The sequence below is a fragment of the Rhizobium sp. ZK1 genome (genome assembly GCF_047782645.1).
Lineage (GTDB): Bacteria > Pseudomonadota > Alphaproteobacteria > Rhizobiales > Rhizobiaceae > Rhizobium.
In genome coordinates, this window is sequence record NZ_CP180586.1 from 2719608 (window position 1) to 2775089 (window position 55482).

At 59.1% G+C, this 55482-nt stretch carries 59 protein-coding genes and 1 tRNA gene (2 of these 60 running past the window's edge); 19 read left to right on the forward strand and 41 right to left on the reverse strand.

Annotated elements, in window-relative coordinates; translation table 11 throughout:
* The 6 genes from ACK9YZ_RS14035 to ACK9YZ_RS14060 all read right to left on the reverse strand — a co-directional run.
* Positions 1–349, reverse strand: partial view of a heme-degrading domain-containing protein gene (locus ACK9YZ_RS14035; RefSeq protein WP_216755271.1) — the 5' portion only. Its footprint begins 140 nt before the window's first position; only the first 349 of its 489 coding nucleotides appear in the window; it begins with the start codon at positions 347–349; its stop codon lies beyond the left edge, outside the window.
* A gap of 109 nt (positions 350–458) precedes the next feature.
* Positions 459–1202 carry an aspartate/glutamate racemase family protein gene (locus tag ACK9YZ_RS14040; protein ID WP_416064230.1) on the reverse strand — a complete coding sequence of 248 codons (744 nt, stop codon included), beginning with the start codon at positions 1200–1202 and terminating at the stop codon, positions 459–461.
* Position 1203: 1 nt separating this feature from the next.
* Positions 1204–2025: an ABC transporter permease gene (locus ACK9YZ_RS14045; protein WP_183731260.1), complete on the reverse strand. Its 822-nt coding sequence runs from the start codon at positions 2023–2025 to the stop codon at positions 1204–1206.
* Position 2026: 1 nt separating this feature from the next.
* Positions 2027–2938 carry an ABC transporter permease gene (locus ACK9YZ_RS14050; protein ID WP_416064231.1) on the reverse strand — a complete coding sequence of 304 codons (912 nt, stop codon included), beginning with the start codon at positions 2936–2938 and terminating at the stop codon, positions 2027–2029.
* Positions 2939–3039: 101 nt separating this feature from the next.
* Positions 3040–4341: an ABC transporter substrate-binding protein gene (locus ACK9YZ_RS14055; protein ID WP_183731266.1), complete on the reverse strand. Its 1302-nt coding sequence runs from the start codon at positions 4339–4341 to the stop codon at positions 3040–3042.
* Between the two features lie 29 nt (positions 4342–4370).
* A complete protein-coding gene (locus ACK9YZ_RS14060) occupies positions 4371–5459 on the reverse strand; it encodes an ABC transporter ATP-binding protein (RefSeq protein ID WP_216755275.1) in 1089 nt (362 codons plus the stop codon).
* 265 nt (positions 5460–5724) lie between these two features.
* On the opposite strand from ACK9YZ_RS14060, the gene ACK9YZ_RS14065 reads away from it, so the two are divergent.
* Positions 5725–6435, forward strand: coding sequence for a GntR family transcriptional regulator (locus ACK9YZ_RS14065; RefSeq protein ID WP_416064232.1), 711 nt, complete (start codon positions 5725–5727; stop codon positions 6433–6435).
* A 4-nt stretch (positions 6436–6439) separates the two neighbouring features.
* Here the strand turns inward: ACK9YZ_RS14065 and ACK9YZ_RS14070 are convergent, their stop codons facing one another.
* Together ACK9YZ_RS14070 and ACK9YZ_RS14075 are read right to left on the reverse strand one after the other, a co-directional pair.
* Positions 6440–6847 carry a DUF4174 domain-containing protein gene (locus tag ACK9YZ_RS14070; RefSeq protein WP_216755276.1) on the reverse strand — a complete coding sequence of 136 codons (408 nt, stop codon included), beginning with the start codon at positions 6845–6847 and terminating at the stop codon, positions 6440–6442.
* Between the two features lie 94 nt (positions 6848–6941).
* Positions 6942–7325: a hypothetical protein gene (locus ACK9YZ_RS14075; RefSeq protein WP_216755277.1), complete on the reverse strand. Its 384-nt coding sequence runs from the start codon at positions 7323–7325 to the stop codon at positions 6942–6944.
* A 318-nt stretch (positions 7326–7643) separates the two neighbouring features.
* Here ACK9YZ_RS14075 and ACK9YZ_RS14080 point away from each other — a divergent pair, with 318 nt between their 5' ends.
* From ACK9YZ_RS14080 to ACK9YZ_RS14090, 3 genes are all read left to right on the forward strand, one after another.
* The gene (locus ACK9YZ_RS14080; RefSeq protein ID WP_416064233.1) at positions 7644–7850 is read left to right on the forward strand and encodes a hypothetical protein; all 207 of its coding nucleotides are present in this window, start codon (positions 7644–7646) and stop codon (positions 7848–7850) included.
* A gap of 9 nt (positions 7851–7859) precedes the next feature.
* Positions 7860–8075: a hypothetical protein gene (locus tag ACK9YZ_RS14085; RefSeq protein WP_416064234.1), complete on the forward strand. Its 216-nt coding sequence runs from the start codon at positions 7860–7862 to the stop codon at positions 8073–8075.
* 234 nt (positions 8076–8309) lie between these two features.
* Positions 8310–8558, forward strand: coding sequence for a DUF2934 domain-containing protein (locus ACK9YZ_RS14090; RefSeq protein ID WP_216755279.1), 249 nt, complete (start codon positions 8310–8312; stop codon positions 8556–8558).
* A gap of 8 nt (positions 8559–8566) precedes the next feature.
* Here ACK9YZ_RS14090 and ACK9YZ_RS14095 read toward each other — a convergent pair whose 3' ends face one another.
* Positions 8567–10507, reverse strand: a complete 1941-nt coding sequence (locus ACK9YZ_RS14095; protein ID WP_416064235.1) for a DUF5054 domain-containing protein — start codon at positions 10505–10507, stop codon at positions 8567–8569.
* A 603-nt stretch (positions 10508–11110) separates the two neighbouring features.
* Positions 11111–11296 (reverse strand): hypothetical protein, encoded by a 186-nt coding sequence (locus ACK9YZ_RS14100; protein ID WP_113300036.1) that lies wholly within the window; start codon positions 11294–11296, stop codon positions 11111–11113.
* Between the two features lie 126 nt (positions 11297–11422).
* Here ACK9YZ_RS14100 and ACK9YZ_RS14105 point away from each other — a divergent pair, with 126 nt between their 5' ends.
* The 3 genes from ACK9YZ_RS14105 (at position 11423) to ACK9YZ_RS14115 (ending at position 13214) form a co-directional block, all read left to right on the forward strand.
* The gene (locus tag ACK9YZ_RS14105; RefSeq protein ID WP_216755282.1) at positions 11423–12148 is read left to right on the forward strand and encodes a LuxR family transcriptional regulator; all 726 of its coding nucleotides are present in this window, start codon (positions 11423–11425) and stop codon (positions 12146–12148) included.
* A 212-nt stretch (positions 12149–12360) separates the two neighbouring features.
* Positions 12361–13026 carry an acyl-homoserine-lactone synthase gene (locus ACK9YZ_RS14110; protein ID WP_113181131.1) on the forward strand — a complete coding sequence of 222 codons (666 nt, stop codon included), beginning with the start codon at positions 12361–12363 and terminating at the stop codon, positions 13024–13026.
* Positions 13023–13214, forward strand: coding sequence for a hypothetical protein (locus tag ACK9YZ_RS14115; protein ID WP_183731300.1), 192 nt, complete (start codon positions 13023–13025; stop codon positions 13212–13214). Before ACK9YZ_RS14110 ends, ACK9YZ_RS14115 begins: the two co-directional genes overlap by 4 nt.
* A 208-nt stretch (positions 13215–13422) precedes the next feature.
* Here the strand turns inward: ACK9YZ_RS14115 and ACK9YZ_RS14120 are convergent, their stop codons facing one another.
* Positions 13423–13791: a response regulator gene (locus tag ACK9YZ_RS14120; protein WP_216755284.1), complete on the reverse strand. Its 369-nt coding sequence runs from the start codon at positions 13789–13791 to the stop codon at positions 13423–13425.
* A 192-nt stretch (positions 13792–13983) separates the two neighbouring features.
* Between ACK9YZ_RS14120 and ACK9YZ_RS14125 the strand changes: the two genes are divergently transcribed.
* From ACK9YZ_RS14125 to ACK9YZ_RS14140, 4 genes are all read left to right on the forward strand, one after another.
* Positions 13984–14059, forward strand: a tRNA-Ile gene (locus ACK9YZ_RS14125).
* Positions 14060–14171: 112 nt separating this feature from the next.
* Positions 14172–15341 carry a hypothetical protein gene (locus ACK9YZ_RS14130; protein ID WP_416064236.1) on the forward strand — a complete coding sequence of 390 codons (1170 nt, stop codon included), beginning with the start codon at positions 14172–14174 and terminating at the stop codon, positions 15339–15341.
* 1257 nt (positions 15342–16598) lie between these two features.
* The gene (locus tag ACK9YZ_RS14135; protein WP_416064237.1) at positions 16599–17189 is read left to right on the forward strand and encodes an ankyrin repeat domain-containing protein; all 591 of its coding nucleotides are present in this window, start codon (positions 16599–16601) and stop codon (positions 17187–17189) included.
* Between the two features lie 31 nt (positions 17190–17220).
* Positions 17221–17748 carry a YHS domain-containing (seleno)protein gene (locus ACK9YZ_RS14140; protein ID WP_416064238.1) on the forward strand — a complete coding sequence of 176 codons (528 nt, stop codon included), beginning with the start codon at positions 17221–17223 and terminating at the stop codon, positions 17746–17748.
* Here ACK9YZ_RS14140 and ACK9YZ_RS14145 read toward each other — a convergent pair whose 3' ends face one another.
* From ACK9YZ_RS14145 to ACK9YZ_RS14160, 4 genes are all read right to left on the reverse strand, one after another.
* Entirely contained in the window at positions 17749–19962 is a 2214-nt protein-coding gene (locus ACK9YZ_RS14145) for an adenylate/guanylate cyclase domain-containing protein (protein WP_416064239.1), read from the reverse strand. It abuts the gene before it with no gap.
* Between the two features lie 173 nt (positions 19963–20135).
* Positions 20136–20348 (reverse strand): hypothetical protein, encoded by a 213-nt coding sequence (locus tag ACK9YZ_RS14150; RefSeq protein WP_416064240.1) that lies wholly within the window; start codon positions 20346–20348, stop codon positions 20136–20138.
* Positions 20349–20410: 62 nt separating this feature from the next.
* Positions 20411–21754: an O-antigen ligase family protein gene (locus ACK9YZ_RS14155; RefSeq protein WP_416064241.1), complete on the reverse strand. Its 1344-nt coding sequence runs from the start codon at positions 21752–21754 to the stop codon at positions 20411–20413.
* Complete coding sequence (locus ACK9YZ_RS14160) at positions 21748–22485, reverse strand: glycosyltransferase family 25 protein (RefSeq protein ID WP_416064242.1); 738 nt, start codon at positions 22483–22485, stop codon at positions 21748–21750. Before ACK9YZ_RS14160 ends, ACK9YZ_RS14155 begins: the two co-directional genes overlap by 7 nt.
* A 230-nt stretch (positions 22486–22715) precedes the next feature.
* Between ACK9YZ_RS14160 and ACK9YZ_RS14165 the strand changes: the two genes are divergently transcribed.
* Entirely contained in the window at positions 22716–23459 is a 744-nt protein-coding gene (locus ACK9YZ_RS14165) for an SIMPL domain-containing protein (protein WP_416064243.1), read from the forward strand.
* 109 nt (positions 23460–23568) lie between these two features.
* Here ACK9YZ_RS14165 and ACK9YZ_RS14170 read toward each other — a convergent pair whose 3' ends face one another.
* Positions 23569–23952: a hypothetical protein gene (locus ACK9YZ_RS14170; RefSeq protein ID WP_216755294.1), complete on the reverse strand. Its 384-nt coding sequence runs from the start codon at positions 23950–23952 to the stop codon at positions 23569–23571.
* A gap of 113 nt (positions 23953–24065) precedes the next feature.
* Here ACK9YZ_RS14170 and ACK9YZ_RS14175 point away from each other — a divergent pair.
* A protein-coding gene (locus tag ACK9YZ_RS14175) for an IS630 family transposase (protein ID WP_416064054.1) occupies positions 24066–25012 on the forward strand; the annotation gives its coding sequence in 2 pieces (ribosomal slippage) (positions 24066–24404 and positions 24407–25012; 945 coding nt in all).
* A gap of 149 nt (positions 25013–25161) precedes the next feature.
* Here the strand turns inward: ACK9YZ_RS14175 and ACK9YZ_RS14180 are convergent.
* The 7 genes from ACK9YZ_RS14180 to ACK9YZ_RS14210 form a co-directional block, all read right to left on the reverse strand.
* Positions 25162–25467: a hypothetical protein gene (locus ACK9YZ_RS14180; protein ID WP_216755295.1), complete on the reverse strand. Its 306-nt coding sequence runs from the start codon at positions 25465–25467 to the stop codon at positions 25162–25164.
* Between the two features lie 123 nt (positions 25468–25590).
* Positions 25591–26013 carry a secondary thiamine-phosphate synthase enzyme YjbQ gene (locus ACK9YZ_RS14185; protein WP_216755296.1) on the reverse strand — a complete coding sequence of 141 codons (423 nt, stop codon included), beginning with the start codon at positions 26011–26013 and terminating at the stop codon, positions 25591–25593.
* 73 nt (positions 26014–26086) lie between these two features.
* On the reverse strand, positions 26087–26440 hold the full coding sequence (locus ACK9YZ_RS14190) for a DUF1428 domain-containing protein (protein ID WP_416064244.1): 354 nt from the start codon (positions 26438–26440) through the stop codon (positions 26087–26089).
* A 109-nt stretch (positions 26441–26549) separates the two neighbouring features.
* A complete protein-coding gene (locus tag ACK9YZ_RS14195; protein WP_416064245.1) occupies positions 26550–27773 on the reverse strand; it encodes an MFS transporter in 1224 nt (407 codons plus the stop codon).
* 154 nt (positions 27774–27927) lie between these two features.
* Positions 27928–28554: a hypothetical protein gene (locus ACK9YZ_RS14200; RefSeq protein ID WP_416064246.1), complete on the reverse strand. Its 627-nt coding sequence runs from the start codon at positions 28552–28554 to the stop codon at positions 27928–27930.
* A gap of 141 nt (positions 28555–28695) precedes the next feature.
* Positions 28696–29094 (reverse strand): DUF427 domain-containing protein, encoded by a 399-nt coding sequence (locus ACK9YZ_RS14205; RefSeq protein WP_416064247.1) that lies wholly within the window; start codon positions 29092–29094, stop codon positions 28696–28698.
* A 223-nt stretch (positions 29095–29317) separates the two neighbouring features.
* The gene (locus ACK9YZ_RS14210) at positions 29318–30253 is read right to left on the reverse strand and encodes a phytanoyl-CoA dioxygenase family protein (protein ID WP_216755301.1); all 936 of its coding nucleotides are present in this window, start codon (positions 30251–30253) and stop codon (positions 29318–29320) included.
* Positions 30254–30389: 136 nt separating this feature from the next.
* Here ACK9YZ_RS14210 and ACK9YZ_RS14215 point away from each other — a divergent pair, with 136 nt between their 5' ends.
* Positions 30390–31253, forward strand: a complete 864-nt coding sequence (locus ACK9YZ_RS14215; RefSeq protein WP_216755302.1) for a helix-turn-helix domain-containing protein — start codon at positions 30390–30392, stop codon at positions 31251–31253.
* Here ACK9YZ_RS14215 and ACK9YZ_RS14220 read toward each other — a convergent pair.
* The 14 genes from ACK9YZ_RS14220 to dnaG all read right to left on the reverse strand — a co-directional run bounded on the left by ACK9YZ_RS14220 (position 31250) and on the right by dnaG (position 46496).
* A complete protein-coding gene (locus ACK9YZ_RS14220; RefSeq protein ID WP_216755303.1) occupies positions 31250–32137 on the reverse strand; it encodes a DMT family transporter in 888 nt (295 codons plus the stop codon). The two genes, ACK9YZ_RS14215 and ACK9YZ_RS14220, sit on opposite strands and share 4 nt — an antisense overlap.
* A gap of 72 nt (positions 32138–32209) precedes the next feature.
* A complete protein-coding gene (locus ACK9YZ_RS14225) occupies positions 32210–33010 on the reverse strand; it encodes an AraC family transcriptional regulator (RefSeq protein WP_416064248.1) in 801 nt (266 codons plus the stop codon).
* A gap of 120 nt (positions 33011–33130) precedes the next feature.
* Positions 33131–33928 (reverse strand): APH(3') family aminoglycoside O-phosphotransferase, encoded by a 798-nt coding sequence (locus ACK9YZ_RS14230; RefSeq protein WP_416064249.1) that lies wholly within the window; start codon positions 33926–33928, stop codon positions 33131–33133.
* A 50-nt stretch (positions 33929–33978) separates the two neighbouring features.
* Positions 33979–34140 carry a hypothetical protein gene (locus ACK9YZ_RS14235; protein WP_183731361.1) on the reverse strand — a complete coding sequence of 54 codons (162 nt, stop codon included), beginning with the start codon at positions 34138–34140 and terminating at the stop codon, positions 33979–33981.
* A gap of 104 nt (positions 34141–34244) precedes the next feature.
* Positions 34245–35348: a DUF930 domain-containing protein gene (locus tag ACK9YZ_RS14240; protein WP_416064250.1), complete on the reverse strand. Its 1104-nt coding sequence runs from the start codon at positions 35346–35348 to the stop codon at positions 34245–34247.
* Positions 35349–35382: 34 nt separating this feature from the next.
* Complete coding sequence (locus tag ACK9YZ_RS14245; protein ID WP_416066742.1) at positions 35383–36123, reverse strand: DUF930 domain-containing protein; 741 nt, start codon at positions 36121–36123, stop codon at positions 35383–35385.
* Positions 36124–36231: 108 nt separating this feature from the next.
* The gene (locus ACK9YZ_RS14250) at positions 36232–36525 is read right to left on the reverse strand and encodes a GYD domain-containing protein (protein ID WP_416064251.1); all 294 of its coding nucleotides are present in this window, start codon (positions 36523–36525) and stop codon (positions 36232–36234) included.
* Between the two features lie 219 nt (positions 36526–36744).
* A complete protein-coding gene (gene rpoD, locus ACK9YZ_RS14255) occupies positions 36745–38799 on the reverse strand; it encodes an RNA polymerase sigma factor RpoD (protein ID WP_416064252.1) in 2055 nt (684 codons plus the stop codon).
* Between the two features lie 405 nt (positions 38800–39204).
* The gene (locus tag ACK9YZ_RS14260; protein WP_416064253.1) at positions 39205–39552 is read right to left on the reverse strand and encodes a GFA family protein; all 348 of its coding nucleotides are present in this window, start codon (positions 39550–39552) and stop codon (positions 39205–39207) included.
* 10 nt (positions 39553–39562) lie between these two features.
* A complete protein-coding gene (tdh, locus tag ACK9YZ_RS14265) occupies positions 39563–40600 on the reverse strand; it encodes an L-threonine 3-dehydrogenase (protein WP_416064254.1) in 1038 nt (345 codons plus the stop codon).
* 21 nt (positions 40601–40621) lie between these two features.
* Positions 40622–41809 carry a glycine C-acetyltransferase gene (locus tag ACK9YZ_RS14270; protein ID WP_416064255.1) on the reverse strand — a complete coding sequence of 396 codons (1188 nt, stop codon included), beginning with the start codon at positions 41807–41809 and terminating at the stop codon, positions 40622–40624.
* Between the two features lie 307 nt (positions 41810–42116).
* The gene (locus ACK9YZ_RS14275; RefSeq protein ID WP_416064256.1) at positions 42117–42578 is read right to left on the reverse strand and encodes a cupin domain-containing protein; all 462 of its coding nucleotides are present in this window, start codon (positions 42576–42578) and stop codon (positions 42117–42119) included.
* A gap of 76 nt (positions 42579–42654) precedes the next feature.
* On the reverse strand, positions 42655–44520 hold the full coding sequence (gene recQ / locus ACK9YZ_RS14280; RefSeq protein WP_416064257.1) for a DNA helicase RecQ: 1866 nt from the start codon (positions 44518–44520) through the stop codon (positions 42655–42657).
* Positions 44520–46496, reverse strand: coding sequence for a DNA primase (gene dnaG / locus ACK9YZ_RS14285; protein ID WP_416064258.1), 1977 nt, complete (start codon positions 46494–46496; stop codon positions 44520–44522). The genes recQ and dnaG overlap by 1 nt, the downstream gene beginning before the upstream one ends.
* A 664-nt stretch (positions 46497–47160) precedes the next feature.
* Here dnaG and ACK9YZ_RS14290 point away from each other — a divergent pair.
* A complete protein-coding gene (locus ACK9YZ_RS14290; protein WP_216755315.1) occupies positions 47161–48057 on the forward strand; it encodes a hypothetical protein in 897 nt (298 codons plus the stop codon).
* Here the strand turns inward: ACK9YZ_RS14290 and ACK9YZ_RS14295 are convergent.
* A complete protein-coding gene (locus ACK9YZ_RS14295) occupies positions 48038–48490 on the reverse strand; it encodes a GatB/YqeY domain-containing protein (RefSeq protein ID WP_216755316.1) in 453 nt (150 codons plus the stop codon). The genes ACK9YZ_RS14290 and ACK9YZ_RS14295 overlap by 20 nt on opposite strands.
* Positions 48491–48762: 272 nt before the next feature.
* Between ACK9YZ_RS14295 and carA the strand changes: the two genes are divergently transcribed.
* The 3 genes from carA to ACK9YZ_RS14310 all read left to right on the forward strand — a co-directional run bounded on the left by carA (position 48763) and on the right by ACK9YZ_RS14310 (position 51113).
* A complete protein-coding gene (gene carA / locus ACK9YZ_RS14300) occupies positions 48763–49968 on the forward strand; it encodes a glutamine-hydrolyzing carbamoyl-phosphate synthase small subunit (protein WP_416064259.1) in 1206 nt (401 codons plus the stop codon).
* Between the two features lie 138 nt (positions 49969–50106).
* Positions 50107–50610, forward strand: coding sequence for a GNAT family N-acetyltransferase (locus tag ACK9YZ_RS14305; protein ID WP_216755318.1), 504 nt, complete (start codon positions 50107–50109; stop codon positions 50608–50610).
* 182 nt (positions 50611–50792) lie between these two features.
* The gene (locus tag ACK9YZ_RS14310) at positions 50793–51113 is read left to right on the forward strand and encodes an antibiotic biosynthesis monooxygenase (RefSeq protein ID WP_216755319.1); all 321 of its coding nucleotides are present in this window, start codon (positions 50793–50795) and stop codon (positions 51111–51113) included.
* 20 nt (positions 51114–51133) lie between these two features.
* Here ACK9YZ_RS14310 and ACK9YZ_RS14315 read toward each other — a convergent pair whose 3' ends face one another.
* The 3 genes from ACK9YZ_RS14315 to ACK9YZ_RS14325 all read right to left on the reverse strand — a co-directional run bounded on the left by ACK9YZ_RS14315 (position 51134) and on the right by ACK9YZ_RS14325 (position 54965).
* Complete coding sequence (locus ACK9YZ_RS14315; protein ID WP_216755320.1) at positions 51134–52537, reverse strand: MATE family efflux transporter; 1404 nt, start codon at positions 52535–52537, stop codon at positions 51134–51136.
* Positions 52538–52677: 140 nt separating this feature from the next.
* Complete coding sequence (locus ACK9YZ_RS14320) at positions 52678–53925, reverse strand: TCR/Tet family MFS transporter (protein WP_416064260.1); 1248 nt, start codon at positions 53923–53925, stop codon at positions 52678–52680.
* A gap of 134 nt (positions 53926–54059) precedes the next feature.
* The gene (locus ACK9YZ_RS14325) at positions 54060–54965 is read right to left on the reverse strand and encodes a LysR family transcriptional regulator (RefSeq protein ID WP_416064261.1); all 906 of its coding nucleotides are present in this window, start codon (positions 54963–54965) and stop codon (positions 54060–54062) included.
* Between the two features lie 110 nt (positions 54966–55075).
* On the opposite strand from ACK9YZ_RS14325, the gene ACK9YZ_RS14330 reads away from it, so the two are divergent.
* A protein-coding gene (locus tag ACK9YZ_RS14330; RefSeq protein ID WP_416064262.1) for an aldo/keto reductase crosses the window boundary here: on the forward strand, positions 55076–55482 show its 5' portion. The gene runs 586 nt beyond the window's last position; the window shows 407 of its 993 coding nt (coding positions 1–407); the start codon lies at positions 55076–55078; its stop codon lies off the right edge, out of view.

Consider the following 55482-nt stretch of genomic DNA (forward strand, 5'->3'; position numbering starts at 1 on the left):
AACTGCCGCCATGCGGCGCATAGTCGGCGCCGGAAAGACCGTTGTCCTCGACCGTCTTGCCTTCCTTCTGCAGCTTGAGGCCGGAAGCGTAGCTGCTGCGGAAATAGCGGAAGACCATGTTGCGCTTGCGGCGCACCCAGTTGACATTGTCAGGCGTCACACCCGGCAAGGCCGCGTAGAAGACCGGCATGGAATGCAGCGTGATATCGATTGCGATGCCGAGGCCGCGTTCGGTGGCGAGTTCCTGCAAGAGCTTGCCGAGCTGCCATGCCGTCGTCAGATCGAAGGCGTCGAAGCTCAGTGCCTTTTCCTGCTCCGCGATACGGATCAGATCCTCGTCGATCGACATGGTACGGCTCTCCTCCAACGTGATAATCGGCTGCGACAATTCTCACGCGAGGGGGAAAAGTAAAGTCAAAACTTGGCGCTATGCACCATTGCGAGTGTTCGCACCATGTTCAGCCGGCTGCCCGGATCGGCGCAAAACCGCTCATCGCGCCCATGAAATGTTTGGGCAGCGGAGAGGCATAGGAACCGCGCTTGCTGGTCGAAAGGCCGAGCGAGACCAGCGCTTCCGCCTGCTTCACGGCAGCCGCGACCCCATCGATAACGGGCACGCCGTAGACATCCTGCAGTTCGCGCGCCAGATCCGTCATGCCGGCGCAGCCGAGCACGATCGCCTCCGCACCATCTTCCGAAAGCGCCCGTTCGATTTCCGCTTTCAGCTTGCCGATCGCGCCAGATCCAGCATCTTCCAGTTCCAGCACCGGAATATCCGATGCCCTCACCTTCGCACGACCACCCATGCCGTAACGACGCACGAGATTATCGATCAGCACCCGGGATCGCTCCAGCGTCGTCACCACCGTGAAGCGCTGGGCAAGGAAGCCTGCTGTAGCGACAGCGGATTCGCAGAGCCCGAGAACGGGCACGTCAGCGAAGGTGCGCGCGGCATCGAGCCCGGTATCGTCGAAACAGGCGACGATCGCCGCATCGTAGCCGGCCTCCTGCCGCTCTTTCAGTTCCGTCAGCAGACCGGGAATGGCGAGCGCCCCGTCGTAGTGCCCCTCGATGGAAACAGGCCCCATGCGTGAGGTCGCGGCAATGATGTCGGTGCCGGCGGCAGCGACCGCACGAGCGGCAGTTGCCGCCTTCTCGGTCATGGAAGCGGTGGTATTGGGATTGACGATCAATATGCGCATGTCAGCGGGTCTTTGCCTGCCGCCGGCCGAGCATCATCATGATGCCCAACGCGACGAGAATGATGGTGAAGGAGAAGAGCGTCGTGACCGTGCCGAGCGCATAGAGCACCGGCGTCGTGACATTCGTGGTCATGCCGTAGATTTCGAGCGGCAACGTGTTGTAGGTGCCTGACGTCATCAGCGTGCGAGCGAATTCGTCATAGGAAAGCGTGAAGCCGAAGAGACCGACGCCGATCAGGCTCGGCGCAATCATCGGCAGAACGACATGCCGGAACGTCTGCCAGGAGGTCGCCCCGAGATCGCGCGCCGCCTCCTCGTATGCCGGCGAGAAGCGATTGAAGACGGCGAACATGATCAGCACGCCGAAGGGGAGCGTCCAGGTCAGATGCGCACCGAAGGCCGAGGAATACCATGCCGGCCGCAAACCGCCTTGCTGGAAGACGACGCCGATACCAAGCGAGATGATGATCGAGGGCACGACGAGGCTTGCGACTGTCGCATAAAACAGCACCGATGAGCCGCGAAACCGCCGGCGGAAGGCAAGGCCGGCCATCAGCGAAACCACGACGGTCACGATCATCACCATCAGGCCGAGAATGAAGGAGCGCTGGAAGGACGCCCCGAAATCGCCGACCGCCTGCTTCTCGAAGAGATTGAAGAACCAGTGCGTCGAGACGCCGTTCAGCGGGAAGGTCAGGCCGCCATCCGGTCCCTGGAAGGAGAGGATGACGATCGCCGAGAGCGGCCCGTAGAGAAAGAGCACGAAGACAGCGAAGAAGAGTGCCAGCACATAGAATTCGAAGGAGCGTTTTTCGCGATTCATCTCAGAGCTCCCTGCGGATATCGACGACGCGCAGAATCGCGGCGACCATCGTCAGCACCACTGCCAGCAGCACGACCGCATTGGCGGCAGCGGCCGGATATTGCAGCAACGACATCTGGTTCTTCATCATCAGCGCCACCGAGGCGCTCTGCCCGCCCGACATGACCTGTACGGTGGAAAAATCCGCCATGACAAGCGTGACGACGAAGATCGTGCCGATCGCCATGCCGGGCTTGGCAAGCGGGATCACCACATTCCACAAGACCTGCCAACCGGAAGCACCGGCATCACGCGCCGCTTCGAAGAGCGAACGGTCGATGCGCATCAGCGTATTGAAGATCGGTGTCACCATGAAGAGCGTGTAGAGATGCACCATGGCGAGCACCACGGCGAAATCCGAATAGAGCAGCCATTCCACCGGCTGCGGTACGATGCCCATCTGCACCAGCGCCGAATTGACGAGGCCATTGCGGCCGAGCACCGGGATCCACGAGATCATGCGGATGATGTTCGATGTCATGAAGGGCACGGTGCAGACGAGGAAGAGGATCATCTGCGTCGAGGTCTTGCGGATATGGAAGGCCAGGAAATAGGCGACCCAGAAGCCGATGAAGAGCGTCAGCGCCCAGACGATGACAGTGAATTTCAGCGTGTTGAGATAGGTCTTCCACGTCACCCATGAACCGAGCGTCTCGGTATAGTTCATGGTCAGGAAATCGGGATAGAGGCCGGCGAAATCATAATCCCAGAAACTGACGACCGCGATCATGGCGATCGGCAGGATGAAGAAGAAGCCGAGAATGGCGATCAGCGGCGTGGCCTGTAGATAGGAGATCGCCCATGGCGCAAGCCGTAGGGCGCGTTTGGGCGCCTCCGCTGCCGATATCGTCTGCTCTGAAGCGATCGTGGCCATGTCTGGTCCTTTCGTTCATCAAGGAAGAAAGGAGAGGTCGTCAAAGACCCCTCCCCAACCCTCCCCACGAGGGGAGGAAAAGCGGCAAACGCCGACGTGCCTCAGGCGGCGATGAATTCGTTCCAGCGGCGGACCATGTAGCGGTCTTCATCCATGACGGAGTTCCAGCATGCCACATGACCCATGCGCTCTTCGAACGAACCACCATCGCGAACAGCGCCGGCCTTTTCCATGACCTTGCCTTCCGGCGAAAGGATATCACCCTGCGCCGCCTTGCCTTCGATCCAGTAGCCCCATTCGTCTGCCGTCATGAAGTTCTTGGCGGTATCCATGCAAGCGGAGTAGTAGCCCTGACGGTTGAGATAGCCGCCGACCCAGCCAGAGGTGTACCAATTGATATATTCGTAGGCGGCGTCGAGCTGCGCGCCCTTGAGGTGCGCGGCGAGGCCGAGACCGCCACCCCATGAACGATAGCCTTCCTTGAGCGGCTGATATTTGCAGGCAATGCCCTTGGAGCGGACGGCGGCGACGGCCGGCGACCACATGGACTGGATGACGACTTCGCCCGATGCCATCAGGTTGACCGACTCGTCGAAGCTCTTCCAGAAGGCGCGGAATTGGCCGTCCTGCTTTGCCTTGATCAGGAACTCGATCGTCTTGTCGATCTCCGCCTTGGTCATGTTGCCCTTGTCGGCATATTTGATGTTGCCCAGAGCTTCCATGATCATCGCGGCATCCATGATGCCGATCGACGGGATGTTGAGGATCGAGGTCTTGCCCTTGAACTTCGGATCCATGATATCAGCCCAGGTGGTGATCTCGCGGCCGACGAGGTCGGGACGAATGCCGAGCGTATCAGCATTGTAGATCGTCGGCATCATGGTGAAGAGCTCGGTCTCCCCCTTGGCGAAAGTCTTGGCATCCTTGCTTTCGACGTAGCCAACGGTGTGCGGTGCCGTGCCCTGGGCAATGACGCTGTCTGGCTTCAGCTTGCCGTTCTTGAAGAGCGGCACGACCTGGTCGTAATATTTCAGCTTCTTCACATCCATCGGCTGGATGACGCCGGCCGGATAGACCTTTTTCAGGATCCAGTATTCGATATCGGCAATGTCGTAGCTGTCAGGCTGGGTGACGGCGCGCTGGGCAGCGGCGTCGGAATCGGTCGCCGTCATCTCCAGCGTGATACCGAGATCGGCTTTGCACTTCTCGGCGATCGCATTGATGTTCGAAACGCCGGTACCGAACTGGCGAAGCGTGATGTTCGTCTGCGCCCAGATGGTCGGGAAGCCGGTGATGGCGCCCGAGCCGGCAATGGCGCCGACGGCGGCAGCACCCGTCTTCAGAAGCGAGCGGCGGGAAATACCCTTTTCCGCTTTCGTCGTGGTTTTCGTTTCAGTCGTCATGGCAGTTCCCCTTTTTTTGATGCTGAAGGTCACGCGGAAACGCGGCCGAGGAGGACGGCATCCTCCAGAGCCCAACTCAGAGACACCGCATCGCCGACCGAGACCGGCTTTGCGAAATAGTCGCTGTCACTTGCGATGACGGTGAAGTCGTCGCTGCCGGCTCCGAACACGGTGATCTTCACCGAGGAGCCGCGATATTCGATGTTGGAGACGATACCGTTGAAACCGAGGGTCCATTCGGTCGCCACCTGGAGGCGCACGCGGTCGGTGCGGATGCCGATATCGATGGGCTCGCCGATCTCCCTGCCAGTCCCGCGCACGGAAAAGCTCTGCCCCTCCGGCACCTGCATCACGACAACGCCGTTCTCGCTCGATGTCACCCGGCCGGAAAGCACGTTATGATCGCCCATGAAACGCGCAACGAAGGCGGTTGCCGGCTTCTCGAAAACGTCGCGCGGTGCAGCGGCCTGTTCGATGCGCCCGTCATTCATGATGACGATCAGGTCGGCGAGCGCCATCGCCTCTTCCTGGCTGTGCGTCACATGCACGAACGTGATGCCGAGCGTCTTTTGCAGCTTCTTCAGCTCCGCCCGCATGCGGATCTTCAGGAACGGGTCGAGCGCGGAGAGCGGCTCGTCGAGCAGCAAAGCTTCCGGATCGGTAATCAGCGCACGCGCCAGCGCCACGCGCTGCTGCTGGCCGCCCGAAAGCTGCGCCGGCCGGCGGGATGCATAGGCATCCATCTGCATCAGCTTCAGCATGTCGAGCGCCTTGGCGCGACGCTCTTCCTTGTCGACACCCTTCATCTTCAGGCTGAAAGCAACATTGTCGATAAGGTCGAGATGGGGAAACAGCGCGTAGGACTGGAACATCATCGCCGTGCCGCGCTTTGCCGGCGGGAAATCGGTGACGACGACATTGCCGAGGCGGACATCGCCCGATGAAATGGTCTCGTGACCGGCGATCATGCGCAGCGTCGAGGTCTTGCCGCAGCCTGAAGGACCCAGAAAGCAGCAATAGGAACCTGCCGGGATTTTAAGGCTGATGGCATGCACTGCGGTGGTCGCGCCATAGACCTTGGAAACGGATGCTATATCGATCTCTGCCGCTTTCGACATCGTGTCTTCCTCTGTTCGAGAAAGACGATGCATCTGCCGTGCCAATTTGCCGGGCGCATTCCAAACCCTTACAAATCATGAATTTTTCATGACATAATGCGCCCTGGCGAAAGAGCGGACATTTTTCGCGCTGCACACAAAATGGGCTTTCGTGCTCAATTCGTGCAAAAGATCGTATACAATTCTGACTAAATCCTGCTCACAAAATCCGTTTAACTTTTGAGACGAAGATGGCTATGTTTACTGACATCAAGGAACCGATTTCATGAAATCTGCCGCCAGCGCCATGAGTCAAGACGATACCCAGGAAACGGGCGTCCCGCAGATCCGCGATGCGATCAGGGACGCGATCGTCGAGCGGCGCCTGTCACCCGGCACGAAACTGTCGGAAAGCGATGTCGGCAATCTCTTCAACGTCAGCCGCACGTTGGCGCGCGCTGCCTTGCAAGCGCTATCCTATGAAGGTCTCGTCAGCGTCGAAAAGAATCGCGGCGCTTTCGTCGCCTATCCCTCCCCGGAAGAGGCCCGGCAGATTTTTGCCGCCCGCCGGTTGGTCGAGCCCGGCATTCTGCGGGAAGCTGCCGCCCGCATCACACCATCCGATATCCAGCACCTGAAGCAATTGCTTTTGGAGGAAGGCCGGCTGATGAGCGAACGCGGCCAGACGGCAAGGCGGGCAGAGATCAAGGCGTCGGGCGATTTCCACCTGACGCTCGCGGCTATATCCGGTAATGCGATCATGCAGCGCTTCATGGAAGAGCTGGTCGCCCGCTCATCCCTGGTGATCGCGCTCTACGGGCAATCGACGGTGTCAAGCTGCGGCCATGCCGAACACGGGGACATCATCGAGGCGATCGAACGCAGGGAACTCGACCGCGCCTGCCATCTGATGCTGCACCATATCGCCCATATCGAGGCCGATCTCGACCTGCGTGAACGCAAGAGTCTCGGCCTCAAGGAAGCATTCGAACTCTGAGAGATCAGTGGCCTGGTGAAGGGAGATCGGCGGCGCGGCTGATTTCCTCCACGCTCATCGGTTCGCTCGAGCGCAGCTTGATCTTGCCGTCAGCGCCGATCAGCACCAACCCGAATTCGCCGTTGAGCGGTCCCTGAAGCTGTTCGCGCACATCGTCGGCATCAAGGTCATGTCCATCCTCGAATAGGGAGAATGCACCGCCGCCGGCGATGGTGAAGACCTCGATATCGTCTTCGATCAGCCGCATCTGCGATTTGCGCAGCAATTCGTCCTGAATGATCGGCCTGTCGTCCTCGGCGTCGGCAAAGACGATCAAGATATTCTTCTCGCCCAGGAACTGTTCCAGCGATCGCGGCAGATGAGGCTTGCGGACGCCGGATCCGATGATTTCTTGCAGAATGGATTTCAACATGATGCTCATTCCTTCTCTGCCTGTTTCAACGGCTGGAAATGAGCACGGTTCCCGAATGGGGGAGGATCGCGGCCAATGCCGCGATCCTGTAGGGCTATTCGCGCGGTTCGCCTTCGGATGCGCGCGTCGAAAGCGCGACGATGTCAGGCGTACCATTGGCGAGAAGGCGCTTGCGCACCAGAACGCGCATGACGCGCGCCGCCGTGGAAAAGGTCATCTGGTCCAACGGTCCCTCGCCCTCCCAGGGTTTGGTCAGCCGTTCGGTGACGGCGCTGACGATATTGGCCGGGACGATATCGGTGCATTCGCGCATGGCTTCGAAAACGAAGCTGATAGGGATGACCCTGCCTTCATAGGTAACGATCGGCTCCGTCAATTCGCTGTCCCATTCCTCATAGGCGTAAAGCGCCTCGCGGAAGAGCTGCTGCAGGGTAAACGGCGCATGTCCGTTGTGAAGTGGCGGCAGTGCATTCATCATGTCTGTCTCCTCTGTGGATTAAGCCAGCTTCCTCAAGACCCGGTCCGGATCGACGCGGAAACAAAAGCTCGACTCCTCCTTCGGACCGGATACACGATTCATTTTATAGAGTAACACAGGCGTGATAAAGCCATTTCTGCCCGCCGACTTGGCCGGAGCATCTAACCGATTGAAATTCATTGCGACTTGGCGGCATTTTTTGTTGATTAGACAGGCTCAAACAGCGTTTTCGCCTGTAGACAGCATCGGAAAGGCGGATTTGGAACCTTTAAGGCGCTGACAGGTTTTTCCCCCGCAAGCAGTCTGGGGAGATCAGCAATGACGCAAATTCACCAACCTGAACGACGCAGCCGCACTCTGCGTGGCCGCCCCTATAGTCTTCATGAGTTCGCCGCCAAATATGGCCTCAAGAACGAACAGGCCGAAAGCCTCTTCACCCGCTTCGGTCCGTCTTCCATCGAGTTGGACTTGTTGATGGCGGCCAAGCGCCGTCCGCCAGTTCAGCCCGACCTTATCCGCGAGTAGGATAGAATCGTGAGCAGCAAAGACAAAATCCGCAAAGATGCCGGAGGACAGTTCGCCCGTTCGGACGAGGGCCGCCGGAACGACGGCGTCTCCAGCGCGAAGCCGCGCGACATCACTCATTCCGATGATGCCACCATCCATCGCACACCGCCCGGCCAGAGGTCGCACAAGGACTGGAACGTCAACCACGACGAAGCCAACAGCGAGCGGTCACGCCCTGAATGACCGCTCCTCCCTCTGCGGCCTCCTGAAGCGAAATTTCACCGAATATGTCGGGAACACATCTCAGGTGAAATCGTTCTTCCGGTGAGCATGGCGAAAGGCCATGCGGCCCCATCGAAAGCCGGCATATTTTGCCGGCTCCTTCTACACGATCGGCTTGAAGTGCCGCCTTTGGCGGGAGGCCGATCGTGTGGAATCGAAGGCGGGTAAAAAGATCGGCGCAAGAAGGACGGAATTATGAGCAACACCTCCAGGCATGAGTGGATATGCAAGCGAGCCTATGCGATCTGGGAAGCGGAAGGCAGGCCGCACGGCCGCGATGCCGAACATTGGCTCCAGGCAACAGCCGAACGCGAGAGGCTGGAGCGCACTCGTGCCTCGACGGATGGCAATGAAGTCCTCGTCAAATTTCGCCCGAAAGCGCCGAAACCACGCAGGCCGGCTGCTCTCGGCTACCAACGCCAAAAGCTGTCGCGGGCCGGTTAAACGCACAACTATTCCAAACTGATCCGGAAACGGGTCGAGAAATCTCCTTCCCACCACATCGGGAAGTTGGTTCCCCATTTATTATTGTGCAGGTTGAAGCGGATTCCCTCTTCAAAATCCGGCAAGCCTTTGCAGAAACTCATGAAATCCCAGCTCTGCGGCGCGACCAGCGGCGTGTCCAGGGGCTCGATGAGGAGCGCCCTTGCATCGCTTCCAGCATCCTCGAAATCGCCCCGGACTGCAGTAACGGCCTGAAGCTGAGCTCCACCGGATCTGGCAAAATTTCCGGATGGGTGCCAGAGACCCATCTTCCTGAAGGCCCAGCCCTTTGCGACCCCGGGCGTAAAGGAAAGGAAACTTGCCTCCGGCATGCGGTTCGCCGGCTTGTCGCGCAGCGAAAGGCGCAGTTCCAAGGCATCGCCATCGGCCGAAAACGCGACAGCGAGCTGGCGCGGTGCGCCGAAACGTTCAACAGCCTCAGTGGGCATGGACAGCAGAAGCCCTCCCTCGCCGGCACTTTTAAGATCAGGCATGAAAATCTTGGAGAGCGCAGCACCCGAACGGTCAAGCCCCGGCTTGTCGTGATCCAGCACCGCCCATTCCTGGCGATGGGTGAGATAGCTGTCCATATGCCTGTTGACGTCGGCAGCATCGTAGCTCTCATAGCGATAGGCGATCAGAGAGCCAGCACGGCCGGTGATCCGCCGGCCCTGCGGTGATGTGAGCGCCGTGACATCACCCGTCACCTCATTCAGCTCGATCGACCAGCCGCCGGCGCTGAGACGGGTTTCGCGGCGTACGCTGTCGACGAGCGCCGGCGCAAAAAGCTCCGCAAGTACAGCCTGTGCCTGCTGCTGATCATCGGCATCGAGTTCGGCGACGGCCTGGTCGATATAGCCGCGCTGCTCGTCCCACGATGCCTCGGTATAGGCGAACCGGTAGTCCGTTTTGCGAGCAGCCTTGAAATCGGCTTTTGCCCAGGCCCTGTCGTCGCGCAGGTAGGATTTGATATCCACCCCGCACGTATGCTCCGCCACCATGGCAAGCCCGCGCCCAAAGGCGAGCCGCCGCGTATTGAGCCCCTCGCCGACAAAACGGTCATAGAGCCGCTGCAGGGCCAGAAACTTCGCCGTCTTCAAGGGATCGGCGGCGCTGCCATGGATCCAGCTGTCGCCCAACTCCAGCTCCAGCACCGGAAAGCGCTCGCGCTTCTCCCAGAGGATCGCACCATAGTCCTCCAGCGTCGCCGCGCGGATGATCGCGTCAGGCTCATGGCGGCGCATGTCGCGATAGGCTTCGGCAGTCTGCGGCACGCTCTGCGGGCCGATATTGTCCTGCGTGTGCGCAAAGCTCAGCCCGTCGTCGAAACCTTCGGGGAAACACGTCTCGCCATAGGAGCGCTGGTACATGACGACGACTTCCGCTCCATCAGGCGCGCGCCAGCGGAAAACATCGGGCACATCAGGCGGCGGGGAAGCGGTGTTGACGCCGAGATGCAGGAAGCGGATGCCGGCCTCGGCCAGCAAAGGCACCATGCCGAGGGTGTGGCCGGGAACGTCGGTCATCTTCGCCGCAATCGTCGTCCTGCCGAAACGGCGGTCGAGATCCTGCGAGTAGGAAAGACCGGCGCGGAACAGGTCGGGTGACATCAGCTCCGTGTGGGTGGTGAAAGGCAGCCCGTGCCAGCGGATGAGTCCCCGCTCGATCGCCTGCTCGAGTGCTGCAACCTCGGCAGGCGAACGCGAATTCAGATGATCCCAGATCAGCCACGCGCCCGTTGTCCAGATGAACTTCGGCTCTTCAGGGTTTTCGGCATGGAAATGCGCGCCGGTCTCGATCGCCTGCGGGATAAAGCGTTCGTGATACTGACGGCGGACTTTTTCAGCATGATCCGTAAAGCCGATGTCGAGATGGGTCTTGAAGACCAGGTGCACGCGCTTTTCTGTCATCTGAATTCCGCTAGATCAGTCCTGCCGTCATCCAGCAGCGTTCATGAGGCGCAACACAATTGATCTTTCGTTCGACACGAAATCCTGATCCTCTCTCAATATGGCACAATGGCGTTTTGTGTAATCGTTTCCACACACATCTTTGCGCTTCACGGTAACGATCCGTCAAGCATATTTGCTTGAGAATCCCCGTAGATGCTGGATATCTCATAGAGTTGGACCCTGCCTATCTTGCTTCCGGCAGACAACGCAACTTAAGTGACGACAAAATGTGAAAGCGTGTTCATCCGCCGTTAACCTGACCGGCCAAGACCGTGCATTCGCGATACACCTGTCATCTTGCTGCTTTACACGATATGAAACGGACCTCCGGCTGATGGCCTCCATGATCGAATTCCCCGCCCATGTCCGCCGTTCCGATCAGGCGAACGAACTCATTCTCGCGCGCAAAATTCTGCTGGGAACTTGCAAAATGGCCATGTCGGGGCAGGCCGTCTTCTGGCGGTGGCGCGGCATCAAGGCAAGGCAGCGACCCGTCCGGCACGCACTCGGCAAGCCTCTGTGTCGAAGGAATTCGTGACTGATGTAACGATAAAGGAGTGACTATTTCTCTTCACAGAGCGTCCGATGAACCTCTGTCCAGAACAAGGCAAGCAACGTGTCGCCGTTGCGTTCGGCGACGAGCGCGCGGATCAGCGCCTCGGAGCCAGCCATGTCCTGCCAGCTCGATTTCAGCCCTTTGGCGGCCTGATGGCATTCGGCGATATCGAACGTTCTCTTGCTGTCCATCTGGAGCCTCCCCGGAAAAGGCGCTAACAGATGGATCTGGAAAAGTCATTCCCCGCATATGTGGGGATGCCTTGTATTTTTGACATTCCTCGCGGTAGGATTGAACGGTTTGAGACAGGCGGCACGATGACGGAAAATAGCTATTCGCAAAAATTCGAAGCCGTTTTCGAACAGATCAAGGCTGCGGAAAATGTCGATGCTTCCATCCGCATTTTCCAGGCGGGATATGCCGTGGACTATGTCACCTATCACCTCGCTCAGACCATTGCGGCAAAGATAGACGCCCCTTTTGTGCGCACCACCTATCCGGATGCCTGGGTGTCTCGCTATCTGCTCAACAGCTATGTGAAGGTCGATCCGATCGTCAAACAGGGCTTCGAGCGCCAGCTGCCCTTCGACTGGAGCGAGGTCGAGCCGACACCGGAAGCCTATGCCATGCTCGTCGACGCCCAGAAGCACGGGATCGGCGGAAACGGCTATTCGATCCCCGTTGCCGACAAGGCGCAGCGCCGCGCGCTGCTGTCGATCAATGCCCGCATTCCGCTCGATGACTGGACCTCCATGGTCAAGCTCTATCGCAATGAGTGGATCGAACTCGCCCATGTCATCCATCGGAAGGCCATCTACGAGCTTCACGGCGAGAACGACCCGGTGCCGACGCTTTCCCCGCGCGAAATCGAATGTCTGCATTGGACGGCACTCGGCAAGGACTACAAGGACATCGCCGTCATCCTCGGCATTTCCGAACATACGACCCGCGACTACCTGAAAACCGCACGCTTCAAGCTCGGCTGCGCCACCATTTCCGCGGCCGCCTCGCGGGCCGTGCAACTGCGCATCATCAACCCCTAAGCTTTTCCGGATTGGTTTGGAACATTCTGTTGGCTCAAACGGGCCGGTCGATCAGACCGCCCGTTTCAGAATGATTTATGCTGACCAGAAAACACTCTGAACGCCCCCCCTCATATGCGGGGGCTCATCTGTAGGCACCCATATGAGGGAATTTCCGATCCCGCCGTCCTGAACCATTCTGCCCTCACGAACCCAACACGCTGGAGGGCAAAATGTTCGTTATCATTCAGGCACATGAGTATCAGAAATACGCTTTCATACTCGACCAGATGTTCCGCCTGCGCAAGAAAGTCTTCGCGGATACCCTTGGCTGGAACGTTCCGGTAATCGGCCCCTTCGAGCGCGACAGCTATGACTCGCTCTGCCCGGCCTATCTCGTCTGGTGCAACGAAACCCGCACCCGCCTTTACGGCGGCATGCGCCTGATGCCGACGACCGGACCGACCCTCCTTTACGACGTCTTCCGCGCAACCTTCCCGCAGGCAGCCAATCTCGTCGCCCCCGGCATCTGGGAAGGCACCCGCATGTGCATCGACGAGGAAGCAATCGCCGACGATTTTCCCGATGTCGATGCCGGCCGCGCCTTCTCCATGCTGCTGCTCGCACTTTGCGAATGCGCCCTCGACCACGGCATCCACACGATGATCTCAAACTATGAGCCGCATCTGAAGCGCGTCTACAAGCGCGCCGGCGCCGAAGTCGATGAACTCGGCCGCGCCGACGGCTACGGCAAGTATCCGGTCTGCTGCGGCGCCTTCGAAGTTTCCGAACGCGTGCTGGACAGGATGCGCGCATCCCTCGGCATCGATACCCCCCTCTACACCCGCTACGTCCCGACACGTTCCGTCGTGACGCAATTCCTGGAGATGGCAGCATGAACCGCTTGAACGAAACCACCGTGCAAAAAGATATCGGCGCGCTGGAACGACATATCCTCGCATCCCGCGATATCGCCACGCAGATGGGAGACCCCTTCCTCTCCTATCTGCTCTCGATGGCTCTCTTCACGATCTACGAGAAGAAGGCGCATCAGGAAAACGACCTGCTGAAGAGCAGCTACAACTGAGCAATTCCAGCAAAAGTGCTTGAGCGCTTTGCGTCCGGAATTGCGTGAAAACAAGGATATAGAGCATTTCCGTGACGTGAAGAAAATGGAAATGCTCCAACGGGTCCCCCGGGGCCAGCGGCCGGGCTTGAAGCAGACCTCCCCTTCAGGCTCGGCTGCGCCTCCTGATCTCAGGCGCCTTGCTGGAACTGGCCAGAACTGGCCGCAGCTACCGCCTCATGGAAGCGATCGCCGAAATCAAGGCCTCGTGCTGATAGGGTTTCGGCAGGAAAGCGGTGTTGGCCGGCAGCGACATGGGATCGAGCCGCACCATGCCCGAGGTAATGATGATGCCGATATTCGGCCGCATCGCCCTTACCCGCTTGGCCAACTGGATGCCATCCATCGAACCGGCCATGTTGACGTCGGTGAAGAGGATATCGACATCGTCGCGGGCCTTCAGAAGCACCATCGCCTCATCCGCATTCCCGGCCTCGAGCGCCACGTGCCCAACATCTTCAAGCACATCCAGAATATTGAACCTGATCAGCGGCTCATCTTCGACAATGAGCACCACGGCACCCTGGGAAGCCACCATTCTGCGATTGCCCTCTTCAGATCCAGTCTGACAGGAGTAAATGTAGCCCTCGTGCGAAGGTTCCAGAGGGCAAACCGGAAATATGCATCGTCCACAGATGCTTGCGCTCATGGCTTGTGACTGTCCCGGATTTGCGTTAAGCGGACACAAGCCGCGGGTGCCATTGCCCCGGCTGACCGCACCCTGGGTGCCGGGCCTGTAGCTCAATGGTTAGAGCCGGCGGCTCATAACCGCTTGGTTGGGGGTTCGAGTCCCTCCGGGCCCACCACTTTTCTGTCAGCCATCGGCCCTTAGCAGGTCGACCACCTCCCTTGGCACTGTTTTTTGCCCCTGAAACTCGCTATTTCTCACAACAGATTTTGTGCCCGTTTGGGAGTAACATGGCCCTCGTCAGCCGCATAATAGGAGACTGCCCTGGCTGTGGCGCCAAACAGGCATTTGGCAACGTGAACGTCTATTCGCGGTACGTGTACCGCGGCTGCGGACGTTGCCGATACAATGAGCAAGTTCCGCTGCCTGAGCTGAAGAAGAAGGTTCTGTATTTAGACCAGTTCTTTTTTAGTCACGCCTTCCGCGCCAACGACCAAAAATTTGTCGACGCTGCTAAGCACATTTCCAGTCTTACCGCGAACCAACAACTGGTTGTGCCGTTCTCGAGCATCCACGAAGACGAAACTCACATGTGGGAGCGGTACGCGGAGCTCATGGAGTTCATCAAGCACACGTCACGTGGTTACGAGTTCAAGCCTGCCTACTGTATCGAAGGTGACCAGTTGCAAGATGCTTTCCACGCTTGGCTTCACAACGAGCGCGTGGAGCTTCAGAAAGCTGACGCAATCGACGACGACATCGATGTTTGGGATGGATACTATCGAATTGACGTGGGCGGGTACAACCGCGACCGTGACCTTGTCAGAAAGGGCAAAACCGACGCAATCGAAGGGTTGATTGATCTTTTCCCTCACTGGCGCAACTCGACCAACAACTTTGAACAAGACAAGATGTTAGAGCATGAAGCAGCCGCCAAGGGCTACATCAACTCTTATGTCACATATTTTATGCGGCTGATTTCAGGCGACTACTCAGCCCTCGTTGACTCCCCCATTATGTCACAGATCGTAGAAGGGATGTTGAGCCAGTTGCCAAAAGAGATGGAACATAAGGCCAGGCTGCAACGGGTTGTTGAGTTTTTCTCAACGGAACAGTTCCGAGAAGCGCCGGTGCAGGACCTGAAGAGCCGGATCTTTGCCACCCTCAAAATGCTGGTGGTCCAAGGCGCCTATCAGAACAGAGATAGTGCTCTCAAGAAGCTTTCCGGCTTCTATTACGACGTGGATCACATTTCGACCTATGCGCCCTATTGTGACGCTATTCTCATCGATGCCCCCATGCATGAAATCGTGGGCCGGCAGCAGGTGAATTTAGGGGAGCGCTACGGAGTGAAGGTGTTCAGCCGCAGCAACTGGGAACAGATGCTAACTTGGTTCGATGAGATTGAAGCGGAGATGACCGACGAGCACCGGCAGGCGCTCGCTGTTGCATATACCTAGCTGCTTTACTTGCCCCTCCCGCGAACATTTTCTTCTGCTGATCTGTCGATGTCATTGTGTGGCCAGGTGATGCCGCCTGTGACGTGAATTGTGGTGCGGATCACGCCTAGCTAGTTATACGGCCTTGCCGCTTGCCCATCTCGAAAGAACTCAATTGCATCATCCAAGTTGTTGCGCTACAATTTTACAACCTCGATAGAAGTAATCTACCAGGCTCTCAAAGAAGGGAAGCTTACCATGGCAAATTGGCAAGTCGGAAGTAATTGGGAAATAGTTCAAGACAATGGATTTCGTGTTTTCCTTAACCTGACACAAAACAACGATAAGGTCAGTGGCTCAGCAAGAACTGGCGACGGCTCTCACGTGAGTTCGCGACTTGAAGGTTTTGTACGAGACAACGAGCTTCACCTGTCAATACTTTGGAAAAATGGCGCAGACGGAAGGTACATAGGGTCCTTCAAAGGGGAAGGTTTCCCGGCCGGTCAAGCGGTTCTTGAGGGCTTTACTGGAGACCTTGCACATCCGTCGAGCAGTACAAGGTGGATCTCGGACAACGTCATCTTCAAATTTTCGTAGGATGAGCCGCTCCGCTCTCCCCAGGAACGAACGGCGTGATGAGAAAATGTGCCCAACATAGATATCTCCTCTCTAGCTGCGACGTCATCGCGAGTGAGGGCAGTATGGGAATCTCGTCGACCGCGCGAAAGCCGGCATGCCATTGTATTTCATAACAAAATACGCATCCCAAGGAATTTCCACCCACATATGGAAATCTCTTTTGGATTACATCGGTGGGGCGCCTGCGGTTGGCTAAGGACAGGCGACCACCGGAAGTTCAAAAACCTCAAATTTTTCGGCTTGAAGACGCCTTGAAGCCTTCCACTGCCTTTTTCGAAGAGGTTTTGAACGAGGCGCCCTCTCTGCGCTCTTGGAGCACGATAGGCAGTTCTCAGCGTCGGCAGGTGTCAAAACGTGGGTTTAGCAAATGGGCGACGGATCCGGCCATAACGCTTGTTTTGCAGGCTTTTCGCGGCAATTACCACTTAATCCCGTAGATTCCCACATTTTCCGGATATCAGTGTCAGACAACAGCCGCACCAGACGCGGCGCTGCCGGCTGGCTCAGTGAACCCAATGAATGGTAGTCGATCTCGATATAGCTGATGACGCCGCCGTTTATTGTCGCCTCCTCATATTCATGATAGCTTAGTTATACTTTCGCGCTTGTAAGCCAGGGATGGCAAGACGGGGGTGCGCGATGAATGCCTTTTGGCTCAGCTTCATCTGTTTCGGCCTTGGGATCTCCGCTGCTACGGCAGGCCCACTGCATGATGCCGCGCGCGAAGGCAATGTCGAGCGCGTCAAGCAGCTTGCGGATCAGGGGGTAAACCTCTCCGAGCCTGATGATACCGGGGAACCGGCGCTGCTGATCGCGGCCCTGTCCGGCAAGGCCGATGTCGTCACTCTTCTTCTCGACCGCGGCTGCGACATCAAAATCCGCAACAAGGGCGGGCTGACGGCCCTGCATGCGGCGGCCTATGGCGGCCATCTCGATATCGTGGAACTGCTGGTGGCGAAAGGCGCCTCCGTCAACGACCACGACAACTTCTACAATATGACGCCGCTGCATGCGGCGGCCGAGGAAGGTCATGCCGATGTCATTGCCTTCCTGCTTGCGCAGAAAGCCGATATCGAGCCGAAGGAAAGGAACGGCTACACGCCGGTGACCCAGGCCGGATGGCGGTCACACTGGAACGCCGTCACTCTTTTGTTGAAAGCGGGCGCCGCCTGTCAGGGAGCGGACCTTACGGGTCAGTGGCTCTATGACGAATGCACGAAGCGAAAATGAGCGTGCGCGCCTGAAAAACGGGAGCATTGAAATGTCTCACTGGAATGGATTTGTGAAGGCTGCAGCTACAGGCGGCATCGCCGTCCTGCTGCTGGCAAACGAGGCCACAGCCGAAGACTTCGTCAACACGGGCTATTTCGGGGATGTGGCGATCAAGGGCTATGACCCGGTCGCCTATTTCACAGATGATAAGGCCGTGGAAGGATCACCGCAATATTCCCACCACTGGCTGGGCGCGACCTGGTATTTCGCCAGCGCCGAACATCGTGACATATTCGCCAAGGATCCCGGCAAATATGCCCCGCAATATGGCGGCTACTGCGCCGATGGCGTGTCCTTCGGAACGGTAACGACCAATATCGATCCGAAGGCCTGGCGGATCATCGATGGCAAGCTCTATATCAGCTATGATCCGGGTGCGGCCGAAGGGCTGGTGAAGAACCCAACGAAGGTGGTGGATTCCCAAAAACACTGGTCGGAAGTGCAGAACATCCTGATCTCGGAGAAGGCGCAGAAAGACTGGCAGCATCCCTCTGCCCAGCAGCTGACCAATCGGTGATCAGCCCCCGATAGAGAAGAATTTCAGCGCCTGCGGCGTGACATGCACATATGTCGCGCCGGGCTCGTCGGCAGCGCGATTGCGATAAACGTTCCCGCAGACCATCCGATCCAGGAAATAGCCTGGGAACTTTTCGCAGAGCCAGTCCCCCTGAATTTCGACCGTGCCTGTTATGTTGGTATTGGCGCTGCGATAGGCGGTATTGCCCGCGTTGTCGAAGAACTGGACGAATTGCGTGCCGTTGCGGTGTTTGCCGGTCCAGGTCTTGTCGCTGATGAGGTCTCGCAACTGATCGCCGGGGACCTGATCGCCCTTCTCGCCCCGAAATCCGAAGGGCCATTCGGGAATTCCGGCCTTCTGCAGCCTGCTCAAATGCAGGTTCAGATCGTCCTTGCGCCAGTAGTCGTAGAGATAGCTGTAATAGGTCAGGTTGCTTTCGGGAAAGAGCGCCAGCAGCTTCGTCTTCTCCTGAAGGCTGCGCGCCTTATCGCCGTCATCGATGTAGGCTGCCGTGAGAAACTCGCGCGCAGCCTCCGCTTTGGGAAGCGCGTCGCGGGCAGCCTCCATCAGCGAGATCGCCCGGTCCTCGTCTCCAACGATGTAGAAGACGATACCAGCCAGCAGTTGGAAGCCTGATGATGGCGAAGGATCCAAGCGAAGCGCCTTTTCCATTTCGCTGATCGCCTGATCATGATCGCCGATATGAGCGAGCACGAGGGCCAAATTGCCATTGGCTTCAGCGTCGCTCGGCTGCGCCTGCACGGCACGGTTTGCCGATATCAGTGCCTCGGTCTGGCGGCCATCGACCAATTGCAGCAGAGCAAGCACGGTATGCGCCCGCGCATTGCTCGGATCGATCTTCAATGCCTGCCCTGCCGCGTCATAGGCGATCTTGCGGGCAACAGCCGCCGACCAGAGGATGTTGTAGTCGTTGCGCCAGACATCGACGGCAATGCGGGCAATCCCCGCATGCGCATCCGCAAAGTTCGGATCGAGGTCGATCGCCTTCTGATAATAGGACAGTGCCTCGCGATAGGTCACCACGTCCCCATAGGTGAGACCCGCCTGCTCGGCGCGCATATAGTAATCATAGGCCTCGAGATTCTCCGTCGGGATCTGCGCCAGCTGCGTGCGCTCGCCCTCGCTCAGCCTGATGGCAAGCGCTGCGATGATCTTGCCGATCACGTCATCCTGGACTGCGAAGAGGTCGGCATATTCGCGGTCGTAGCGCTCGGCCCAGAGGGAAAGCCCGGTCAGCGCATCGATCAGTTTGACATTGATGCGCAATCGCGAGCCGGCGCGCTGCAGCGTGCCTTCAAGCACATAATGGACACCAAGTTCGGCGGCCACATCCTGTATCTTGCCGCCATCATCGCGCACCGCAAAGACGGAATGGCGCGCGATGACGAAGAGGCCGGAGACTTTCGAGAGTTCCGTAATCAGGTCATCGGTCAGGCCTTCGGCGAGATGATCGTGCTCGACGTCGCCGCTGACATTGATGAATGGCAATACGGCGACGGATGGTTTGTCGGGCAAAGGATAGGCAAAACGCCCGGTAATCGATGGGGTTTCAAGGAGCACCCATGGCTGCCACCACAGCGCCGCTGCTGCCGGAACGAGAAGGATCGCAACGGCTGTTGCTGCGATGCGCCAGCGGCCAGGATATCGGCGGGCGTTGGCAGCTCTGTTTGCCGCCAATGGGCCGAGCAAGACACGATAGACCCGCACGGGCTCGGCAATGCTTTTGAGCCTCTGCTCGCCGAGCGAGACGAAACCGACGTCGAGTTTCGATTTCACCTGGTCGTAGGCTGGGCCTGAGATCGCTATTCCACCGGGTTCGGCGAGCGACTGCATGCGGTCGGCCAGGTTGACGCCATCGCCATGAATATCGTCACCCTCGACAATGATGTCACCAAGGTTGATGCCGATGCGGAAATCGAGACGGCGATCGGCCGGGATCTCAGCATTATGCTTCGCCTTCAGCTTCTGCACGTCCACTGCGCAGCGCATGGCGTCGACGACGCTGTGAAACTCGACCAGCAGCCCGTCGCCCATGGTTTTGACCAACCGCCCGCTATGCTCGGCTATCGAAGGCTCGACAATCTCTCTCAGGTCCGCCTGGAAACGAAGACGCGTCCCCTCCTCGTCGACCTGGCTTAGACGGCCATAGCCCACGACATCGGCAATCAGGACAGCTGCAAGGCGGCGCTCCATGCCAGTCTCTTCCCCCGAAAGGACGACAGCGGCAGCATCTTACAGTACCGCCATAGCCGATACCATCGACGGTGAAAGGGAAGGTCCTCAGCCTGTTGCGGGGTGGCCTGAGGCCGCACCACTGTCACATCACTGTCATATTCTGCATAGGTGGCATGCCAAAATGCCCATTGTTACGGCATCACGCACAAATTATATGCTCGCCGGCTAACAAAAATAAGAAAAGTGAGCTTGCTATGCACTTGATTTTCAAACGCCGCAAAAGCGGCTTCATGCAACGGATCGTTAATGGCTTCGGTTCTGCCCAGCAGCGCTATCGTGATGCGCGCGAGGCAAGGAAGACCGCCATCCATCCTTCGTTTCTGGACGATTTCGGTATCTGACAACGCGGGCGCTCCAACGCAGGAGCGCTCAGCAATCCCTTTCGGGCCGGGGTTTCATCACCATCTCAGGCAGCCTTCCGATCACCAGCGACCATGCTGGCCTCCTGCCTGACCTCCCCCTTCTTCAACATGATCCCGCAGGCAAACCCGACGGCGGAGAACACGAAGAAGAACGATTCGCCGATTGCCAGCCGATTGTTGGAATTGGACAGGATCGTTCCAAGGAAGAACAGTGTGATCATGGTATAGGCCAGCAAAGCGCTGAGGCTGATCAGTTTCTCCCTCCACGCGGCCACGACGCGTCTGTACATGGCGACCGCCAGAATGGCGAAAACGATAATGCCGAAGAGCCCGTGGCGGACGAGCATTTCGAAATAGCCATTGTGAAGCAGCGTATAAGGTACGCTGGCATAAGTCGTAGACTGCCAGAGCGTGAGCCAGTGGTTGCCGGCACCAAAAACTGGCGCCTGGGCAATCACTTCCGAGGCGTTCGCCCAGAGCTGCAGCCGTTCGCTCATCGACTCCGGCGTATCTTTGGACGCGATCGCGGAACTAACGGCATTCCATACGCCATGCGCCGAGATTTCAGTCTCGATCCGTGCGGTTGCCTCATAGGTCGGGCCGGCAAACCTCCAGATATCATCGCCGCCGACAAAAAGTGCCGCTGCGATGAGAGCGAGGACAGCAGCCCCTACCAACGCGGCTCGGCGCCTGTTTGCGTAAAGCAGCAGTGAAGCGAGCATGAGAGGCCCGACGAGGACGAGACTCAGCCAGACGCCTTTCGCCTTGGAGCCGTAAATGTTGAAAAGGCTGAGCGCGATGATGAGCGTCGCGACGGCAACAATCCAGTTGCCGGAACGGCGCTGGAGCTTGCCGGTCTCCCAGGCGTGCAACAGCCAGTAGAGGGCGCCGATCATCAGGAAGCCGCAGCCGATCGCGCCATGGATCAGGTTGTTGTGGTAAAGTGGCGAAATGCGGTCGTCGCCAGCAAGGATCAGCCGATAGTCGGTAGAGATCAGCAGGGCGGCCAGTGCCACCGGGAAATAGATCGCAAAGACCGTTTCAACATGCTTGCGGCTGGAATAGAGCGCGATGCCGACCGCCGGGAAAAACAGCGTAAAGGCGTAGAGCCAATCGGACGCCCCCTTCTCGCCGTAAACGATCAGGCCGAAGAAAAAGCGCAGCAGCGCATAGGCACCCCAGGCAAGGCAGGCATTGGCCAGCCAGTCACCCTTCAGCAGGCGAAAATTCGGCCTGAAATAGGCATAGGTTGTCCCGATCAGCAGCAGTGCCGCATAGCGATAGATGTCGCTTTCCACAATGGGAGCCGAAATCAACAGCAGCCACAGGATGACAAGGACCGGCTTGAGGTGGGAGGGCGTGGCAATCGGCTCTTCGCTCGCTACCATAGAGAATACCGTACCCTTCTAGCATAATCGGCGGCGCGAAGCAGATGAGTGACGGAGCGGCGTATTCCCGTGAATTTCTGCCGCCTGTAATCGAGCTTCGTCGCAATCGCGGTCTCGTGACTGTTCGCCCCTAGCTCTAGCAGATTGGTCTTGAGCGTAAAGGTATTAACCTTGGTCGACCACCCGCGTTCTATTGCCACATCGAAGGGATAGACCATGACGAACATGGTTCGCAGCAGCTTCTCAGCGCCGGATCGGGTGACGAGGTAGCAGGCCGCCGAGCCCTGCGGCCCGTGAATGCAGCGGCCAATGATATCGCGATATTTCGTCATCGCCTTGTATCTGAATCCATCGGACCGGTGATTGAGAAGCTTGACCAGCTCTGCCTTCGGAACGGTGGCAAGCACCGCCTCCGCGCGCCGCATCAGATCGGCCTGCAGCTCGACATCGTCTTCCATGATGATGGCAGCATCATTGCTGCTGTTCAGAAACTCGGTAAGCGCCTTGAGGTGGCTGCGGTAGCAACCATGCTCGCCCGGCAGATAGTTCCTGCCGTTGCGAAGAAGAAATTGCCGCTGGTTGATATCCGCCTTGTCGTGCGGCTGGATCTGCGAACCGTCCACGCCGGATATCCTGATGATATCAAGCTCCAGCGAATTGGCCTTTCGCGAAAGCTGTTCCCACCGGACGACGGAGCGGTTCAGGTTGATGACATAGGCACCAATTTTCATAAAGGCGGAACTTCAGTATGAGATGGAAAAGCACTTCTTTATAAGGTGATGCTTAATCGCGGGCAACTGCCATATGCCGCCACCATCTACCATGCGTTGTTTCTCCGCCCACACCCTTTGGTCGAATCCATTATTTATAGTAGGGCAATTCTCATGCGCGCTATTGCCGCAATAGCTTCACAATCCGCAGACACAAAGCTCGCAGGGACGCAAACAGCCGAGGAACAAACATGGCGCCGAACTACACCAAGACTGCCTTTCTCACAGCCTTTCTGAGCCTGCCGCTCGCGGCATCCGCTCCGCTTCTGGCGGAGGAGAACCAGCCGCGCGAAGCGGTCATCAACGTATCCGGAGAAGGCGAATCGGCATTGGCTCCCGATATGGCCGTCGTCAATCTCGCCGTGGTCAAGCAGGCAAAGACCGCCCGCGAAGCGCTCGACGAGAACAACAAGGCCATGAAGGAGGTGCTGGCTGCGCTAAAGAAGAGCGGCATTGCCGAGCGCGACCTGCAGACCTCGGGCTTTTCGATCCAGCCGCAGTATAATTACCCGCAGCCGGTCGATAACCAGCCGCAGCCGCCTGAGCTGATCGGCTACCAGACCAGCAATTCGGTCACCGTGCGCGTCCGTGACCTTTCCAAACTGGGAGAAATCATCGACCAGTCCGTCACGCTCGGCATCAATCAGGGCGGCGATATCCAGTTCACCAACGACAAGCCGGAAGCAGCCCTTGAGGAAGCCCGCAAGAACGCCGTCGCCAACGCGATCAAGAAAGCCAAGACGCTGAGCCAAGCCGCCGGCGTCGAGGTCGGCCGCATCATCGAGATCAGCGAGAATGTCGTCCGTCCGATGCCGCAGCCGATCTATCGTGCAGCGATGATGAAGGAAGCCTCCGATGTCGCTGCCGTTCCGGTCCAGGGCGGCGAAAACAGCTACAATGTCACCGTCAGCGTGACGTTCGCGATCGAGCAGTAGAACATTCAGGGCGCTTCGGCGCCCTGCCCCGCGCTAACGCCACTCAAAAGAAAACCGCCCTTGCAGACAGCAGGGGCGGTTTTTTTGTGGTGAAAATCGTACGCCGATATCAGCGGCGCAGGAGCGGGCAACCGCGAACGTTGCCAAAGGTCATCTGGTCGGGACCGCGACGGCTCCAGCCCTGCACGATGACACGGCGTGGCGTGACATCGACGACGCGCGTGCGGCGCAGGCCGTAATCCTCGGCGATATTTTCCGCCATGCGCGGATCGCAGCCGCCACGCGGCGGGCGACCGTAACCCGGCGGAGGCAGAGGCGGACGGCCGTATCCCGGCGGCGGTGGCGGCGGGCGGCGCCAATCAGGCGGCGGCGGACCACGGTCCGGTTCGCCGATAATGATATTCACCTGCGCGGAAGCCGGCACAACGGTACCGGCCAGCGCAGCAGCGGAAAGAAGGGCGGCAAGCCCCGCCTTCGCCAGAAACTGCATCATGAAAAAGATCCTCGTGGTTAGAGCGGGATGATTTTAGATGGAATCGAAAAGGGGATTCCCTTTTTCCCGCAAATCAGATTCACCATTGAGACCGGTAAAGGAGGCCGGTCTTTATGGCAAAACCTTTTTCCGATGATTTGCGGGAACGCGTTGTCGGCGCGGTGACGCGCGAAGGATTGTCCTGCCGGGCAGCGGCGAAGCGCTTCGGGATTGGCATCAGCACCGCGATCGATTGGGTGCGGCGCTTTCGCCAGACGGGCAGCGCAGCCCCCGGTCAGATGGGCGGGCACAAGCCACGGGCGATTTGCGATACGCATCGGGAGTGGCTGCTCGAGCGCTGCCGCACACGGGCTTTTACCCTGCGCGGGCTGGTCGCGGAACTGGGCGAGCGTGGCCTGAAGGTCGATTACCGCTCCGTGTGGACCTTCGTGCATGATGAAGGGTTGAGTTATAAAAAAAGACAATGGTCGCCGACGAGCGCGAGCGGCCCGATGTCGCCGCCCGACGGAACCGCTGGCTGAAGCATCGCTATCACGTCGATCCGGCCCGCCTCGTCTTCATCGATGAAACCTGGACGAAGACGAATATGGCGCCGCTCCGGGGCTGGGCGCCGCGCGGCGAACGGTTGCCCGGTCAGGCGCCCTTCGGCCATTGGAACACCATGACGTTCATTGCCGCCCTGCGCGCCGACCGCGTCAGCGCGCCATGGATCATCGACGGCCCGATCAATGGCGAGCGGTTCCTGATCTATGTGGAAAAGGTGCTGGTCCCCGAACTCAAGCCAGACGATATCGTCGTGATGGACAATCTGGGCTCACACAAGGCAAAAGCAATCCGCACCGCGATCCGCAAGGCTGGGGCCAAACTGTTCTTCCTGCCCAAATACTCCCCTGACCTCAATCCCATCGAAAAGCTCTTTGCCAAGATCAAGCATTGGCTACGCGAGGCACAGGCCAGAACTCGCCACGCGATCGACGAGGCCATCGCAGCCATCCTCAAGACAGTTTCACCACAGGAATGCCAAAACTACTTCAAGGAAGCCGGATATGAACGGACTTAAAATCATCCCGCTCTAGTAGCCGCGCGCGGGCAATTGCCGAAGCCTGTTTCGGAATCACTTACATACAGTTCCGAGAGAAGACGGTCTAAAGTGTCGCGGTCAAGGCAAAATGGCCGAAGCGCAGGTTTTCCCGGCTCCGGCCGATGGAATTAGCGGTACATGACAGGGCAGCCGCGCACGTTGGCGAAAGTCATGCGGTCCCAGCCACGGCGATCCCGGCCGGCAACGACGACCCGGCGCGGTGTGATGTTGAAAACGCGCACGTCGCGCAGGCCGGAATAACGGGCCTTGCGGATGGCCTCCATCGGCGAGCAACCGCGAACTGGCGGACGGTGGTACTGCGCCTTGACGACGAAGTCCGTCTGCGGCGCGGCGAAAGCGACAGAACCCGCGAGCGGGATGGAACTCAGAGCAAGCAGTGCGGCAAGCGAAGCCTTGGCAAGGAAATGCGACATTTGGGGTTGTCTCCTCGTGGTGTTTCCTCGATCTCCCGTTTGGGATTGTCTCGAGACTAAACGCTTGAAGCTGAATGCCGTTCGAACCGCCCATTCAGTTGGCATTCAGAACTGTTAACGGGATCATGGGCTGAGATGCAGGACCACGTCACGCCGATGCGGGTGGTCACGGTGCTCGAAGAGATAGATGCCCTGCCAGGTGCCGAGCACCAGGCGGCCATGGCTGATGGGAATGCCGATCGAAACCTGCGTCAGCGCCGCCTTGATGTGGGCAGGCATGTCGTCCGGCCCCTCCGTCGTATGAACGATCCAGCGCATGGACGGATCGGAAGACGGCGGCACAAGGCGGCGAAAAAAGCTATTGAGATCGGTCTTCACATCGGGATCGGCATTTTCCTGGATGAGCAGCGAGCAGGAGGTATGACGGACGAAGACCGTCAGCAACCCCTCCTCCATGCCGGACTGGCGCACGAAGGTATTGGCCTGATCGGTGAATTCGTAGAGGCCCTGGCCGCGGGTGGAAAGTGTTATTGTTGTCTGAGGCAAGGCGGGCTCCGTCGCAAATTGTCCCTGCGAGGTGGCGCGCCCTGCCTCTGGAGTCAATGGAAATGAGTTAAAACTAGAGCCGCAGCAGTTCCTCGAAACCGCCGTAGATCATGCGCTTGCCGTCAAATGGCATCTTCCATTTGTCGCTGGAAAGGCACGGATCGGCCATGACCTTGGTATTGATCTCGTCGCGGTGCTGCCTGGATTCGTAGAGGATCCACGAAAAGACCACCACCTCGTCATCCCTGGCCATGACAGCGCGCGGAAATGAGGTCATTTCGCCATAGGGCACGTCATTGCCGAGGCACTCGACATATTCGAGCGCACCATATTCCTTCCAGATCGACCCGGCACAGGCGGAGAATTCCTTATAGGCATCGACATTCTCGCGGGGAACGGCGACGATGAAACCATCAACATAAGACATTGCACTTCTCCTCTTGCGTTAACGTCCGAAGGACGTTCGACGCCGGTCACATCCGACATTGCCGCGTCAATTAACGCCCGCGGCCGTGCGGCAAGGAGATGAGAGCCCATCAGCCCTGAAGGGTCTTTACCTTGAGGAGATCGGGGAAAAGCCGCGTCCACAAGAGCACGACGGCGATCGTACCGACTCCGCCGACAATGCCGGCTGCGACCGGACCGACCACACCGGCAAGCATGCCGGATTCGAACTCGCCGAGCTGGTTCGAGGTGCCGATGAAGAGCGAATTGACGGCATTGACACGCCCGCGCATCTCATCCGGCGTCAAAAGCTGAACCAGCGAACTGCGAACGACGACGCTGACCGTATCGGACGCACCGATGACCAGCAGCGCCAGAACCGAAAGCGCGATGTTGGTGGAAAGCGAGAATACGATGGTGGCGACACCGAAAACCGCGACTGCAAACAGCATCTTGCGGCCGACATCCGATGTCAGCGGCCGTCGCGCCAACACAATCGACATGGCAAGCGCACCGATTGCAGGTGCCGCGCGCAGCATGCCGAGCCCCCACGGGCCGGCATGCAGGATATCACTGGCAAACATCGGCAACAGCGCCGTGGCGCCGCCAAGCAGAACCGCGAAAAGATCGAGCGAGATGGTGCCGAGCATCACCGGCCGGCTGCGAATGAAGGAAACCCCGGCGAAGACGGACGACAAAGTCACCGGCTCACGTTTCGAGGGCGCCCATTCCATGCGGATCGAAATCACGTTGAAACTCGCCGCGGCAAACAGCACGGCCGACATCGCAAAGGGAGCGACAGGGCTCACGCCGTAGAGAAGACCGCCAAGCGAAGGACCGATGATCAACGCCGTCTGCATCATCGAGGTCGAGGTGGCAATCGCTTTCTGCAGCATCGAAGCCGGCACGATATTCGGCAGGAGCGCCGCCATGGTCGGTCTTTCGAAGGCGACAACAGCCCCCATGATGGTGACCGCAACAAGCATTCCAGCCGGCGAAAGCCATTGCTGCCACGTCGCTATCGCCAGCACCAGCGAAGTAATCGCTTCGACGAGTTGGCAGGCAAGTCCGATCCGTCGGCGATCGAACCGGTCGGCGACATGGCCGACGACGAAGGTCAGAACAGCCATCGGCAGAAACTGGCAGAAGCCGACAAGGGCAAGCGCGAAGGCGCTATGTGTTTGTTCGTAGATCATCCATCCCATGGCGATCGCCACGGACTGAAGGGAAAGCGAGGAGAAGACCCGGGAAGCAGCGAAATTCAGATAGCCGGGATGGCGCAGAACGCTCTCCCGCTCTTTCACTATTATGTCCATTGTTCAGTCACCGGCCTGCGGCCAAGCCCCAGGCACTTATAGGAATCTTATAAGAACGGAACGGTGTTCTGCTCGAAAATGTTCTATGTCAACAGGAATAAGCTTCGGCGCGCAATTGCCGCATCAACGTGGAGGTGGGCAACAGCCCGACGATCTAGCACGCGGCGGTACAAAGCTGGTCGCGCATGTTGAGCAGCCAAATGGTCTCCTCCATGACACCGAGGATTGCCGAACGCAAATCCGGGCCGACAAGAGCGAGCAGTTCGTTCTGCGAACTGCCTATGGTCTCCGTGCCGCTTAGAAGCTTCCTCATCTGCTCGACGGAGGGAGTGGTAGAAATCGCAGCCGCATCCTGAATGTCCGCAGAAGGAATACCCATCCAGGCAAGTGCCGAAGCAACGAGCACTTTGGAGAGCGCCCGGCACAGCGGACAGGGCAATTCCCCTGATATATTGACCATCTTCCGCTTGAAGCAGGCGATCGTCGCCCGGACTTTGCTGTTGATGGCCGCGAACACGCCGACAGCAACCCTTCGAGCAACTTCGACAGGTCTCACGATGTAGACCCTTTGCCGGCTCCGGAGTGAAGAGGCGGCACTATTTTCCTCATCGAAACCCTGAACAAGGAAATCGCCTCTCCCTGCCAGTATTTCCAGGAGGATCAGAACGTATCCGTCGCTGCGAAAGACATCGAATTCAAGATTGAATAAACCATCGCCGAGGCCTTCAACGATACGAATATCCAATACTTCGGAGCGAAGCTCCACCTGATCCAGTTTCATGAGGTCCCCGGCCTGCAGTATTCCTCGCGCGCGACGAGAATACTGCAACCTGAGGGGGATTCATATTAACCCAATACGCTTACACGTCCGGCGTCATTTTTCCCGATGCGATCGATCAGAAGGTGGAAGTCAAGTTATCCCTTAGAACTGCCCCGCTTCGGGCGACGGCAACTCTTCGATGGAATCGACCCTATCAGGATAAAAGGCCATATGGCCCTTGATGTTGGCAACGGCGGGATGGGGCGCCTCATACGTCCAGATCGCATTCTTCGAACGCTCGCCGCCATCAGGAATGCTGTAATAGGAGGCATCCCCCTTATAGGGGCAATGACTCTCGTGGTCGGTGCGCTCCAGCAGCGATATATCCACGTCCTTCCGTGGAATATACTGCACCGGCGGATAGGAAGCCTCGCGAAGCGTCAGCGCATCATGCGTATCGGCGATCACGCGGCCGCCGAGCTTGACGACGACGCGGGAGGGATTGTGTTCGACGGTGATCGGATGATCCGGCCCCGGAATCTTGATCGGCTTGCCTGACATGAATGTCATCTCCGGATTGATATCTCTCCGAAAGAGATAGGGTAGGCAAACGGCCATCCCAAGGGGTCAGCGGTCCCCTCCTCGTTCTCGGCCGATTTCACCCGCAGATGTGCGGATGAGGGACAGCATCGGCAGATTCGTGCCGGACCGCGCAAGCATAACGCCGATGATAGTGAAAGAGCCGCGGAGTGTTCTCCTCCGCGGCTTGTGATCTTATATCGTCTTACCAGCGGTCGAGGCCGAGCAGCTTGCGGCCGAGCGGCGTCAGCTCGGCGGTCTTGGCATTGTGCTTTTCCCATTCGCGCGGATCGCCAGGGAAGGCATCGCGCTTGGGATGGTCGAGCTCTCGCCACAGACGGATCCGTTCCTCACGTTCCTCCGCATTGTCGTATTCGGCCGGATGCATGGAGATATATTGCGCCATGCGCACCCGATTATCCGAATGGTTGGGGCGAACGCCGTGGGCGAGCAGTGAATTGAAGATCATCAGGTCACCCGGCTCCATGTCGATATTGACGACTGAAAGGCCGGTCATATCGGGATGCATCGGATCACGGTCCTCGGGCTGCGTCTTCACCCATTCGTCGAAATGCTCGAAGAGATAGGGTACGCACTGGAAGCCACCGACATCGCCGTCCTGCTTCTTGAGGCTCAGCACGCCCTGCACGCCGATCGGCAGCGGCCGGATGGACGTATCGACATCCCAGTGGATGAAGCCGTTGGGATTGCCCTTCACCTTCTTCGGTGGGTTGAGGTTGGCGCGGTCGATCGTCACCCACAGGTCTTCGCGGTCCCAGATATCGACAAAGACGTCATAGACGCGCTTCTCCATCCGGTTATCCCAGAGCGCCTGGTGATTGTAGATCTCCAGCATGCCGGTATTGTTGAGCTCCTTCATCTTGTGCTCGCGGCGCTGCGGCGCATACCAGGTGGAAGGGTCGTTCGGATCCTTCTCGTCAAAACGCCAGAGCACGTCCACAAGCCGCGCGACATTGTCCGCAGGAACGGCCTGGCGAACGATCACATAGCCCTTGGTGATCCAGTGCTGCCAGTCCGCCGCCGAGAGCACCCGCAGCGGCAGCTTCTTCTTGATGTCCTTGAGCTGGGTGGTGACCGACGAGGCCGTCGGATGAGCGTCGCGTTTCACTGCCAGTTCCATGAGATCCTCCCATCATTTGATCCATTCCTGTGGTTTCAGGCTATGATGGGGAGTGTAGCCTCGCATCGCGGCTCATGTTGTGCCACCTTGGCGGATTATGATACTATTCTGGCGTCAATGACCTGAAGGGCGCCCGATGAGGCCTTATCTCGAAATCCTGCCACGGCATGCCGATGCGTCCTGGAGCATGCTGAACCGACGGCTGGATGAGGCGATCCCTTTCCAGTGGCACCACCATCCCGAATTCGAGCTGACCCTGACGCTGAATTCCATCGGCCAGCGCTTCATCGGCGACCATACCGGGGAATATGGGGACGGCGATCTCGTGCTCGTCGGCCCCAACCTGCCGCACACCTGGGTATCCCGCGCGAAATATGACGAGACCACCCCGCATATCGCGCTGGTTCTCTGGTTTCATCCGCACTGGATTCGTCAAGTGACGGCTGGCGCGGTCGAGCTCGCCCCGATCGAAGCGATGCTGTCGCGCGCCGATCGAGGATTACAGTTTTCAAAGGAAACAGCCGACGCCGTGCGCAGCGAAATCGAGGCGGTCTTTTCAAAACCACCCGCCGAACGGCTCCTATCCCTTTTGAATATTCTCGGACGCGTCGCCACCGACCGGCAGGCATCCGCGCTTGCCAGCACCCCCGGCCAGAGCCCGGAACTGCAGGAGAGCCGTGAGCGCATCGACCGGATTCTCACCCACCTGCATCTGCACTATGCACGCACGATCGGCCTGGAAGAACTGGCCGATATTGCAGCCCTCAGCGTCTCCGGCCTGCACCGGCTCTTCCGTCGCCACACGGGCACGACCGTCTCCGACTATCTGATCCGCATGCGCATCGGCGACGCCTGCGCCCGCCTCTCCGCCACAAGCCAGCCCGTCGGCCATATTGCCGATGCGGTCGGCTATGGTTCGCTCGCAAACTTCAACAGGCAATTCAGGGCACAGACCGGCATGACACCACGGGAGTATCGAAACGTCTTTCGCCGCGCCTAGCTTCTCGCCACCCGACGCAGGCTCGTGAGGCCAAGGCCAATGACGGCCGCCAATACGCAGGCGATCCCGAAAATCTGGTTGGAGCCGATCGCCTCGCCAAGAACCAGGAAGGCGAAAATGACAGCCGTTGCTGGTGCGACGGCCGTGAATAGAGAGGCCTCAGCGCCGCTGACACGCTCCGCTCCCGCATACCAGAGTATGAAGCCGCCGACGGTCGGCACCAGCGCATAGTAGACAACCGCGACCAAAGCGGGTTGCGAAGCGATGCCGATATCATGATGCTCGAACAGAGCTGGCACACCGGCAACGACGAAACCAATGGCTGTCATCAGCGCCGACTGCGTCAGCGGCGGGATCGCCCTCCCGAGCCGCTTGTTCAACAGGATGAATAGCCCCTCGCAGATAACAGCGCCAAAAATCAGCATGTCGCCGGTAAGGGACCCGCTTCCGGCAGCCGGCGAAAAGACGATGGAAAAGACGCCAGCCGCCGCAAGACCGATCGCCAGAAGCAGGAAGCGCTGCGGCCTCTCGCCAAGCACGAGGATGGAGATCGCCGCGGAGACGACAGGCAGCGTGCCGATGATGACGCCGGCATTGGCCGCTGATGTCAGCGACAGGCCCGAGATCAGCAAGGTCGTATATCCGACGCTTCCTGCGCCGGCCTGCGTGACGAGGATCAGCCAGTCCCGCCCGGAAAGCCGCGGCAATCGCGATCCCGTCCAGCGCATCAGGAAAAGGAAGAAGGGAAAAGCCACCGCAAAACGCAAGGCCGTCGCCGTAAAGGGCGGCAACCCGGAGGCGATGACCTTGCTGGCAATCACTGTGCTGCCGACCGTCGTCATGGCCAGTGCGAGATAGATATAACCCTGAAATTCCCGGCTCATCTGCTGCTCCTTTCGAGACGGCAGAAGGAAACAGGCTAAAAGGCATGACGTCTTGAACGAAATTGCAAGCGCTCAGGAACGACCGCGCACATAGGCGCCGGGCGTCAGGCCGTAGCGCGAGACGAAGGCGCGCGTCATATGACTCTGGTCGGCAAAGCCGCTTTCGGCGGCAGCCTCCGCCAGTGGCGCGCCGCGGGCGATCAGCCGGCGGGCAAGATGCACACGCGCCTGGACGAGATAGGCATGCGGCGTAAAACCCGTTACCCTTGCAAAGGCACGCAGCACCTGAAACCGGCTGAGCCCGCTTTCGCGCGCCAGATCGGCGAGTGAAATTTCCGCGACCGGATTGTCGTCGATCAAGCTGCGGGCATAGGCGATGGAATGCGGTACCCCCGCAGGTACCTCCCCCATCCCTGATTCACGCATCGCACCGGCAATGACCGACAGCAGCATTTCCTCGCAACGCAGCCGCTCCTCATTGCCGGTGACGGCAGAAAACAGCGCGCGGAACCGGTTGGCGAGCAGCCTGTCGTGAATGACAGGTCGCGGAATCTCCGAGCGGCGAACACCGCCCTCTGCCGCCTCGCGTGCAAGACCATCCATGACGGCGGGATCGAAGTAGAGAATGCTCCAGGAGCGCGCCTCGCCGATCGGTGAGCCATCATGCACCTCATTCGGATTGACGGTGATGAGATCGCCGGCTTCCGCCTCGACCATGCCGCGCCCGCTCAGTGATTTCTGCGCACCTGAGAAGAGCAGGCCGATGCCGAACTGCTCATGCGTATGGCGTGCGAACCGATGGCCCGTCGTCGCGACCACGGCCTCCACGCCCGGCACGGACGAGTTCAGCATCCTGAACTGGCTGACAGCCATGGTGATCTCCTTCGCAGCCGACTTTGCCAGCCGATGGCGGACCGGGCAAGCGGCTGCGAGAGCATTTGTTTTCGCGCAATTCCGGACGGAAAACCGCTGCACACTTTTGCTGGAGTCGCTTTAAAAGAACTCGTCGAGAAGCTGATAATAGTCCATCTTCACAGGATCGATGATCGACAGGCCGTAGGCATTGAGAAACAGCCGCACGAATTCCTCGCCGAAATTATAGGCGATGCTGTGGCAGGCAAGCGCGATATCCTGATAGCGATCGGCAACGCCAAGGCGGCAGCAATCGATATAGCCGGCAAACCGTCCATCTGCTGCCAGGAAGTTCGGCAGGCAGGCATCGCCATGCGCAATGACGAGATTTTCGCTTGCCGGCCGCAACCGTTGCAATTCTCCGAACAGGAAGAAGGTGCTTTTGCCGAGCCGCTTCTCGTCGAAATCCGTCTCATCGACGACGCCCGCCCGCATACGCGCCTCGGCGACAGCAAGGCGATTGTCCAGACGATGATCGAACGGACAGGCGCTGATATCGAGGCTGTGGAGTGTGCTGAGCGCGGAGGCGAGGACTTCGACGCGCTCTTCCGGCAACAGCATTGCAGCCGTCACGAGATCGGCGCCCGGCAACGCCGTCATCAAGAGGAAGCTGCGTTCGCCATCGCTCTCGTGAGCGATGACCTCGGGGCATGGAAGGCCGCGGCTCGCAAGCCAGACGAGCCTCTCGGCCTCGTCGGCAAGCTCGCAAAACGGACCCGCCTCCTCGACCTTCAGGTAAAGCCCGGGACGCCTTTCGGCTTCCAGGCGGAAAACACATGCCGAGGAACGGCCGAGAGCATCCCGCCGCCATTCATAGCCGCCAAGATGGCTCCGAAGCGAAACCGGAAGCCTGCCATCCTCTTGAAGCGGAACGACCATGACGATCCTGTAATGGAAAGAAGCTCTGCCGGAGAGCCGGTGCTAGCGCCTTAGTGGAAGGTTTCGGCCGGCGCGCTTTCCAGGAGAATTTCGAAAGCCTCTTCCAGGGCCGCGACCAAAATATCGGTCAGCTCGTCTGCCTTGTGTTCCAGAAACATCAGGCTGACAGCTTCTTCCTGACGCTCGAAGAAGTGCTCGATCTCGTTCGACATATCATTTGTCCCTTCGCTACCGTACCATAACGGGCATGGGAAAACGATAGAGATGGTTCCTTGCGCGTGGCTTGTTGCGAATGGAGCGGCCAAGGTGCCGACGACTATTCGCGAATATCGTATTTTCCATACTGGTTACGGGGGATCAAGCCGCCCACTTCGTGGGCAAACGAAACCACCTTCGTGGCATCCACATCCACCTCACAACGGAAACGAACATGGTACCAACCCTTGGCCGTACCAAAAGCTGCATCGTCAATATTCAACAGGGTTCCTGCTGGCAACCCGTACTGGGGCAGTGCATAGGGCTGATAACTCGGAGAACCGTAAGCGAGTTGGGCGCGAAGCTCACTGGCGCAAAGAACGGCCACCCTTTTGCTACGTGGGAGACCGTCGACTGCGGACTGCGCAAGGAAGGCTCCGTCCTCAGTGGAAGAAAACAGCGTCTTGGCATTCGCCAGATCATTGTTCTTCACCACCTCTTTTGGCTTTTCAGGAGTTCTCTGCGCCGGCGCCTTGGTTTGCTCGAGACTGGTCTTGGCTTCACCCGACACATCTGCTGGCGGCCCATTTGGCTCCGGAGAAGCATCAGCGGCCGCAACTTCCGGAAGCTTCACATCATCTGGAACGGGCCTTGATGGAGGCGTCTCAGTTTTTGGTCTCTCGGCGGCGGCCTCTGTGGGCATTTTCTGCGGCTCAACATCGCGCTTTGGCGGCGTCGTCGCCGGCTTTGCTTCGCCTTCAGACGAATTGCCCGCCAACGTTTTTTTTGGACCGCTGTTCTTGTCGCCAAATTCTGTGACAAGACGCATAGGCGGCATAGGCGTCTGCCTCGTTTTTTCTGCCGTCTCTGCGGCAGGTGGAGGTGATTGTGGCGGTGGTGGCGGCGGTGGAGGCGGTGGCTGTTTCGCCTTCGCCTGTTCCTTCGGCTTCTCTTCCTCTTTCGGCTTTTCCTCCGGCTTCTTCTCTTCCGGCGGAGGGACGAGCTCCACCTTCACGCTCTCGTCTTCGGCGGGCTTCGGCTGGATATCAGGCAAACCGAATATGAGGAGCGCAACGATCGGCACATGCAGGAGCACAGACGCGACAACACCCCAGCGAACGCGAGGCTCCTCGTGCTCGTTCTCGTGGTCGGTATCTGCCGGTTCGATGTCTTCTTCTGTCACAGCAGCGATGTGGCCTCTAAAACCGGCAGCATCAAGCCACAAATCAAAAAAACCTCGTGATCATCAGGCCCAAAGCTCATTGGTCGGCTTCGCCATCCTCGGCGATCAGATTGTGCTCCTGCCACTCATCCCTCGGAATAGCCTCACCGATCGCAAAGGCAAAGGCCACGACCGCCTTGCCAGTGGGATCGACTTCACAATGGAACCGGATATTGAACCAATTGCCCTTGCTCCGAAAAGCTCCACCCTCGACCTCGACGCTGGCGCCCCTCACCTTCTCCGGCTTCATGGCATAGGGCGCAACGAGATCCGGCGCAGAGCCAGGCCGGGAACGGCTGACCTGTTCCAAGGCTTCGAGATTGCAGAGCTGCAGATTGCGCTCGCCGCCCGATAATGTAGCGAGCATCTCACGCGCTTTCCGGCTGCGCGGACTGGCCAGCGTCTTCCCCGAAAAGAGCGCTTTTGCCTGCGTCAACTCCGGCGGGCCGGATATGACCGGCTTCGGCAATGCCGGCAAGGAAGGAGCTATTTCTCTCGACGCTGTCTCAGGTGCCGCGGGCGCAACCTCTTCCGCCGCCGAATTCTCTCTGTCCACGCGTCTGTCCGGCGGTTGCCGAACGGCAGGCGACGGAATTGGAGTGGCGATTGCCGACGGTGTCACGACTTGAACGTCGATGCTGTCTTCCGGCGGCGACCTGACAGGCTCCACGTCAGGCAGGAAAGCGAGCAGGAGCAAGCCGATGACCAGATGCAGCACGAGCGACACCGACAAGGCCGGATCGAACTTTCCTCTCTGCAACAGGCCGGCATGTTCCATCGGCAAGGCAAATCCATGCTCTGGGTTCAAGGCGCAGCGACACTGCCAGCGCCGCGGGACAACCGCAACGCCGCATCTGGCTCATCACCAGTTATCGGCCATCCTGACCTATGTGAGCGACGCGATGATGTCGCGATAATGCACTTCCGGAAATGCTTTCAAGGTTTTCGTGCGCACATTGCCGGCCGCAGCAAGGGACAGCGTGAAGCGCGCCATCACGCGGTCATCAGGCGCCTCGCAGACGGCAACCATGTCGTACTCGCCCATGGTGAGATAAAACTTGTCGAATGAACCGCCCATGCTGCCAAGCAGGTTCCTTGCCGCATCCAGCCGCTTGGGAGAGTCCTTCGCGCTCCGGATGCCCTGATCGGTCCAGTTTATCAGCAGAATGTAGGTGGTCATGCTGCACCTCCTGGCGGAGGCCATGGTCACGCGGCACATGATACCGCTCGCACGCCGCAACCGCTCTCTTCCCCCGCAACCGGAATTATAGGCCCGTCACCATATGGGGACAAGCAGCGCGAGAACCATCAATCGGGCTAATCCGCTCATACCTCTCGCGCAAGGAAAAACCCGGCCAGCGAGGCTAACCGGGTTCTGATTTCAATCCTCGTCGACGCTTTAGCTGTCGAGGAACGAGCGCAGCTTGCGAGAGCGGCTCGGATGCTTGAGCTTGCGCAGCGCCTTCGCCTCGATCTGGCGGATACGTTCGCGGGTGACCGAGAACTGCTGGCCGACTTCTTCGAGCGTATGGTCGGTGTTCATGCCGATGCCGAAGCGCATGCGCAACACGCGCTCTTCGCGCGGCGTCAGCGATGCCAGAACGCGGGTCGTCGTCTCGCGCAGGTTCGCCTGGATGGCGGCGTCGATCGGCAGCAGTGCGTTCTTGTCCTCGATGAAATCACCGAGATGCGAATCCTCTTCGTCGCCCACAGGGGTTTCGAGCGAGATCGGCTCCTTGGCGATCTTCAGGACCTTGCGGACCTTTTCGAGCGGCATGGCGAGCTTTTCGGCCAGTTCTTCCGGCGTCGGCTCACGGCCGATTTCATGCAGCATCTGGCGCGAAGTGCGGACGATCTTGTTGATCGTTTCGATCATATGCACCGGAATACGGATCGTACGGGCCTGGTCGGCGATCGAGCGGGTGATCGCCTGACGGATCCACCATGTCGCATAGGTCGAGAACTTGTAGCCACGGCGGTATTCGAACTTGTCGACCGCCTTCATCAGGCCGATATTGCCTTCCTGAATGAGGTCGAGGAACTGCAGGCCGCGGTTCGTGTACTTCTTGGCGATGGAGATGACGAGGCGAAGGTTCGCTTCGACCATTTCCTTCTTGGCGATGCGCGCTTCGCGCTCGCCCTTCTGCACCATATGCACGATGCGGCGGAATTCCGAGATCGAGATGCCGGTTTCCGTTGCGAGATTCTGGATCTCCTGGCGGATGTCGCGGATCGTCGTGTTCTCGCTCTTGGCGAATTCCTTCCAGCCGCGGGCGGCCAGATTGCCGATCGACTTCATCCAGTTCGGATCAAGCTCGGCGCCCTGATATTGTTCCAGGAACGAGTCGCGCTTGACGCCGTAGGATTCGGCCAGCCGCAGCAGGCGGCCTTCGTTCTGCACAAGGCGCTTGTTGATGTCGTAAAGCTGCTCGACCAGCGCATCGATGCGGTTCTGGTTGAGCGACAGCGACTTCACGGCCTTGATCAGTTCGTCCTTGAGCTCCTTGTAGCGGCGCTCCTGGGCGGAAGACAGCGTGCCGGTGGCAGCTAAGCGCTGCTCGACCTGCTGGTCCTGCAGCTTGCGCAGCTTCTTGTAGGTCTCGGCGATGATGTCGAGCGTTTCCATGACCTGCGGGCGAAGCTCGGCTTCCATCGCCGCCAGAGAGAGGTTCGATTCGTCCTCGTCCTCTTCTTCCTCTTCCGGAGGCATGCCTTCGCCGCCGACATCGGTAATGTCGTCGTCACCGGAGCGCGAACGCCGGGTCCTTTCCTTCTCTTCGGCAGCCTTGCGGTCGGCCTCGATCTTCTCGGGGCTCTGGAACTGCGGGGCAGCCTTGGCTTCCGGACCGGAATAGGTCGTTTCGAGATCGATGATCTCGCGCAGGAGCGTGGTGCCTTCGTTGAGTTCGTCGCGCCAGATGATCAGCGCCTGGAACGTCAGCGGGCTCTCACAGAGACCTGCGATCATCGTTTCGCGGCCGGCCTCGATGCGCTTTGCGATGGCGATTTCGCCTTCGCGCGACAGAAGCTCGACGGACCCCATCTCGCGCAGATACATGCGCACCGGGTCGTCGGTACGGTCGGTCGGCTCTTTCTTCTTGGCGGTCGCAAGCGCGGTGCCGCCGGAAGGCGCAAGTTCGCCGCCTTCGCTCTCGTCATCGCCGGAGCTGTCGTCGTCGTCGCCGCCGGAAGCGCCCGCTTCCTCGGCCTCTTCGTCCTCGATGACGTTGATGCCCATGTCCGACAGCATCGACATCGTGTCTTCGATCTGTTCGGACGTCACTTCTTCGGAAGGCAGGACGGCGTTGAGCTCGTCCATCGTCACATAGCCGCGCTTCTTGGCGGCCTTGATCATCTTCTTGACCGCGTCATCGGAAAGATCGAGAAGAGGGCCGTCGCTTGCGCCGTCGCGTTCGACTTCCGCTTCTTCGTTCTCTTTGACCTTCGTTGCCATTTATATCGTCGCCTTCCTGACGCTATTCATACTCGCTGTAGTGAATGGCAGTCTCGTGGCCCAGAGCGCGTGCGCACCGGCCTCGAATCACCTATACCCACCTAACGGGATGACATTTAAAGCCTGATTAACCACGATCGCCGGCATCGGACAGCAAAATTCAATTGCCATTGGATTTCCGGCCATGGTTGTGCGATCCGCCTTGACCCAGTTCACCGCTCAAGTGGAACGGTGATTCCCACAAAATTTGTTCTCGTCAAGCTTTTCCAGAAAAAAAGCCACCGAAAACCCGGAAAAAGCCTTATCCACAGGCTTTGAACCGCGTCAGCGATTGCGAAGCTTATTTAGTATGTCACCAAGGAAAGACAAGGGCAGAAAGATTCCGCCGAAGTCTTCACTGGTCACCTAGCGCGACAGCCCGTCATATGAGTTGACCGTCAAAGCAGACAGATCCAGCGCGGGGATGCAGCGCAGATTGACCGATGCCATCTCCACGCCATTCGGCGCCGTCGCTTCGCCGTAAGGCGCAATGCCGCACTTGGCGCAGAAATGATGTTTGATGGCATGCGTGTTGAACGTATAGGTCGACACGTTTTCTTCCGGCACGGTCAGATGCACCTTCTCGCGCGGCAGGAAGCCGAGCAGTCCGCCGCGCCGGCGGCAGAGCGAGCAGTTGCAGTCGAGCGCCTCCGTGAATGCACCTTCCACCGTAAAAGCAATATTGCCGCAGTGGCAGCTTCCCTCATACTTCATTGCTCTCTCCTCACATCCAGTCCATCACGACCTTGCCGGAATTGCCCGAGCGCATCGCCTCGAAGCCATCGCGGAACTCATCGATCTTGATGCGGTGGGTGATGATTGGCGACAGGTCCAGGCCGCCCTGCACGAAGGCGATCATCTTGTACCAGGTCTCGAACATCTCGCGGCCATAGATGCCCTTGAGGTTCAGCATCTTGAAGATGACCTTGTTCCAGTCGATCTCGAAGCCGGCGGGCGCGATGCCGAGGATGGCGATCTTGCCACCATTGTTCATCTTGTCGATCATGTCGCGGAAGGCGGGCGCTGCACCCGACATCTCAAGGCCGACATCGAAGCCTTCGGTCATGCCGATCGACTTCATCACATCGGCAAGATTTTCCTTCGAGGCGTCCACAACGTGATCGATACCGAGCTTGCGGGCGAGATCGAGACGATGCGGGTTGATATCGGTGATGACGACCTTGCGCGCGCCGGAGCGCTTGGCCACGAGCGCGCCCATGATGCCGATCGGCCCCGCACCCGTCACCAGCACGTCTTCGCCGACGAGATCGAAGGAAAGCGCGGTATGAACGGCATTGCCGAACGGATCGAAGATCGCCGCGATCTCATCGGGAATATCGTCGGGGATGGCAACGACATTGGCTTCCGGAATACAGACGAACTCGCCGAAGGAGCCCGGACGGTTGACGCCGACGCCGAGCGTGTTGCGGCAGAGATGCCCCCTGCCCGCTCGACAGTTACGGCACTTGCCGCAGACGATATGGCCTTCGCCGGAAACGCGTTCGCCCACGCGATATCTGGTGACGGCAGAACCGATCTCGGCAATTTCGCCGCAGAATTCGTGGCCAACCACCATCGGCACCGGAATGGTCTTCTGTGCCCACTGGTCCCAGTTCCAGATATGCACGTCGGTACCGCAGATCGCCGATTTCTTCACACGGATCAGCACGTCATTCGGGCCGACGTCCGGCACCGGCACATGCTCCATCCAGAGGCCAACTTCGGGCTTCGCCTTGACCAGTGCTTTCATCATGTTGGACATGATCTTTTCTCCTCAAGGCTCTCAGATAACGCCGAGTTCGCGGCCGGCTTCGGCAAAGGCTGATATCGCCCGCTCGACATCCGCCTTCGAATGCGCAGCCGACATCTGCGTTCGGATACGCGCCTGCCCCTTTGGCACGACGGGGAAGGAGAAGCCGATCACATAGACGCCCTTCTTCAGCATCAGTGCGGCCATATCCTGCGCGAGCTTCGCGTCTCCCAACATGACCGGGATGATCGGATGCCCCTCGCCGGCAAGCGTGAAGCCGAGCTTGGTCATTTCGGTGCGAAACAGCGCCGCATTGGCCGACAGCCGCTCGCGCAGCGCATCGCCGTTGTCGATGAGGTCGAAAACCTTCAGCGAGGCAGCCGCAATGACCGGCGCCAGCGTGTTGGAGAAGAGATAGGGACGTGAACGCTGCCGCAGCCACTCGACGATTTCAGCCCTTGCCGACGTATAACCGCCGGATGCGCCGCCAAGCGCCTTGCCGAGGGTGCCGGTGATGATATCGACCCGGCCTTCGACCCCGCAATATTCCGGCGAGCCGCGGCCATGCTTGCCGACGAAGCCAACGGCATGGCTGTCGTCCACCATGACCATCGCGCCGTATTTTTCGGCGAGATCGCAGACACCCTGGAGATTGGCGATGATGCCGTCCATGGAGAAGACGCCATCGGTTGCGATCAGCTTGAAGCGGCTGCCTTCAGCCTTTTTCAGCTCCTCTTCCAGCGCCGCCATGTCGTTGTTGGCGTAACGGAAGCGCTTGGCCTTGGAGAGGCGTACGCCGTCGATGATCGAGGCATGGTTGAGCGCATCGGAAATGATTGCATCCTCTTCGCCGAGCAGCGTCTCGAACAAACCGCCATTGGCATCGAAGCAGGAGGAATAGAGAATCGTATCTTCCATGCCGAGGAAGGAAGAGATGCGTGCTTCAAGCTGCTTGTGCTCTTCCTGCGTGCCGCAGATGAAGCGCACGGACGCCATGCCGTAGCCATAGCGGTCGAGCGCCTTCTTGCCGGCTTCCGCCAGTTCCTCGTTATCGGCGAGGCCCAGGTAGTTGTTGGCGCAGAAATTCAGCACGCGCTCACCAGAGGCAATGGCAATTTCACCTGCCTGCTTCGATGTGATGACGCGTTCGGACTTGTAGAGGCCGGCATCCTTAAGCGAGGCAAGCTCCGACTGCAGGTGGGAGAGAAATGCTTTTGTCATTGTAAACGCCCTTATCCCAAAAACGTCCTCCGATGGGGGCTGCCATTAGCACAAAGCGAGTGCTGATGTCGCTGATCCCGTATGATTTTTTGGCAGGCAATTCACTGCGGGCAACCCCGTTATGCATATTTCGCCCCTTGTCCGCTTCGAAGCCATTCAGGGGCGCGCACGACAAAAGACGCCGGCCGGCCGGAAGACACGCCTGAACTTCTGAAGGCAGCCGCGGAAGCCATCGAGGCATTTGCTGAAGACCTATCTCTCAAGGAGATTTCGATCTCGCCTAATCGCCCTCTAAGCATCTGATATCTTAAGGATCAGGACCATCGCCGATCTCCACGAGACCGAACCTATGCTGGATCGGCAGGATCACTTCGGGCGTCCTGGCGCCTGCCCGTTCAAGCTCCATGAAGAAATGCTCGAACCCGCCGGGCGTGACGAAGCCCATCATCCGGCCCATTGTGTCTGCGACATTGCGCCAATGATGCGGCACGTTCGGCGGCAAGACGACGACGGATCCGACTGGCGCCTCGATCATCTCGTTTCCGCACCAGAAGCGGTAGTTTCCTTCGATGACACGAAAGACCTCCGTCTCGCGCGTATGCATGTGCCGCGACGGACCGGTTCCGGGCGCCGAGAAGGTTTCCCAGATGCCGTAGGCTCCAGCGGTTTCCTCTGCCGTCGCATGAATGAAGATCTGCCCGCCATGCGGATGCCTCGCAATCCGCTCACGTCCGGGCAATGACGCCACTGCTCTGTTGAACTGTGCCATTGAAGTTCCCCCAAAACTCTGCAGGAAGCCTAGCAGAAATCTTTGCCGATTGCAGCGCAAGGCATGTGCAACCGCACTATTCGTCGTGCGAGAGGATGATATCGAGGAAAGCGTCGCCGTAACGTTCGAGCTTCGACTGGCCGACGCCGGAAATGCCGAGCAGTTCCTTGCGGCTGCGCGGCCGCTCGGTGGCGAAGGCGATCAGCGTCGTATCCGGGAAGACGACATAGGGCGGTACGCCAAGCGACTTGGCAATCGACATTCGCTCGGCCCTGAGCGCTTCGAAGAGCGCGCCGTCCGCACCCGAAAGTCCGGTCCTGCGCTCCGCGCGCTCGGTCTTTTTCGCCCGGCGTTCGGAGGGCGCGCGATCCTTGCGGAAGAAGACCTCGCGCTCGCGCTTGAAGACGGCGCGCGCCTCCGGCTCCAGCTTCAGGGCTCCGAAAGCCTCGTGATCGACACGGATCAGCCCCATCGCCATAAGCTGGCGATAGACCGATTGCCATGTCCGAACAGCAATATCCTTGCCGGCGCCGAAGACGGGCATATCGACATGGCGGAAGCGCTCGGTCTTCTCGTTGACATTACCGACGAGCACGTCGATGACATGGCCGGCGCCAAAACGTTCGCCGGTGCGATAGACTGCCGCCAACGCCTTGATCGCCGCCTCCGTTCCATCCCAGGTCTCGACCGGCTTCAGGCAGGTATCGCAGCCGCCGCACTTGCCCCCGTGTGCTTCGCCAAAATGCGCCAGGATCGCCTGCCTCCGGCAGGATGCCGTCTCGCAGATCGCCAGCAGCGCATTCAGCTTGCCGCGCTCGATACGCTTGATCTCGTCGGCCGCATTGCCCTCATCGATCATCCGCCGGCGCTGGATGACATCGGCCATGCCGTAAGCCATCCATACCTCGGACGGCAGGCCGTCACGTCCCGCGCGGCCTGTCTCCTGATAATAGGCCTCGACCGAGCCCGGCAGATCGAGATGGGCGACATAGCGCACATTCGGCTTATCGATGCCCATACCGAAGGCGACAGTCGCAACAAGGCAGAGTTCTTCTTCCTTCAGGAAGGCATCCTGGTTGGCGTCACGCAGCGCCCGGTCCATGCCGGCGTGATAGGGCAGCGCCCGGATGCCCTGCGTGTTCAGCCAGTCCGCCGTTTCCTCCACCTTGGCGCGCGACAGGCAATAGACGATGCCGCTGTTGCCCTTGTGGCCGGAGAGAAAGCGCAGGAGTTGCTGGCGCGGCTGATCTCGTTCGACGATCTCATAGGAAATATTCGGCCGGTCGAAGCTCGTCGTGAAAACAGCGGCATTATCGAGCATCAGCCGCTCGATAATGTCTTCCCGCGTGTGCGGATCGGCGGTAGCCGTCAGCGCGATGCGCGGCACGCCGGGATATTGCTCGGTGAGCTTGCCGAGTTCGCGATATTCCGGCCGGAAATCATGGCCCCACTGCGAGACGCAATGCGCTTCGTCGATCGCGAACAGCGCGATCTTCGCATTGCCGATCAACTCGCGGAAACCATCCATCAGGATACGCTCCGGGGTGACATAGAGCAGGTCGAGATCGCCGGACGAAATGCCGCGGCGGATTGCGACATATTCCTCGCGCGATATCGAGGAATTGAGCGCTGCGGCACGAATGCCGAGCTGTTTCATCGCCTCGACCTGATCACGCATCAGCGCAATCAGCGGCGAGACGACGATGCCAAGACCCTGGCGGCAAAGGGCCGGGATCTGGAAGCAGAGCGACTTGCCGGCCCCGGTCGGGAAGAGCACGACGGCATCGCCGCCGGCGACGACATGCTCGACCACTTCCTGCTGCCTGCCGCGAAAGGCGGAATAGCCATAGACGCGCTTCAGCACGTCGAGCGGCTGCGCCGTGCCTGCAAACAGGGTATCGGAGGCGGAGAATAGCGGTTCGTCACGTTCGGTCTGCGGCATCAGTGGCTCGCAGCGCCCTTGACGCGGCCGGAGAGCACACCGAAGCCGTCGATGATGGCTTCCTGGTTCTCAAGCCGCAGCGCCTCGAAATGCACTTCCTGGGACGCGCGCATCAACCGGTCAATCTCGGAATCATCGCCGGCCTCCGTCGCCTGCGCGATATCGCGCTCCAGCTCGATCTTCTGCCAGCGCAGATCCTTGGCGCGCTTGTGGAAGGCAAGCGCTTGACGATAGCCCTCGCGGGCGTCCTCCATCGCCGCCGCCTCGGTCGCCGTCCAGAGCCGGGCGTTGCGCACCTGCTGATCGAGGCTTTTCAGGAGCGGGCCGAAACCCGCGACATCGAGGCATTCCATCAGATAATCACGCGTCAGATGCGGCCCGGCAACGACTGCCGCCGCCCCCAGCATCGCCGCCCAGAGTTTCTGCAGCTCGCGATTGTCGTAATCGACTGCGGCAATCTCATCGTAATCGTCAAGCATCAAGGCAGGATGATTGATAACCGTCAGGGCCAGCACGCATTCCCTGAGCGCCGCATTGTCCTGATGGCCGCGCACGAGACCCGAGCGAGCCAGACGATCCGACGCTGCGACCGGGGTTCGAGGTCCCGCGGGAGCGCCACCCTTCTGGCCTCGAAATTTGCCACCACCAAAATTGCGCCGCTCGCCACCGCCGCGGTTCTGGAACTGTGGCTGGAAGAAGCTGTTCAGGCGATCGCGCATATCCTGCTGGTAATGGCGGCGTACATTTTCGTCGGCAATGACGGCCACGAGCTGTCTCAGCCGCGCTTCCAGTTCGGCGCGCGCTTCCGGCGTGTCGAACTTGCCGCTCCGCGCCTCCCGATCCCACAGCATTTCCGAAAGCGGCTTTGCCTGCGCCATGACCTTGTCGAAGGGCGCCCTGCCCTCGTGCTTCACGAGGTCGTCGGGATCCTTGCCATCAGGCAGCAGCGCGAAACGCACGCTACGCCCCGGCTTCAGATGCGGCAGTGCAAGATCGGCGGCGCGATTGGCAGCGCGGATGCCGGCACTGTCACCATCGAAGCAGAGCACCGGCTGCGATGTCATCTTCCAGAGCAGATCAAGCTGGTTTTCGGTCAGTGCCGTGCCGAGTGGTGCGACAGCATTTTCGACGCCGGCCTGATACAGCGCGATGACGTCCATATAGCCTTCAACAGCGATGATCGTGCCCTCGCCGTTCGCGCCCTGCATTGAGCGGCGCGCACGGGCGAAATTGTAAAGCACATTGCCCTTGTGGAAGAGCTCCGTCTCGTTGGAATTGAGATATTTCGCCGGCGCATCCGGCGACATGGCGCGTCCGCCGAAGGCGATGACTTTTTCGCGGGAAGAGAGGATCGGAAACATGATGCGGTCGCGAAACCGGTCGTAGGAAACCGGCACGTTTTCATGCACCACCAGGCCGCACGCCTCGATCTGCTCCTTGGTGACACCCTTGCCGGCCAAAAATTCTTTCAGCGCATTGCGGCTGTCGGGTGCAAACCCGAGCCTGAAGGTCTCGATCGTGCGGCCCGTCAGCCCGCGGTCGCGCAGATAGGCGCGCGCCCTGGCGCCATTGGCCGTCTGCAACTGATCCTGAAAGAACTGCGTCGCCATTTCCATGACGTCGAGAAGCGAAGTGCGCTCCTTCTCCCGCTTTTCCATTTGCGGATCGACAACCGGCATCGGCACGCCAGCCATGTCTGCGATCGTCTGAACGGCTTCGGGAAAGCTCAGGCCCTCAAGCTCGGTCAGAAAGCGGAAATGATCGCCGGTCACGCCGCAGCCGAAGCAATGGTAACGACCCTTGCGGTCCTCGCAATGGAAGCTCGGCGACTTCTCGCCATGGAAGGGGCAGCAGGCCCAATAGTCGCCGCGCGATACGTTGGTCTTGCGCTTGTCCCAGCTCACGCGCCGCGCAATCACGTTCGATATGGGAACGCGGTCGCGGATATCGTCCAGGAAGGTGGGTGAAAAGCGCATCTCTACCTCTTGCAGAACCTCCATATAAGCAGCTTTGCCACGCTGCGCCACGAAACTTCTGCCTTAAATCCCGCTTTTCACAGGGCCGGAAACCCTGTCAAAAATCTCGGCAAACGCCACTCAACAAAGCGTTATCGGGGCCTGGCAGAGGGTGCGACATTTTTGACATATCTCAACTTTCGAGACACCGGCATTATCCACTCCGCGAAAATCGCTCTTTAGAAAGAGCAAGTAAAAACAATTTGTTATAAAGATTCGACCAGTTTGCACCTTCCGCTCGGAGGAACGCCGCGCGCCTCCATATTTGCAGCACGGCAGGCCGAATCCGAGATTATTATATTTTTGTAATTTGAATAAGCCGGGGCCTGGCCATAAGTTCGATCTCAACAAAGCGATCCCCAAGCGAGGCACCATCCCTACCCCCGGCGCCGCCTCGCAAGGGTGCCTTTGCAAATACCCGCCGGCTTGGGTTTCAACCCTGCGTCGCTGACGGAAGCAAAGAGCAAGAAGGCAGGAGCGCCCCCAGCTCCTGCCTTCTTATTTTTGGGCTTATGCGCTGCAGCTTTTATTGAGCTTTACCTTACCAATTAACCCCTGAAATACAAAAGCATTGACACTTCCAATAGGCGTGGCAGATGAATGCGCAAAACTCCTGGACAGCGCTATGGCCCACACCGCAGAAAAACTTGCAGCCGACGATAATTTTCTTGCTGCAATTCTTCATTGTGCCAATCAAATGCTCGCAATTTACCGCGATAGCCCGCGTATTGCATCAATATTCGCCGCACAACAGCGCTGGCTGATGGCGCATGCGGGCTTCGCTCTCTATTACGGCTATCCAGGCGATGAGAAGCGCGGCCTTTATTCTGGCCGGTTCATCGATTTCGCCGTCCAGAACAAGATCGCCAGCCGCAACACCGCAGCCGCCTTCGTGCAGGAAATGTTGGTCTATCGGTTCTTGCGGTCCGCTCCGGGCGAAGACAGGCGCACCCGCTTTCTCGAACCGACGGAAACGGCTGAACAGCATTTCACCAAATGGCTGGTCGCGCACCTGATGATTCTGGATAACCTCGATGGTGGTGGCCGCGCGGAAAATCTGACGGCCGATCCCACATTGATCGCCCGCCTCCAGCCGCTCATTGCCAAAAAGATCATCGAGACCGAAGCTGTCCGCGATCCCGGCGCCACCTTCAATCTCTTCAACTGGGCTAATTCCGGCGGCCTTGTGATGGACTATCTGATTTCGCGCCTGCCGGGCTTTCCGCGTTCTGCCGACTACGTCGTCGTCGGCCCGCTGTCGCTGCGCGAGATCCGCGACCAGTTCATGATCTCCAACACGCACCTGAAGCGCTTGCTCACGCAGGCGGCGAATATGGGAAGCGTGGGCTGGACCGAACCGCCGAGAAAGGGCGATTTCTGGCTCTCGCGCGGTTTCGTACTCGAATACTGGAATTATCAGGCGGCGAAATTCGCCATCATAGACGCCGCCACCGAGCAAGTGCTGGGGCCTGCGGTCGAAGAACAACCGCAGGCGAGACGTCTTATTTCAGCAGCTCTTTGACCGTGCCGGAAGCCTTGGCAAAGTCCATCTGGCCGGCATAACGCTCTTTGAGAGCAGCCATGATCTTGCCCATGTCCTTCGGGCCTTCGGCGCCCACGTCCTTGATGATGGCGGCGATATTGGCGCGCACTTCATCGTCGGAAAGCTGCTTCGGCAGGAAGTCCTGGATGACGGCGATTTCGGCGCGTTCCTTCGCGGCAAGCTCCGGACGGGCATTGTCCTCGTAGATCTTCGCCGACTCATCGCGCTGCTTCACCATCTTGGCGAGGATCTGCAGCACTTCATCGTCGCCTGCTTCTTCCTTGCCGGCGCCGCGATTGGCGATGTCGCGATCCTTGATCGCAGCCTGGATGAGGCGGATGGTGCCGAGTCGGTCCATCTTCTTTGCCTTCATGGCCTCTTTGAGCTCAGTGGCGAGTTGATCGCGCAGCATGTCACTACTCCTTTTAAAATGGCGCTTTCATAAACCACGCTGATGCATGGGATCAAATAAATTGCGAGAATCCGGCCAATATCAGCAGGAAAAGTACCGCAATCTGCGGTACAAAGATTGACCTAGACAAAGAGCGTGGCTATCTACCGCCACCTGCACCAAAATTCGTGATCAGGCGTCAAACGCGGCCAAAGCCGCGCGCCTGCGCCTGCGAGATCAAAAGGCTGGCTCGCGTATCCCAACGCAAAAAGCCCGCCGGAAACGGGATGAAGATGACCGCGACAGCACCCTGGACCACCGAAAAGCCGACCGCCCTGCTCGTTCTTGCCGACGGCACCGTCATCGAAGGCAAGGGCATCGGCGCAACTGGCAAAGTCCAGGCCGAAGCGGTCTTCAATACGGCACTGACCGGTTACGAGGAAATCCTCACCGACCCCTCCTATCTCGGCCAGATCGTTACCTTCACCTTCCCCCATATCGGCAATATCGGCACCAACGAAGAAGATATCGAAGACCTGACGCCGGCAGCTCGCCACGGCGCGGTCGGCGTGATCTTCAAGGCCGACATTACCGAACCGTCGAACTATCGCGCCGCCAAGGATCTCGACGCCTGGCTGAAGGCCCGTGGCATCATCGGCCTCTGCGGCATCGATACCCGCGCGCTGACGGCCTGGATCCGCGAAAACGGCTCGCCGAACGCTGTCATCGCCCATGGCCCCCAGGGCAATTTCGACGTTGAAGCCCTGAAGGCGGAAGCCAAGGCCTGGAGCGGCCTCGAAGGCCTCGACCTCGCCAAGATCGCCTCTTCCGGCCAGTCCTCGCAGTGGTCGCAGACACCCTGGGTCTGGAACGACGGCTACGGCGAACTCAGCGCCTCCGACAGCAAGTACCATGTCGTTTGCCTGGATTACGGTGTGAAGCGCAACATCCTGCGCCTCTTCGCCGGTCTCGATTGCAAGGTCACCGTCATGCCGGCAACGACCAGCGCTGAGGACGTGCTCGCCCTGCAGCCGGACGGTATCTTCCTGTCGAACGGCCCGGGCGATCCGGCCGCGACAGGCGAATATGCCGTGCCCGTCATCAAGGAACTGATCAGCACCGATATCCCAGTCTTCGGCATCTGCCTCGGCCACCAGATGCTTGGCCTCGCTCTCGGCGCCAAGACCGAGAAGATGCATCAGGGCCACCACGGCGCAAACCATCCGGTGAAGGACCACACGACCGGCAAGGTCGAGATCGTCTCCATGAATCACGGCTTCGCAGTCGATACGAAGTCGCTGCCCGAAGGCGTTGAGGAGACTCACGTTTCGCTGTTCGACGGCACCAATTGCGGCCTGCGCGTTCTCGGCAAATCGGTCTTCTCCGTCCAGCACCATCCCGAAGCCTCCCCCGGCCCGCAGGACAGCCACTACCTCTTCCGCCGCTTCGTCAACATGGTGCGCGAGAAGAAGGGCGAACCGGCGCTCGCCGAACGCTGAAGGCGGCCTATCAGTCCAGCTTTTGACCAAAAACACGATCTCCTCGTTCATCGCGGAGGTCGTCTTATCAAGGTATCGCCTGCCAAACGTATTTTACAGAATTTATGCCAGCCCGTCTCGTAGCTCAGGAACGGCGCCATGTCTGACGGAATTATCAAACTGCTGAAGCCGGAAGATGGCGAGGTTTTCAAACAGATTCGGCTTGAGGCATTGCGTTCCGACCCCGCCGCATTCGCGAGCCGCGCGGAAGATTGGGAGATATTGTCTCTTGATGAATGGAGTAGCCGGTTGATTGAAATGCCGGTCTTCGTCGCCTTTCAGCAGGATGAACCGGTCGCGATCATGGGGTTGATGTGGCAAAAGCCAAGCAAGATGGCGCACCGGGCAACCCTTATCATGGTTTACGTCCGCGCCAGCCAGCGAGGAACAGGCGTTGCTCGTAAACTTCTGGAGCAAATAACGAACCATGCCGTCGCCCACGGGATCAGGCAGATCGAATTGGCGGTCAATGCAGAAAATCCCGCGGCACGCCGTTTCTACGAGCGCGAAGGTTTCGTTGAGATAGGCCGAATTCCGGGCGCGTTTCTCCAAGACGGCGTGGAAGTGGATGAGGTTATGATGTTTCGCCGGATTGGCCCCTGAGCCTCCCATGAGGCTTCACAAGGGCGGACGCGTTGTAAACATCGCCGAATTCTCCTGCATCTGGCGTCCGCGGCGGGATTGCCCCGCCCAAGCGGGTTTTTTCTTTCTCCGCATATTGACCTCAACTTAACTTGAGGAATTACAGAACTGCTTGCAACACCTCAGATGCAGGAGAAGACTGGATGAGCGGAGCTTTCTACAGGATAGACAAATTCATCGTGCCGGCAGCGGCGCGCGAGGAATTTCTCGTCAATGTGATGATGACCCATAAGGTGCTGGAGGCACAGGACGGCTTCATCAATCATACGGTGCTGGAACAGGTTGCCGGTCCCGGCGAATTCAATTTCGTGACAGTCGCCGAATGGGAAAGCGCCGATGTCGTCGAGCGCGTGCGGGCTGTTGTTACAGCGGCCCATAAGGCCGCCAATTTCAACCCGCAGGAAATGTTTGCGCGTCTCGGCATTCGCGCCGATATCGCCAGCTACAAGCCTGTTGCGGCCTAACGGCTGATAAGGCGGCCGGCTCAAGCGCCGGTCGCAGTCCCTTCCCGGCGAACGAGAATATAGAAGCGCGCGCAGAGCATGGCGGCAGCGGCCGCAAGCCCGACGAGGAAGCCGAACCAGATGCCGAGCCCGCCGAAACCGAGCGGGAAGGCAAAGGCCCAGGCGAGGAAGAAGCCGATCGGCCAATAGGCAATCAGCGCCAGGATCATCGGCACACGCGCATCCTTCAGCCCACGCAGCAGACCGCTGGCGATTGCCTGCAGGCCGTCGACAAACTGGAAGAGACCGGCAATGACGATCAGCGGACCGGCATATGCCAGCACCTGCGGCGCCTCCGGCAGGCTGACATCGAGAAACAGACGTGCCAGAAGCTGCGGTATGGTCGCAAAAATGATGCTGCCGATGATGGCGGCGATGCTGGCGATGATCAGCACCGTGATCGCGGCCCGCACCAGCCCGGCATGATCGCCCTGCCCGTGCGCGACACCGACGCGCACGGTTGCCGCCTGACCGAGGCCGAGTGGAATCATGAAGGCCATCGACGCCCACTGCAGCGCGATGCCGTGCGCTGCAAGCTCGATCGTACCGATATGGCCCATCAGCAGAGAGGCGGCGGTGAACAGGCTGACTTCGGCGAGGATCGTAATGCTGATCGGCAAGCCCAAGCGGATGACCTCGAAGAAGGCATGCCAGTCCGGCTTCCAGAAACGAACGAAGATCTCGTAGCGCCGCGTCTCTTCCCTGCCCTGCACATAGGACAGGATGAAGAGGAAACCGGCCGCCTGCACTGCGACAGAGACGATGGCAGCGCCTTCAAGCCCCATGACCGGCAGGCCGAAGTGACCGAGTACAAGGATGTAGGCGCCGATCGCATTCAGCACCAGCATGGCGATCGTGACCTGGAGAATGACGCCCGCTTTGCCGATGGCGCTGACGAGCGCGCGCATGACATTGTAGAGCAGGCCCGGCAGCACGCCGAACTGGCCGATGATGATATAGCCGTGCGCGAGCTTCGCGACCTCAGGCTTCTGCCCGAAATAGCGCAGGATCGCCTCGGAATTGAAGAAGGCCGGCTGCATCAGCAGCCAATAGCAGATGACCACCCAGATCCCCATGCGCAGCGACCGACGAACCGTCACCACGTCGCCGCTGCCATAAGCGTGTGCCACCATCGGGATGACGGCGATGGCAAAGCCCGAGCCGAAGATCAGGATCGTGAACAGGAATTGCGCCGAAAGCACCATGGCCGCGAGGTTTTCGGCTCCGAGCTGGCCGACAATCATCACGTCGGTCATGCCGATGCCGAATTGCGCCAGTTGCGCACCGATCAGCGGCACGCCGAGCATCAGCGTGGCGCGGATATGCGCAGACCAGCGGTTGTCGGTTGCAGGCGCAATGGTGCGCACGTCGATCGGCGTGTCCATGACACTATTCCTGAGATTGAATCGTTAACGGCCGCAGGGCGGCAAAATATTATGCCGGCTTAGAGCAAAGCGGCGCAAAGAACCATCCCAAAACAGGCAGATGCTGAAAAATTCATCACAGCTTCACTGTTTTTGATGGATCACTCAGCGGCGTTGAAAGCTCCCGCCGGCGCCTTCGAAGTCGTCACCCGCATCAGGAATACAACTGCGGCGACAAAAATGAAGACGGCTGCCAAGAGATAGGGCGCACCGGCGAAAGTGATCGGCGCATCTGGTTTGGTGAAATAGCCGAACATCTGCGTGAAGATCAGCGGGCCGATGATCGTTGTAATACTGCTGATGCTGGCGAGCGCGCCCTGCAACTCCCCCTGCGCCGAGGGCGGCACCTTGCCGGCGGCAATGCTGCGCAACGGCGGGTCGGCGACATTTTCCATGACTGTCAACACGATCACCGTATAGACGACCCAGCCCTCCCAGGCGAAAGCATAACCTGTGAGGGCGGCCATCGAGAAAGACAGGCCGAGTAGCGCCGTCTTCCATTCACCGAGAACAGGCACGACACGCGGTAGCACGAGCCCCATGACAAGCGCGGCACCGATGCCGTAGATGCCGAGCGACAGGCCAATCTGCCCTTCGCTCCATCCGTATCGGAAGGTCGTGACGAAGGACCAAACCGAAGGATAAACGGCATGGGCGAGGAAAAACATGAACATCACGAGGCAGACCCAGCCGATGCCGTGATAGTGCCGCATCTGTCGCAACGCACCGAGCGGGTTTGCGCGTTTCCATTCGAACCTGCGGCGGTTCTTCGCATCGAGCGTTTCCGGCAGCAAAAAGCAGGCGGCGACGAAATTAACGAAGGAAAGCGCTGCCGCACCGAAGAACGGCACGCGCGGCCCGAACTCCCCAAGAAAGCCGCCAATGACCGGGCCGACGGTGAAACCGACGCCGAAGGCGATGCCGATCAGGCCGAAATTCTTCGCGCGGTTCTCTTCATTGCTGATATCGGCGATATAGGCCGAGCAGGTCGCGAAACTGCCGCCGCTGATGCCGGCAAGCACGCGGCCGACGAAGAGCATCCAGTAGCTGGTGGCCACAGCGCAGATGAAATTATCGAATGCGAAGGTCAGTACCGAAAGCAGCAGGATCGGACGGCGCCCGAAACGGTCGCTCAAGTTTCCAAGCAGCGGCGCAAACAGGAACTGCATCAGCGAATAGATGAGCATGAGCCAGCCGCCATCGACTGCCGCATCGCTGACCGTTCCGCCCGTCAATTGCTCTAGATAGACAGGCAGGACCGGCATGATGATGGCAATGCCGATAACGTCCAGAAAGAGAATGATGAAGACCAGGAAAAGGCCGCGGCGAACGAATTTCGGATCGAGCATGAAGCATCTCTACAGCTGATATTTTCTGGAAAGACGATCTGGTCGCCGGATCTATGACATAGCTCATTGAAATGGCCGAAACAATCCGTGAACATTTCAATGTTTTTGATGGCGAGGCGGCCAAAATAGATGGTTCAGGCGCTCTTTCTCTGTTCCATCCGCACGAAATCCACAAAAGCCCGCAGCGGTGCGGGCATATGATGACGGCTCGGATAATAGAGGAACGGGCCGGAAAATTCGCTGTCCCATTCGCTCAGGATCGGCATCAGCCGGCCATCCGTGATACCGGGCACAACCAGCTCCTCGAAAGTTCTGACAACGCCGAGCCCGGCAAGCGCCGCCTCGATTTCCATCTCAACCGCGTTGGCGATGACGGGACCTGACGGCGTGATGACCAATACCTCTTCTCCACGTTCGAATTCCCAGGGGAGCGAGGCTCCGCTTAGGAAGCGATGGCGGATGCAGCTGTGCTCCAGCAGATCCCGCGGATGCTGTGGTAAGCCGCGCCGCTTAAGGTAGGCGGGGGCGGCCACCGTCACATAGCGCTGCCTGCGTGGACCGATCGGCACCGCGATCATGTCGCGCTCCAGCCTCTCGTCGTATCGAACACCGGCATCGAAACCGGCGGCCAGCACATCGATAAATGTATCCTCGGCGATGATTTCAAGCGTGATCTGCGGGTGAAGCGCCAGAAACCGCACGGCGAGATCAGCCATGAAAAGCCTCACGACAATGCTTGGTACATTCAGCCTGAGCGTACCCGCCGGATTGTCGCGAAAACTGTCGAGTTGGCCGAGCGCAGCCGCCACTTCCGAAAGCGCCGGCGAAAGTCGTTCAAGCAATCTCTCGCCCGCAGCCGTCGGCGTAACGGAGCGCGTCGTGCGGTTGAGAAGCCTGACGCCGAGGCGCTCTTCCAGCCGCCGCAGGGAGTCGCTGAGTGAGGAAGCGGAAACCCCGCGCTTGCGGGCCGCGGAGCGGAAACTGCGCTCCCTTGCAATTGCGGCGAAGGCATCCAGATCACTGAGGGGAAGATCATCCACTGTGCATTTTTCCGTACGGCCTGTTCGAGACTATCCGGATTATCGCACAAATCCGGCTGCGGTAAAACGGGATCCGAAGACGCCATCAGGCGTCGCTGAAGGAGAAGAAGATGCAGACCTATCGTTTGGGAAAGACCGGCCCGGAAGTCTCGGTCATCGGCCTCGGCTGCATGGGCATGTCGGGCATGTACGGCCCGTCAGACCGCGCTGAGAGCATTGCCACCATTCATGCGGCGCTCGATGCCGGCATCAACCTGCTCGACACAGGCGATTTCTATGGCATGGGCCATAATGAAATGCTGATCGGCGAGGCGCTCAAGGGCCGCAAGCGCGAAAACGCCGTCATCAGCGTCAAGTTCGGCGCGCTGCGCGATCCCGCGAATGGCTGGAACGGCTATGACACCCGTCCGATCGCCATAAAGAACTTCCTCGCCTACACGCTGCAGCGCCTCGGCGTCGATTATATCGACATCTACCGCCCTGCCCGCCTCGATCCAAACGTGCCGATCGAGGATAC

Coding starts and splice junctions, on each gene's coding strand:
- ACK9YZ_RS14040 (WP_416064230.1), bottom strand. CDS start 1,202: ATGCGCATATTGATCGTCAATCCCAATACCACCGCTTCCATGACCGAG.
- ACK9YZ_RS14045 (WP_183731260.1), bottom strand. CDS start 2,025: ATGAATCGCGAAAAACGCTCCTTCGAATTCTATGTGCTGGCACTCTTC.
- ACK9YZ_RS14050 (WP_416064231.1), bottom strand. CDS start 2,938: ATGGCCACGATCGCTTCAGAGCAGACGATATCGGCAGCGGAGGCGCCC.
- ACK9YZ_RS14055 (WP_183731266.1), bottom strand. CDS start 4,341: ATGACGACTGAAACGAAAACCACGACGAAAGCGGAAAAGGGTATTTCC.
- ACK9YZ_RS14060 (WP_216755275.1), bottom strand. CDS start 5,459: ATGTCGAAAGCGGCAGAGATCGATATAGCATCCGTTTCCAAGGTCTAT.
- ACK9YZ_RS14065 (WP_416064232.1), top strand. CDS start 5,725: ATGAAATCTGCCGCCAGCGCCATGAGTCAAGACGATACCCAGGAAACG.
- ACK9YZ_RS14070 (WP_216755276.1), bottom strand. CDS start 6,847: ATGTTGAAATCCATTCTGCAAGAAATCATCGGATCCGGCGTCCGCAAG.
- ACK9YZ_RS14075 (WP_216755277.1), bottom strand. CDS start 7,325: ATGATGAATGCACTGCCGCCACTTCACAACGGACATGCGCCGTTTACC.
- ACK9YZ_RS14080 (WP_416064233.1), top strand. CDS start 7,644: ATGACGCAAATTCACCAACCTGAACGACGCAGCCGCACTCTGCGTGGC.
- ACK9YZ_RS14090 (WP_216755279.1), top strand. CDS start 8,310: ATGAGCAACACCTCCAGGCATGAGTGGATATGCAAGCGAGCCTATGCG.
- ACK9YZ_RS14095 (WP_416064235.1), bottom strand. CDS start 10,507: ATGACAGAAAAGCGCGTGCACCTGGTCTTCAAGACCCATCTCGACATC.
- ACK9YZ_RS14100 (WP_113300036.1), bottom strand. CDS start 11,296: ATGGACAGCAAGAGAACGTTCGATATCGCCGAATGCCATCAGGCCGCC.
- ACK9YZ_RS14105 (WP_216755282.1), top strand. CDS start 11,423: ATGACGGAAAATAGCTATTCGCAAAAATTCGAAGCCGTTTTCGAACAG.
- ACK9YZ_RS14110 (WP_113181131.1), top strand. CDS start 12,361: ATGTTCGTTATCATTCAGGCACATGAGTATCAGAAATACGCTTTCATA.
- ACK9YZ_RS14115 (WP_183731300.1), top strand. CDS start 13,023: ATGAACCGCTTGAACGAAACCACCGTGCAAAAAGATATCGGCGCGCTG.
- ACK9YZ_RS14120 (WP_216755284.1), bottom strand. CDS start 13,791: ATGGTGGCTTCCCAGGGTGCCGTGGTGCTCATTGTCGAAGATGAGCCG.
- ACK9YZ_RS14130 (WP_416064236.1), top strand. CDS start 14,172: ATGGCCCTCGTCAGCCGCATAATAGGAGACTGCCCTGGCTGTGGCGCC.
- ACK9YZ_RS14135 (WP_416064237.1), top strand. CDS start 16,599: ATGAATGCCTTTTGGCTCAGCTTCATCTGTTTCGGCCTTGGGATCTCC.
- ACK9YZ_RS14140 (WP_416064238.1), top strand. CDS start 17,221: ATGTCTCACTGGAATGGATTTGTGAAGGCTGCAGCTACAGGCGGCATC.
- ACK9YZ_RS14145 (WP_416064239.1), bottom strand. CDS start 19,962: ATGGAGCGCCGCCTTGCAGCTGTCCTGATTGCCGATGTCGTGGGCTAT.
- ACK9YZ_RS14155 (WP_416064241.1), bottom strand. CDS start 21,754: ATGGTAGCGAGCGAAGAGCCGATTGCCACGCCCTCCCACCTCAAGCCG.
- ACK9YZ_RS14160 (WP_416064242.1), bottom strand. CDS start 22,485: ATGAAAATTGGTGCCTATGTCATCAACCTGAACCGCTCCGTCGTCCGG.
- ACK9YZ_RS14165 (WP_416064243.1), top strand. CDS start 22,716: ATGGCGCCGAACTACACCAAGACTGCCTTTCTCACAGCCTTTCTGAGC.
- ACK9YZ_RS14170 (WP_216755294.1), bottom strand. CDS start 23,952: ATGATGCAGTTTCTGGCGAAGGCGGGGCTTGCCGCCCTTCTTTCCGCT.
- ACK9YZ_RS14180 (WP_216755295.1), bottom strand. CDS start 25,467: ATGTCGCATTTCCTTGCCAAGGCTTCGCTTGCCGCACTGCTTGCTCTG.
- ACK9YZ_RS14190 (WP_416064244.1), bottom strand. CDS start 26,440: ATGTCTTATGTTGATGGTTTCATCGTCGCCGTTCCCCGCGAGAATGTC.
- ACK9YZ_RS14195 (WP_416064245.1), bottom strand. CDS start 27,773: ATGGACATAATAGTGAAAGAGCGGGAGAGCGTTCTGCGCCATCCCGGC.
- ACK9YZ_RS14200 (WP_416064246.1), bottom strand. CDS start 28,554: ATGAAACTGGATCAGGTGGAGCTTCGCTCCGAAGTATTGGATATTCGT.
- ACK9YZ_RS14205 (WP_416064247.1), bottom strand. CDS start 29,094: ATGTCAGGCAAGCCGATCAAGATTCCGGGGCCGGATCATCCGATCACC.
- ACK9YZ_RS14210 (WP_216755301.1), bottom strand. CDS start 30,253: ATGGAACTGGCAGTGAAACGCGACGCTCATCCGACGGCCTCGTCGGTC.
- ACK9YZ_RS14215 (WP_216755302.1), top strand. CDS start 30,390: ATGAGGCCTTATCTCGAAATCCTGCCACGGCATGCCGATGCGTCCTGG.
- ACK9YZ_RS14220 (WP_216755303.1), bottom strand. CDS start 32,137: ATGAGCCGGGAATTTCAGGGTTATATCTATCTCGCACTGGCCATGACG.
- ACK9YZ_RS14225 (WP_416064248.1), bottom strand. CDS start 33,010: ATGGCTGTCAGCCAGTTCAGGATGCTGAACTCGTCCGTGCCGGGCGTG.
- ACK9YZ_RS14230 (WP_416064249.1), bottom strand. CDS start 33,928: ATGGTCGTTCCGCTTCAAGAGGATGGCAGGCTTCCGGTTTCGCTTCGG.
- ACK9YZ_RS14235 (WP_183731361.1), bottom strand. CDS start 34,140: ATGTCGAACGAGATCGAGCACTTCTTCGAGCGTCAGGAAGAAGCTGTC.
- ACK9YZ_RS14245 (WP_416066742.1), bottom strand. CDS start 36,123: ATGGAACATGCCGGCCTGTTGCAGAGAGGAAAGTTCGATCCGGCCTTG.
- ACK9YZ_RS14250 (WP_416064251.1), bottom strand. CDS start 36,525: ATGACCACCTACATTCTGCTGATAAACTGGACCGATCAGGGCATCCGG.
- rpoD (WP_416064252.1), bottom strand. CDS start 38,799: ATGGCAACGAAGGTCAAAGAGAACGAAGAAGCGGAAGTCGAACGCGAC.
- ACK9YZ_RS14260 (WP_416064253.1), bottom strand. CDS start 39,552: ATGAAGTATGAGGGAAGCTGCCACTGCGGCAATATTGCTTTTACGGTG.
- tdh (WP_416064254.1), bottom strand. CDS start 40,600: ATGTCCAACATGATGAAAGCACTGGTCAAGGCGAAGCCCGAAGTTGGC.
- ACK9YZ_RS14270 (WP_416064255.1), bottom strand. CDS start 41,809: ATGACAAAAGCATTTCTCTCCCACCTGCAGTCGGAGCTTGCCTCGCTT.
- ACK9YZ_RS14275 (WP_416064256.1), bottom strand. CDS start 42,578: ATGGCACAGTTCAACAGAGCAGTGGCGTCATTGCCCGGACGTGAGCGG.
- recQ (WP_416064257.1), bottom strand. CDS start 44,520: ATGCCGCAGACCGAACGTGACGAACCGCTATTCTCCGCCTCCGATACC.
- dnaG (WP_416064258.1), bottom strand. CDS start 46,496: ATGCGCTTTTCACCCACCTTCCTGGACGATATCCGCGACCGCGTTCCC.
- ACK9YZ_RS14290 (WP_216755315.1), top strand. CDS start 47,161: ATGGCCCACACCGCAGAAAAACTTGCAGCCGACGATAATTTTCTTGCT.
- ACK9YZ_RS14295 (WP_216755316.1), bottom strand. CDS start 48,490: ATGCTGCGCGATCAACTCGCCACTGAGCTCAAAGAGGCCATGAAGGCA.
- carA (WP_416064259.1), top strand. CDS start 48,763: ATGACCGCGACAGCACCCTGGACCACCGAAAAGCCGACCGCCCTGCTC.
- ACK9YZ_RS14305 (WP_216755318.1), top strand. CDS start 50,107: ATGTCTGACGGAATTATCAAACTGCTGAAGCCGGAAGATGGCGAGGTT.
- ACK9YZ_RS14310 (WP_216755319.1), top strand. CDS start 50,793: ATGAGCGGAGCTTTCTACAGGATAGACAAATTCATCGTGCCGGCAGCG.
- ACK9YZ_RS14315 (WP_216755320.1), bottom strand. CDS start 52,537: ATGGACACGCCGATCGACGTGCGCACCATTGCGCCTGCAACCGACAAC.
- ACK9YZ_RS14320 (WP_416064260.1), bottom strand. CDS start 53,925: ATGCTCGATCCGAAATTCGTTCGCCGCGGCCTTTTCCTGGTCTTCATC.